Source organism: Caulobacter sp. GW456-12-1-14-TSB4 (genome assembly GCF_059424195.1).
Map to the genome: position 1 here is coordinate 55185 of NZ_JBWKZF010000008.1, position 55400 is coordinate 110584.

At 67.9% G+C, this 55400-nt stretch carries 55 protein-coding genes and 1 tRNA gene (2 of these 56 cut by a window edge); 25 read left to right on the plus strand and 31 right to left on the minus strand.

Annotated elements, in window-relative coordinates; all coding sequences use genetic code 11:
• The 4 genes from AC07YH_RS09680 to AC07YH_RS09695 form a co-directional block, all read left to right on the plus strand.
• On the plus strand, positions 1 to 349 hold the 3' portion of the coding sequence (locus AC07YH_RS09680) for a hypothetical protein (RefSeq protein WP_494746796.1). It extends 137 nt beyond the left edge of the window; only the last 349 of its 486 coding nucleotides appear in the window; its start codon lies beyond the left edge, outside the window; it ends in the stop codon at positions 347 to 349.
• A 70-nt stretch (positions 350 to 419) separates the two neighbouring features.
• The gene (locus AC07YH_RS09685; protein WP_494746797.1) at positions 420 to 1100 is read left to right on the plus strand and encodes a dienelactone hydrolase family protein; all 681 of its coding nucleotides are present in this window, start codon (positions 420 to 422) and stop codon (positions 1098 to 1100) included.
• A complete protein-coding gene (locus AC07YH_RS09690; protein WP_494746798.1) occupies positions 1100 to 1780 on the plus strand; it encodes a dienelactone hydrolase family protein in 681 nt (226 codons plus the stop codon). The genes AC07YH_RS09685 and AC07YH_RS09690 overlap by 1 nt, the downstream gene beginning before the upstream one ends.
• Before the next feature lie 4 nt (positions 1781 to 1784).
• Positions 1785 to 2132, plus strand: coding sequence for a hypothetical protein (locus AC07YH_RS09695; RefSeq protein ID WP_494746799.1), 348 nt, complete (start codon positions 1785 to 1787; stop codon positions 2130 to 2132).
• 1 nt (position 2133) lies between these two features.
• Here the strand turns inward: AC07YH_RS09695 and AC07YH_RS09700 are convergent, their stop codons facing one another.
• Positions 2134 to 2712 (minus strand): DUF1579 domain-containing protein, encoded by a 579-nt coding sequence (locus AC07YH_RS09700; protein ID WP_494746800.1) that lies wholly within the window; start codon positions 2710 to 2712, stop codon positions 2134 to 2136.
• A gap of 61 nt (positions 2713 to 2773) precedes the next feature.
• Positions 2774 to 3478 carry a TMEM175 family protein gene (locus AC07YH_RS09705; RefSeq protein WP_494746801.1) on the minus strand — a complete coding sequence of 235 codons (705 nt, stop codon included), beginning with the start codon at positions 3476 to 3478 and terminating at the stop codon, positions 2774 to 2776.
• 92 nt (positions 3479 to 3570) lie between these two features.
• Here AC07YH_RS09705 and AC07YH_RS09710 point away from each other — a divergent pair, with 92 nt between their 5' ends.
• Together AC07YH_RS09710 and AC07YH_RS09715 are read left to right on the plus strand one after the other, a co-directional pair.
• Positions 3571 to 4338, plus strand: a complete 768-nt coding sequence (locus tag AC07YH_RS09710) for a hypothetical protein (RefSeq protein ID WP_494746802.1) — start codon at positions 3571 to 3573, stop codon at positions 4336 to 4338.
• Complete coding sequence (locus tag AC07YH_RS09715) at positions 4338 to 4808, plus strand: GNAT family N-acetyltransferase (protein ID WP_494746803.1); 471 nt, start codon at positions 4338 to 4340, stop codon at positions 4806 to 4808. Before AC07YH_RS09710 ends, AC07YH_RS09715 begins: the two co-directional genes overlap by 1 nt.
• A 179-nt stretch (positions 4809 to 4987) precedes the next feature.
• Here AC07YH_RS09715 and AC07YH_RS09720 read toward each other — a convergent pair whose 3' ends face one another.
• The 3 genes from AC07YH_RS09720 to petA are packed head-to-tail and all read right to left on the minus strand — an operon-like array spanning position 4988 to position 7691.
• A complete protein-coding gene (locus tag AC07YH_RS09720; protein ID WP_494746804.1) occupies positions 4988 to 5842 on the minus strand; it encodes a cytochrome c1 in 855 nt (284 codons plus the stop codon).
• A gap of 5 nt (positions 5843 to 5847) precedes the next feature.
• Positions 5848 to 7134: a cytochrome b gene (locus AC07YH_RS09725; protein ID WP_494618842.1), complete on the minus strand. Its 1287-nt coding sequence runs from the start codon at positions 7132 to 7134 to the stop codon at positions 5848 to 5850.
• 5 nt (positions 7135 to 7139) lie between these two features.
• Positions 7140 to 7691, minus strand: a complete 552-nt coding sequence (gene petA / locus AC07YH_RS09730; protein ID WP_494618843.1) for a ubiquinol-cytochrome c reductase iron-sulfur subunit — start codon at positions 7689 to 7691, stop codon at positions 7140 to 7142.
• 205 nt (positions 7692 to 7896) lie between these two features.
• Between petA and AC07YH_RS09735 the strand changes: the two genes are divergently transcribed.
• Positions 7897 to 8361, plus strand: coding sequence for a tRNA (cytidine(34)-2'-O)-methyltransferase (locus AC07YH_RS09735; protein ID WP_494746805.1), 465 nt, complete (start codon positions 7897 to 7899; stop codon positions 8359 to 8361).
• Between the two features lie 5 nt (positions 8362 to 8366).
• Here AC07YH_RS09735 and AC07YH_RS09740 read toward each other — a convergent pair whose 3' ends face one another.
• Entirely contained in the window at positions 8367 to 8789 is a 423-nt protein-coding gene (locus tag AC07YH_RS09740; protein ID WP_494746806.1) for a hypothetical protein, read from the minus strand.
• Between the two features lie 196 nt (positions 8790 to 8985).
• Complete coding sequence (locus tag AC07YH_RS09745; RefSeq protein WP_494746807.1) at positions 8986 to 9711, minus strand: glycosyltransferase family 2 protein; 726 nt, start codon at positions 9709 to 9711, stop codon at positions 8986 to 8988.
• A gap of 56 nt (positions 9712 to 9767) precedes the next feature.
• Here AC07YH_RS09745 and AC07YH_RS09750 point away from each other — a divergent pair, with 56 nt between their 5' ends.
• Genes AC07YH_RS09750 through AC07YH_RS09760 form a run of 3 tightly spaced genes read left to right on the plus strand, consistent with a single transcriptional unit; the run spans position 9768 to position 12723 of the window.
• Positions 9768 to 11456, plus strand: a complete 1689-nt coding sequence (locus AC07YH_RS09750; protein WP_494746808.1) for an ArnT family glycosyltransferase — start codon at positions 9768 to 9770, stop codon at positions 11454 to 11456.
• Positions 11453 to 12352 carry a hydroxymethylglutaryl-CoA lyase gene (locus AC07YH_RS09755; protein ID WP_494746809.1) on the plus strand — a complete coding sequence of 300 codons (900 nt, stop codon included), beginning with the start codon at positions 11453 to 11455 and terminating at the stop codon, positions 12350 to 12352. Before AC07YH_RS09750 ends, AC07YH_RS09755 begins: the two co-directional genes overlap by 4 nt.
• Positions 12349 to 12723: a hypothetical protein gene (locus AC07YH_RS09760; protein WP_494746810.1), complete on the plus strand. Its 375-nt coding sequence runs from the start codon at positions 12349 to 12351 to the stop codon at positions 12721 to 12723. The genes AC07YH_RS09755 and AC07YH_RS09760 overlap by 4 nt, the downstream gene beginning before the upstream one ends.
• A 125-nt stretch (positions 12724 to 12848) precedes the next feature.
• Here AC07YH_RS09760 and AC07YH_RS09765 read toward each other — a convergent pair whose 3' ends face one another.
• Genes AC07YH_RS09765 through cysS form a run of 7 tightly spaced genes read right to left on the minus strand, consistent with a single transcriptional unit; the run spans position 12849 to position 19173 of the window.
• Positions 12849 to 13775, minus strand: coding sequence for a glycosyltransferase family 2 protein (locus tag AC07YH_RS09765; protein WP_494746811.1), 927 nt, complete (start codon positions 13773 to 13775; stop codon positions 12849 to 12851).
• Positions 13775 to 15769: a threonine--tRNA ligase gene (thrS, locus tag AC07YH_RS09770; protein ID WP_494746812.1), complete on the minus strand. Its 1995-nt coding sequence runs from the start codon at positions 15767 to 15769 to the stop codon at positions 13775 to 13777. Before thrS ends, AC07YH_RS09765 begins: the two co-directional genes overlap by 1 nt.
• Positions 15766 to 16020 (minus strand): membrane protein insertion efficiency factor YidD, encoded by a 255-nt coding sequence (gene yidD, locus AC07YH_RS09775; protein ID WP_494746813.1) that lies wholly within the window; start codon positions 16018 to 16020, stop codon positions 15766 to 15768. The genes thrS and yidD overlap by 4 nt, the downstream gene beginning before the upstream one ends.
• A 52-nt stretch (positions 16021 to 16072) precedes the next feature.
• Positions 16073 to 16534, minus strand: a complete 462-nt coding sequence (locus tag AC07YH_RS09780; protein ID WP_494746814.1) for an iron-sulfur cluster assembly scaffold protein — start codon at positions 16532 to 16534, stop codon at positions 16073 to 16075.
• A gap of 7 nt (positions 16535 to 16541) precedes the next feature.
• Positions 16542 to 17003 (minus strand): SRPBCC family protein, encoded by a 462-nt coding sequence (locus AC07YH_RS09785; protein WP_494746815.1) that lies wholly within the window; start codon positions 17001 to 17003, stop codon positions 16542 to 16544.
• 11 nt (positions 17004 to 17014) lie between these two features.
• Positions 17015 to 17776: a 3-oxoacyl-ACP reductase gene (locus AC07YH_RS09790; protein ID WP_494746816.1), complete on the minus strand. Its 762-nt coding sequence runs from the start codon at positions 17774 to 17776 to the stop codon at positions 17015 to 17017.
• 5 nt (positions 17777 to 17781) lie between these two features.
• Positions 17782 to 19173, minus strand: coding sequence for a cysteine--tRNA ligase (gene cysS / locus AC07YH_RS09795; RefSeq protein ID WP_494746817.1), 1392 nt, complete (start codon positions 19171 to 19173; stop codon positions 17782 to 17784).
• A gap of 180 nt (positions 19174 to 19353) precedes the next feature.
• Here cysS and folE point away from each other — a divergent pair, with 180 nt between their 5' ends.
• Entirely contained in the window at positions 19354 to 19989 is a 636-nt protein-coding gene (folE, locus tag AC07YH_RS09800) for a GTP cyclohydrolase I FolE (RefSeq protein WP_494746818.1), read from the plus strand.
• Between the two features lie 111 nt (positions 19990 to 20100).
• On the opposite strand, the gene AC07YH_RS09805 is transcribed toward folE, so the two are convergent.
• A complete protein-coding gene (locus AC07YH_RS09805; protein WP_494746819.1) occupies positions 20101 to 20985 on the minus strand; it encodes a DUF817 domain-containing protein in 885 nt (294 codons plus the stop codon).
• 64 nt (positions 20986 to 21049) lie between these two features.
• Between AC07YH_RS09805 and hisI the strand changes: the two genes are divergently transcribed.
• On the plus strand, positions 21050 to 21448 hold the full coding sequence (gene hisI / locus AC07YH_RS09810; protein ID WP_494746820.1) for a phosphoribosyl-AMP cyclohydrolase: 399 nt from the start codon (positions 21050 to 21052) through the stop codon (positions 21446 to 21448).
• Here the strand turns inward: hisI and AC07YH_RS09815 are convergent.
• Positions 21406 to 22422, minus strand: a complete 1017-nt coding sequence (locus AC07YH_RS09815) for an acyltransferase family protein (RefSeq protein WP_494746821.1) — start codon at positions 22420 to 22422, stop codon at positions 21406 to 21408. The genes hisI and AC07YH_RS09815 overlap by 43 nt on opposite strands.
• A gap of 46 nt (positions 22423 to 22468) precedes the next feature.
• Here AC07YH_RS09815 and AC07YH_RS09820 point away from each other — a divergent pair, with 46 nt between their 5' ends.
• Positions 22469 to 23095, plus strand: a complete 627-nt coding sequence (locus AC07YH_RS09820; RefSeq protein WP_494746822.1) for a LysE family translocator — start codon at positions 22469 to 22471, stop codon at positions 23093 to 23095.
• A gap of 114 nt (positions 23096 to 23209) precedes the next feature.
• Here AC07YH_RS09820 and AC07YH_RS09825 read toward each other — a convergent pair whose 3' ends face one another.
• A complete protein-coding gene (locus AC07YH_RS09825) occupies positions 23210 to 24907 on the minus strand; it encodes an alkaline phosphatase D family protein (protein WP_494746823.1) in 1698 nt (565 codons plus the stop codon).
• A 195-nt stretch (positions 24908 to 25102) separates the two neighbouring features.
• Complete coding sequence (locus AC07YH_RS09830; protein WP_494746824.1) at positions 25103 to 27589, minus strand: TonB-dependent receptor; 2487 nt, start codon at positions 27587 to 27589, stop codon at positions 25103 to 25105.
• A gap of 80 nt (positions 27590 to 27669) precedes the next feature.
• Here AC07YH_RS09830 and AC07YH_RS09835 point away from each other — a divergent pair, with 80 nt between their 5' ends.
• The 6 genes from AC07YH_RS09835 (at position 27670) to AC07YH_RS09860 (ending at position 32028) form a co-directional block, all read left to right on the plus strand.
• Positions 27670 to 28707, plus strand: a complete 1038-nt coding sequence (locus tag AC07YH_RS09835; protein WP_494746825.1) for an RluA family pseudouridine synthase — start codon at positions 27670 to 27672, stop codon at positions 28705 to 28707.
• A gap of 111 nt (positions 28708 to 28818) precedes the next feature.
• Positions 28819 to 29514, plus strand: a complete 696-nt coding sequence (locus tag AC07YH_RS09840; protein ID WP_494746826.1) for a hypothetical protein — start codon at positions 28819 to 28821, stop codon at positions 29512 to 29514.
• A gap of 92 nt (positions 29515 to 29606) precedes the next feature.
• A complete protein-coding gene (locus AC07YH_RS09845) occupies positions 29607 to 30452 on the plus strand; it encodes an MBL fold metallo-hydrolase (protein ID WP_494746917.1) in 846 nt (281 codons plus the stop codon).
• Positions 30453 to 30530: 78 nt separating this feature from the next.
• A complete protein-coding gene (locus AC07YH_RS09850) occupies positions 30531 to 30950 on the plus strand; it encodes a PaaI family thioesterase (RefSeq protein WP_494746827.1) in 420 nt (139 codons plus the stop codon).
• 103 nt (positions 30951 to 31053) lie between these two features.
• Positions 31054 to 31143 (plus strand) — tRNA-Ser (locus AC07YH_RS09855).
• A 69-nt stretch (positions 31144 to 31212) separates the two neighbouring features.
• Positions 31213 to 32028 carry a DNA adenine methylase gene (locus AC07YH_RS09860; RefSeq protein WP_494746828.1) on the plus strand — a complete coding sequence of 272 codons (816 nt, stop codon included), beginning with the start codon at positions 31213 to 31215 and terminating at the stop codon, positions 32026 to 32028.
• On the opposite strand, the gene AC07YH_RS09865 is transcribed toward AC07YH_RS09860, so the two are convergent.
• Positions 32025 to 32453 (minus strand): response regulator transcription factor, encoded by a 429-nt coding sequence (locus AC07YH_RS09865; RefSeq protein WP_494746829.1) that lies wholly within the window; start codon positions 32451 to 32453, stop codon positions 32025 to 32027. The genes AC07YH_RS09860 and AC07YH_RS09865 overlap by 4 nt on opposite strands.
• 29 nt (positions 32454 to 32482) lie before the next feature.
• A complete protein-coding gene (locus AC07YH_RS09870; RefSeq protein ID WP_494746830.1) occupies positions 32483 to 35302 on the minus strand; it encodes a PAS domain S-box protein in 2820 nt (939 codons plus the stop codon).
• A gap of 171 nt (positions 35303 to 35473) precedes the next feature.
• Here AC07YH_RS09870 and AC07YH_RS09875 point away from each other — a divergent pair, with 171 nt between their 5' ends.
• Together AC07YH_RS09875 and AC07YH_RS09880 are read left to right on the plus strand one after the other, a co-directional pair.
• Positions 35474 to 35854 (plus strand): response regulator transcription factor, encoded by a 381-nt coding sequence (locus tag AC07YH_RS09875; RefSeq protein ID WP_494746831.1) that lies wholly within the window; start codon positions 35474 to 35476, stop codon positions 35852 to 35854.
• Positions 35855 to 35947: 93 nt separating this feature from the next.
• Positions 35948 to 36643, plus strand: coding sequence for a dienelactone hydrolase family protein (locus tag AC07YH_RS09880; protein WP_494746832.1), 696 nt, complete (start codon positions 35948 to 35950; stop codon positions 36641 to 36643).
• Here the strand turns inward: AC07YH_RS09880 and nagE are convergent, their stop codons facing one another.
• The 4 genes from nagE to AC07YH_RS09900 all read right to left on the minus strand — a co-directional run bounded on the left by nagE (position 36644) and on the right by AC07YH_RS09900 (position 46026).
• The gene (gene nagE, locus AC07YH_RS09885; protein WP_494746833.1) at positions 36644 to 38386 is read right to left on the minus strand and encodes an N-acetylglucosamine-specific PTS transporter subunit IIBC; all 1743 of its coding nucleotides are present in this window, start codon (positions 38384 to 38386) and stop codon (positions 36644 to 36646) included.
• Between the two features lie 6 nt (positions 38387 to 38392).
• Positions 38393 to 40936 (minus strand): phosphoenolpyruvate--protein phosphotransferase, encoded by a 2544-nt coding sequence (gene ptsP, locus AC07YH_RS09890; protein ID WP_494746918.1) that lies wholly within the window; start codon positions 40934 to 40936, stop codon positions 38393 to 38395.
• Entirely contained in the window at positions 40926 to 43214 is a 2289-nt protein-coding gene (locus AC07YH_RS09895) for a family 20 glycosylhydrolase (protein WP_494746834.1), read from the minus strand. The genes ptsP and AC07YH_RS09895 overlap by 11 nt, the downstream gene beginning before the upstream one ends.
• A gap of 148 nt (positions 43215 to 43362) precedes the next feature.
• On the minus strand, positions 43363 to 46026 hold the full coding sequence (locus AC07YH_RS09900) for a TonB-dependent receptor (RefSeq protein WP_494746835.1): 2664 nt from the start codon (positions 46024 to 46026) through the stop codon (positions 43363 to 43365).
• Positions 46027 to 46150: 124 nt separating this feature from the next.
• On the opposite strand from AC07YH_RS09900, the gene AC07YH_RS09905 reads away from it, so the two are divergent.
• The 4 genes from AC07YH_RS09905 to nagA all read left to right on the plus strand — a co-directional run bounded on the left by AC07YH_RS09905 (position 46151) and on the right by nagA (position 49277).
• Entirely contained in the window at positions 46151 to 46219 is a 69-nt protein-coding gene (locus AC07YH_RS09905; RefSeq protein ID WP_476064238.1) for a hypothetical protein, read from the plus strand.
• Between the two features lie 76 nt (positions 46220 to 46295).
• Positions 46296 to 47036 carry a GntR family transcriptional regulator gene (locus tag AC07YH_RS09910; RefSeq protein WP_494746836.1) on the plus strand — a complete coding sequence of 247 codons (741 nt, stop codon included), beginning with the start codon at positions 46296 to 46298 and terminating at the stop codon, positions 47034 to 47036.
• Between the two features lie 28 nt (positions 47037 to 47064).
• Positions 47065 to 48141 carry an SIS domain-containing protein gene (locus tag AC07YH_RS09915; RefSeq protein WP_494746837.1) on the plus strand — a complete coding sequence of 359 codons (1077 nt, stop codon included), beginning with the start codon at positions 47065 to 47067 and terminating at the stop codon, positions 48139 to 48141.
• Positions 48141 to 49277: an N-acetylglucosamine-6-phosphate deacetylase gene (gene nagA / locus AC07YH_RS09920; RefSeq protein ID WP_494746838.1), complete on the plus strand. Its 1137-nt coding sequence runs from the start codon at positions 48141 to 48143 to the stop codon at positions 49275 to 49277. Before AC07YH_RS09915 ends, nagA begins: the two co-directional genes overlap by 1 nt.
• A gap of 87 nt (positions 49278 to 49364) precedes the next feature.
• Here nagA and AC07YH_RS09925 read toward each other — a convergent pair whose 3' ends face one another.
• The 7 genes from AC07YH_RS09925 to AC07YH_RS09955 all read right to left on the minus strand — a co-directional run.
• Positions 49365 to 52382: a TonB-dependent receptor gene (locus tag AC07YH_RS09925; RefSeq protein ID WP_494746839.1), complete on the minus strand. Its 3018-nt coding sequence runs from the start codon at positions 52380 to 52382 to the stop codon at positions 49365 to 49367.
• 279 nt (positions 52383 to 52661) lie between these two features.
• Positions 52662 to 53132, minus strand: coding sequence for a chemotaxis protein CheE (locus AC07YH_RS09930; protein WP_494746840.1), 471 nt, complete (start codon positions 53130 to 53132; stop codon positions 52662 to 52664).
• The gene (locus AC07YH_RS09935; protein WP_494746841.1) at positions 53129 to 53731 is read right to left on the minus strand and encodes a response regulator; all 603 of its coding nucleotides are present in this window, start codon (positions 53729 to 53731) and stop codon (positions 53129 to 53131) included. Before AC07YH_RS09935 ends, AC07YH_RS09930 begins: the two co-directional genes overlap by 4 nt.
• Before the next feature lie 7 nt (positions 53732 to 53738).
• Positions 53739 to 54119 carry a DUF8776 family protein gene (locus AC07YH_RS09940; protein ID WP_494746842.1) on the minus strand — a complete coding sequence of 127 codons (381 nt, stop codon included), beginning with the start codon at positions 54117 to 54119 and terminating at the stop codon, positions 53739 to 53741.
• Positions 54120 to 54124: 5 nt separating this feature from the next.
• The gene (locus AC07YH_RS09945; RefSeq protein ID WP_494746919.1) at positions 54125 to 54688 is read right to left on the minus strand and encodes a chemotaxis protein CheD; all 564 of its coding nucleotides are present in this window, start codon (positions 54686 to 54688) and stop codon (positions 54125 to 54127) included.
• Complete coding sequence (locus AC07YH_RS09950; RefSeq protein WP_291872073.1) at positions 54688 to 55077, minus strand: response regulator; 390 nt, start codon at positions 55075 to 55077, stop codon at positions 54688 to 54690. The genes AC07YH_RS09945 and AC07YH_RS09950 overlap by 1 nt, the downstream gene beginning before the upstream one ends.
• A gap of 3 nt (positions 55078 to 55080) precedes the next feature.
• Positions 55081 to 55400, minus strand: the final stretch of a protein-coding gene (locus AC07YH_RS09955) for a protein-glutamate methylesterase/protein-glutamine glutaminase (RefSeq protein ID WP_494746843.1). Its footprint extends 715 nt past the window's final position; the window shows 320 of its 1035 coding nt (coding positions 716-1035); the start codon falls outside the window, past its right edge — the gene reads right to left on this strand; the stop codon is at positions 55081 to 55083.

The window sequence follows — 55400 nt, forward strand, 5'->3', positions numbered from 1 at the left end:
GATCCTGGTCGTCCTGCTCTCGACGCCGGCCTTCTTCGACATCGCGCCGCGCATAGTCCTGACCGCCGAGGGTCTCGGTTGGCGCGAAGGTCAGAAGGAGACGCTCTCCTTCCTGGCTTGGAGCGAAATCATCGCCGCCGACATCGAGAGCGTCGGCGACGACGTTCGCTGCCTGCGCCTGAAGACGGCCTCGCCACCGATCCTCCAGCGCATCGCTTCCGGGCGCGAGCGTAACGGAACGATCGACATCCCGGTCGAGCGCCTGACCTTGTCCGAACGCCAGCTGATCGTCGCCATACATCAGCGCGCGCCGCACCTCTTCACGCGGGTGTCGCGCCGCCAAACCTGAGCAACGCCGCTTGACCAGGAGGGCCATGCGCCCCTTGGATGCCCGCCAGTTCCTTCGAGGGAGTACGCCTGTGTCCGACACCATCACCCTGACCTCCGCCATCGACGGCTTTGCCTTCACCGCCCTGCACGCTCAGCCGCAAGACGCCCGCAAGGGCGGGGTGGTGGTGATCCAGGAGATCTTCGGCCTCGACCAGTACGTCCAGGCCGATGTCGCGCGCTGGGCGGCCAAGGGCTTCGAGGTGCTGGCCCCGTCGATCTTCGACCGCGCCGAGCCGGGCTTCACCGCCGAGCATGATCCCAAAGGCTTCCAGACGGGCGTCAGCTACGTCCAGAAGGTCGGGATCGACGCCATGCTGTCGGACATCCAGGCCTGTATCGACGAGCTCTCCGCGCGCGGTCCGGTGTTCGCGGTCGGCTATTGCCTGGGCGGCTCGCTGGTGTGGCTGTCGGCGGCCCGGCTGAAGGGCCTCGCGGCGGGCTCGGCCTATTACGGCAGCATGATCGCCGCCAACGCCGAGCTGGCGCTGAACGCGCCGGTGATCGTGCATCTGGGCCGCCAGGACGGCCACATCCCGGCTGACGAGGTCAAGGCCAAGGTCGAGGCCGCACATCCGGACGTGGCAGTCTATGTCTATGAGAACAGCGGCCACGGCTTCAACAATGACGGCCGTCCGGATAGCGACCTAGCCGACGCGGAGCTGGCCCGTGAGCGGACCCTGGCGCTGTTCGCCGCCAATGGGGCCGCCTGATGGGCGAGCGGATCGCCCTGGCCTGCCAGGAAGACGGCGCGCCGTTCGCCGCCTACCACGCGCCGCCACAAGAGGCCCGGCGCGGCGGGATCGTCCTGCTGCACGCCATCTGGGGCGTCACCCCGCACCTGCGCCAGCTGGCCGACAACCTGGCCGAGCAGGGCTATGAGGTCATCGTCCCCAGCCTGATGGACGCGGCCGACGCCGACTTCCCGGCCGAGGACACCACGCCTTCGATCCTCGACGTCCGCATGGCCATGGGCAAGGCGACCGGCTGGGGCGTCTCCACCCTCCCCCGCGTCCAGGCCTGCATTGACGCCCTGCCGGGGCCGGTGTTCGCCATGGGCTTCTGCTATGGCGGCACCACGGCCTGGCTGGCGGCCTGCCGCTGCGAGGGGCTGACGGCGGTCTCGGCCTTCTATGGCGGCGACATCGTCGCCTATCGCGAAGAGACGCCCAAGGTCCCGACCATCCTGCACTTCGGCAAGACCGACAGCATGATCCCGCTGGCCGATGTCGAGGCGATCCGCGAGGCCCATCCGGACCTGCCGATCTATCTCTACGAGGCCGGACACGCCTTCGTGGCCCCCAATGGCCATAACCCCGACAGCGCCAAGCTGGCCCTGCTGCGGACCTCGCAGCTGTTCCACCGCTCGGGCGGGGCGAAGGGCGAGGCCTGAGGCCTTGGACTACCTGCTCCTGGCTGTCCTCGCGGCCTGGCCGGTCTGGCTCCTGATCATCAAGCCCTGGCGCGTGATGGCCTTCAGCCCGCAAAGCGACGTGTTGCGCATCAAGCGCGACTTCGAGGGCCAGGGCCGGACGGTCACGGCCGTGCGTCGCGACGGTACGGACTGGGGCGGTCGCTATCAGCCCACCTTCCGGCGCTACGCGGTGGTCGTGCGGCGGCATGACGGCGAGACCGCCGAGTTCCCGGTCGGGGTGGCGTTCGGCCTGTCCTCGGACGCCGAGTTCAGGGACTACGATCCCGAGCGTCGCCGGGCCTTTTTCCGGGGCTCACAGAGCCACTTCTGACCTACTTCGGCGGGATGGCCCCCGCCGTCGGCCAGGCGCTGTCGCCAATCCGCTTGAGGTTCATCTCGAAGAACTGCACCGGGGCCTGGCCGGCCACGACCCGCTCGCCGATCTCGCGCCAGGCGCCGTCCTTGACCACGGCGGTGTAGCGGATGGTCATCGGGCCGGCCGGAATCTCCCAGACATAGCCGTCGGCGGTCGGCGTCAGCTTGAAGTCGCCCGCCTGGCCCATGGCGTAGGACCGCATGGAATAGACGCCCGTCGCGGGCTCGAACGAGATCACCCCCAAGGCGTTGAAGCCGGTCGAGCCGTCGGGATTGTAGCCACGCCCCTCGACCACCTTGACCGAGCCGCCCAGCAGCGGGCCGATCCGCTCAGCCTGGGTGATCTCGTGACGGCCGGTCGGGCCGACGTTCCAGGCGGAGCCGCGCCACGTCCCGTCCATCCACGAGAGCGTCTTCATCGCCTCGGCCTGGGCGGCGATGCGCGGACCGGGGTCGGGCGGCATCTGGGCATGGGCGACGCCGGCCCCTAGGGCGGCGACAGCGGCCAGAGATGCGGCGACGAGCGTGCGGGCCATGGCGATCCCCTTCCACGAGCTCACGATCGAGCCCCGATTCAGATCTTACTCGTATACTTTGTTATGCAAAGTTCTTGTCGTCAACAGGCTTGCGGGCCAGCCGCTGGCCCAGCGGCACCCGCAGGCCGATCGCCAGCGGGATCAGCCAGTAGGCGAAGCCGGGCAGCCACGGGGCCGCCGCCATGGGTCCGAAGGTCAGGCCGGCCGAGACCAGGCCGGAGACGACGGCGAAGGTCCAGATGTCGCGGCTGAGGCGGATCGAGGCCAGGCTCTCGGCCGCGATCCCCAGACGGTCGCGATGGTTGAGAGCGTGCTGGTACAGCGCCGTGAACAGCCCCGCCAGGATCGCGAAGCCGACGCCATAGACCCGGAAGAGGTCGCGCAAGTCGTCCAGGGTCCGGATGATGTCCTTGCCCGGCAACAGGCCGCGCGACATCCAGCCGAAGCCGGACTCAATCAGCATCCGCAGCGGGAAGACATAGACCAGCACCGTGAAGACGATGGCCAGGGCGTTCAGGGTCGACAGGGTGTCGCGGCGCGGGACGAGGCGCCCGTACTCGCGATAGGCCAGCCAGAACATGGCGATCAGGGCGAAGGCCCCCAGCGAGGCCGGGATGCGACCCAGCGCCCGCCATAGGGCGTCGAGGCTGGCCGTCGGCTCGGCGCTGGCGATGATCAGCAGGGTCACCGCGAAGGCGAAGGCCGCGTCGACGAAGGCGTCCAGCCGCTTGCCGGCGTCCAATTCCGGATCGTGTCTGTCGGTCATGCTGGCCCCTCTGTCCGGCGCGAGAATGAACGACGTTCTTCCACGCTGTCGAGACCGTCGCCGAAGCGTCACGGCTGAGTTAGGCTGGCCGCATGCGTCGCCGCGTAACCGTCCTGGCCCTGATGCTCGCCCTGCCCGCCGCGCACGCGGCCCGGGCGGGCGAGACGGCGTGCTGGTTCGAGAACGGGGCGGTCATCGCGCCGGCCGTGGTCGGAAACATGGCCGGCGACTATGTCATCGACCTTTCGGCCCCGCGCACCCTGCTGCACGAGACCAAGGCCCAGATGGAGGGCGTCACCGTTCCCGAACTGATCCTGCCCGTTCAGGTCGCGGGACTGAAGGCGCCGGCCGTGTCGGTCAGGGTGGCCGACCTCGACGCAAGGGGCGCGGGCTTCGTCACCCCGATCGCCGGCGTCATCGGCATGGACGTGCTGGCCGGCCACAGCGTCGAGATCGACTTCGCCCACTGCCGGGTGCGTATCGACCAGCCCTGGAAAGCGGCCCGTCAGGTGGTCTTGCCGGTCGAGGTGATCGAGGGACTGCCGACCATCGTCGCGGCCGTCAGCGACGGCCCCACGGCGCGGCAAGGGGCCTTCGCCATCGACACCGCCTCCAAAGCCATGACGCGGCTGTCGACGCGGGGCGCGACGGCGACGGGGAAGCTGGACGTCGGCGCCCGCCACCAGGCCCCGGCGCGCCTGCGGGCCCTGTCGATCGGCGGGGTGCTGGCCGAGAACGTCCCCGCCTCCCTGGCCGACGACCTGCCCGCGGGCGTCGATGGGACCCTGGGCACGGCTTTGTGGGCCCGTCACCGCCTGCGCCTGGCCGCTGACGCCCGCACCTTGTCGGTGGCGCCGTAGTGCTGATCGAACTCAATTCCGAGGATTTCGCCGGCCTGCTGCGTGACGAGGCGCCCGCCGCGCTGCGCCTTTGCGACAGCCCCTTGGCCCCGCCCGAGGTGTTGGCCATGCTGAAGCAGCTGGCGGACCACATCCGCATGGTCTTCCGTCCCGCCGCCTGGATGATCGTCGAGGACGGCGAGGTCGTCGGCCTGCTGTCCCCGACCCAGCCGCTGAACGCCCAGGATCGCAGCTTGCACGTCGGCTACGGCGTCGCCCCCACGCGATGGGGGAGAGGGGTCGCGACCCGCGCCGTGGCCGACCTCGTCGCCTGGGCTCGGGAAGACGTCCGCGTACGGGCCCTGACGGCCGACACCTCGATCGATAACCCCGCCTCGCAGACGGTGCTGAGCCGCAACGGCTTCCAGATCGTGGGCGAGCGGGAGGACAGCGAGGACGGGCTGCTGATCCAGTGGCGGTTGGAGGTCTAGAACCTCCCCATCTTGTCATCCCGGCTCTCCGCTGCGCTGCGGCCGGGATGACAAGCTATTGGGACAAAGAAGAAGGGCCCGGTGTTTCCACCGGGCCCTTCGAACTTACTGCCGGAGCAGAGCCGCCCGGAGCGCGTTACCGCGCTCCATCTTTAAAGGCTAAGCCTGCTCAGGCAGGCTCAGTGCGACTCGTTGCGCCACACCGTCTTGTAGCTGGCGTACAGCAGGCCCGAGAGCAGGACGAGGTAGATCAGAACGGCGAAGCCGGTCTGCTTGCGCTCTTCCAGCTTGGGCTCGGCGGCCCACATCAGGAACGCCGAGACGTCCTTGGCTTGCTGGTCCAGGGTCGACTTGGTGCCGTCGTCGAACGTCACCAGGCCGTCCTTCAGCGGCGGGGCCATGGCGATGAAGCCACCGGCCGGAACATGCTCATGGCTGCCCGACCACGCCGACGACAGGTCGCCGGGGAAGTACGGGTTGTAGTGGCCGCCGGTCGGGACCTTCAGGCCCGCCGGGGCCGGCACGTAGCCGGTCACGATCGAGTAGATGTGCGCCGGACCTTCTTCGCGGGCCTTGGCCAGCAGCGACATGTCCGGCGGCAGGGCGCCGCCGTTCGAGGCGCGGGCCGCGGCTTCGTTGGCGAACGGGCCCGGGAAGTGATCCGCGCTGGTGGCCGGACGCTTGATGGCGTCGCCGGTTTCACCGTCGATGTCGGCGACCTCGTAGTCCTTGGCGATCGCCTTGACCCACGGGTTGTCGTTCGAGTTCGGGTACTTCTCGCTATAGAACGGGCCGCCCTTGTCGCCGAGGTTGCGGAACGCGACCAGCTTCATCGAGTGGCAGGCCGAGCAGACCTCGCGATAGACCTTGTAGCCGCGTTGCAGCTGCGCCTGGTCGAACTTGCCGAAGGGGCCTTCGAACGACCAGTGGACGTCCTTGGCTTCCTTGGCCCCGCCGTTAGCGAGGGCCGGACCAGCGGCGCCGACGATCAGGAGACCCGCCGCAGCCGCGATAACCGAGAGTTTGCGGAGCATCGGGATCAACCCTTGTGAGCGTCGGCCGAGAGGGCCGGCGAAGCGATCGAGTCCGGAACCGGCAGGGTCTTTTCGACCAGACCCAGGACCGGGAGAACGACCAGGAAGAAAGCGAAGTAGTAGAGCGAGGCCACGCGGCTGAGCCACACGAAGCTGTTCAGGTCCGAACCGCCCAGTTGGAACGTGGTCAGGTGCGGGATCACCGGATCGTCAGGCAGCTTGGCGCCGCAGAAGCCCAGCACGATGCAAGCCACCAGGAAGAACAGGAAGTAGATCTTCGCGGTCGGGCGGTAGCGCATCGAGCGCACCTTCGAGGTGTCCAGCCAGGGCAGGGCGAACATGCAGGCGATGGCGCCGAACATGGCCAGCACGCCCATCAGCTTGTCCGGCACGGCGCGCAGGATCGCGTAGAACGGCAGGAAGTACCATTCCGGAACGATGTGCGACGGCGTCACCAGCGGGTTGGCCTCGACGTAGTTGTCGGCGTGGCCAAGCGCGTTGGGCATGTAGAAGACGAAGAAGGCGAAGAGGATCAGGAAGACGCTCATCGCGAAGCCGTCCTTCACCGTGGCGTACGGCGTGAAGGCGACGGTGTCGGCCTTCGACTTCGGGTCCACGCCGGTCGGGTTGTTCTGACCGACCACGTGCAGGGCCCAGATGTGCAGGATCACGACGCCCGCGATCATGAAGGGCAGCAGGTAGTGCAGCGAGAAGAAGCGGTTCAGGGTCGGGTTGTCGACCGCGAAACCACCCCACAGCCAGGTGGTGATGCTCTCGCCGACCAGCGGCAGGGCGCCGAACAGGTTGGTGATGACGACGGCGCCGTGGAACGACATCTGGCCCCAGGGCAGGACGTAGCCCATGAAGGCGGTGGCCATCATCAGCAGGTAGATCACGCAGCCCAGCAGCCACAGCACTTCGCGGGGCGCCTTGTAAGAGCCGTAGTAGAGGCCGCGCAGCATGTGGATGTAGACGGCGATGAAGAACATCGACGCGCCGTTGGCGTGCATGTAGCGGATCAGCCAGCCGTAGTTCACGTCGCGCATGATGTGCTCGACGGAAGCAAACGCGCCCTGGGCGCTCGGCGTGTAGTGCATCACCAGGATGATGCCGGTGATCAGCTGCGAGGCCAGGCACAGCGACAGGATGCCGCCGAAGGTCCACCAGTAGTTCAGGTTCCGCGGCGTGGGATAGTCGACGAACGAGTCATAGCCCAGGCGGATGATCGGCAGACGAGCGTCGAGCCAACGCTCGATGCCGGTCTTCGGTTGATAGGTCGAATGTCCGCTCATCTCGCTTAACCGATCTTGACCTTGGTGTCGGTGAGGAAGGCGTATTCCGGAACCACCAGGTTCTTGGGCGCGGGGCCCTTACGGATACGACCCGAGGTGTCATAGACCGAGCCGTGGCACGGGCAGAACCAGCCGCCGTATTCACCACCGCCGAAGGTCGGAACGCAGCCCAGGTGGGTGCAGTTGCCGCCGACGATCAGCCACTGGGACTTGCCCGGCTTCACGCGCGCGGCGTCGGTTTCCGGGTCCTTCATCGCGGCATGGTCGTCAGCGACGGCCTTGGCGATCTCGGCCTTGGTGCGGTTACGCACGAAGAGCGGCTTGCCGCGCCACTTGACCGTGACCTGCTGGCCCTCGGCGACCTTGGTCAGGTCGAACTCGGTCGAGGCCAGGGCCCGCGTGTCGGCGGACGGGTTCATCTGGTCGATGAACGGCCACACCAGGGTCGCGGCGCCGCCAGCGGCGGCCGCGATCGCGGCGATGTGAATGAAGTCGCGCCGGGAGGGATCGCTCCCGTGTTCCGGCTCGGTCGTTGCGCCCACGGCGGTGTCGGCCACCTAGATCACCCTCTAGTTCCGCCGGTCCACGAAAAGCGGTCCGACTTGGAGAAGCGCTTTTCAGCGCCATATCTTGCTCGACCCGCAAGCGGATCTCCGCCACAAGGCAGCGGTCGGATCGTCGTATCGGACGCGCGGACCGAGTCCGCAAGCCCTTTCGATTCCCGGCAAAGCCCCTGCTGCCCTTGTGGTTGGTTCGCTTATTATGCGTATCGCACTTTTTCAACCAGGCATTCCCCAAAACGTCGGCGCGGCCATCCGTTTGTCGGCCTGCTTCGGGGTCGGGCTGGACGTGATCGAGCCCTGCAGTTTTCCCTTGGATGACAAGAGCTTGAAGCGCGCGGCCCTGGATTATGGGCCCCTGACGCAGCTGATGCGGCACGACAGCTGGGAGGCTTTCCTTAAGGCGCCGGAACGTGTTGACGGGCGCCTGCTGCTCTTCACGACGAAAGGCGCCACGCCCTTCCACAGGTTTTCGTTCGCACCCGGAGATACGCTGCTGTTCGGCAACGAGAGTCGCGGCGCGCCCGAAGAGGTCCACCAAGCGGCGCAGGGAAGGATCGTCATCCCGATCCGGGCCGAGACCCGCTCGATGAATCTCGCGACGACCGCGGCGATGGCGCTGGGCGAGGCCCTACGGCAGACGCAGGGCTTCCCCGGAGACCAATAGAGGGATCAGTGATCCCCGAAATCGACGTCGCGACGCGCCGCGACGATCGTCACGATGAAGCCGGCCAGGACGTCCAGCAGCACCATCAGGGTGACCAGGAAGAAGGTCGAGGTCGCGAACGCCGGGAACAGCAGGAACTCGACCAGGCACAGGATGAACAGCACCATCGACAGCGAGTGGTTGATGATGGCGATCCGGCGGCTGGTCGTCGATTTCAGCAGCTCGACGAACAGCACCACCAGCGAGGCGGCGAGCAGCAAGTCGCCCAGGCTGACGCCCCAGTCGGCCCGCGAGGTCATGTGGATGGTGAACAGCTTGTCGGACATGCGCACGCCGGCGTCCACGGCCTTGAAGCCGCCCGCCAGGGTCAGGGCGACCAGGTTGTAGATAATGACCGGCAGCGCCAGCAGCGGAATGGCTGCGAACATCGAAGTTCCCCCTTTGGCGCGAGAATGCAGTCTCATGCCATGGTTAAGGCGTAGCGGGATTTTTCGTTTCGGTGAAGCTGTCTCGCCTCTGAGGGGCCGCCCTCGTCCTTCGACAAGCTCAGGATGAGGGCTACTTCAACGCCGGCTCAGTAGAAAACCTCATCCTGAGCCTGTCGAAGGACGAGGTTTTCGGTCCCTAAGCTTCGTCCACGCCTTGAGGATTGCGGGCCCGCGACTGCAGCCACATGACACCCAGCAGGTCGGAGACCGACGCCTTGAGGCGGCCGAAGTTGGTGTATTTCGACACGCCCGTCTCGCGGTGGCGATGGTTCACCGGCTGGAACGCCACCTCATAGCCCTCGCGCAGCATCAGCGCCGGGATGTAGCGGTGGATGTGATCGAAGTACGGCAGGCGGATGAAGGCCTCGCGGCGGAAGGCCTTCAGGCCACAGCCGGTGTCGTTGGCGGTATCCTTCAGCAGACGCTTGCGCACCCCGTTGCCGAACTTGGAGGCGAAGCGCTTGGCGTTGCTGTCCTGGCGCTTGACCCGCTCGCCGCCGACCAGGGCCAGGGTTTCGGGGCCGGCCTGCAGGGTCTTGGCCAGGCGCGGGGCGTCGGCCGGGTCGTTCTGGCCGTCGCCGTCCAGGGTGACGATGATCGGTCCGCGCGCGGCCAGGATGCCGGTGCGCACGGCGCGGCTCTGGCCGGAGTTCTTGCGATGGCCCAGCACGCGCAGCTGCGGGATCTCGGCCTTCAGCGCGACCAGGCGGGCCTTGGTGTCGTCGCGGCTGGCGTCATCGACGAAGATCATCTCGTAGGCCTCGCCGGCGAATGCGGTCGCGATCTCGCGCGCCAGCTTCGGGGCGGCCTCGCCTTCGTCGAAGACGGGCACGACGACGGAAAAATCGGGGGTGGCGTTCATCGGCTTCTAATAGCCGAAAAATTCCCACACGAAAGGATCGTGCTAAACGTGACCGCATGACGCTTGAATCTCGTTTGGACGACTGGAGCCGGGGGTGGCGCGGACCTCTGTTCGCCGCGCTCGTCGCCCTGATCGCCGGCCTGCCCGGCCTGTTCGCCATGCCGCCGCTGGACCGCGACGAGTCCCGCTTCGCCCAGGCCACGTCCCAGATGCTGGAGACAGGCGACTACGTCGTCATCAAGTTCCAGGACCAGCCGCGCTTCAAGAAGCCGGTCGGCATCCACTGGCTGCAGGCGATCAGCGTCAAGGCGGTCTCCGACGCCGAGGACCGCCGGATCTGGGCCTATCGCCTCCCGTCCCTGCTGGGCGCGATGCTGGCGGCGGCGGCCTGCGCCTGGGGCGCGGCGGCGCTGTTTGATCCGCGCACCGGCCTGATCGCCGGCTCGATCCTGGGCGCGACCTTCCTGCTGTCGTCCGAGGCCTTCATCGCCAAGACCGACGCGGCCCTGTGCGGGACCACGACCCTGGCCATGGCGGCTCTCGCCCGCGTCTATGCCGCCCAACTCAAGGGCGAGACGGTGCGCAGGTGGACCAAGCTGGCCTTCTGGCTAGGCCTGTCCATCGCCGCCCTGATCAAGGGGCCCGTCGGCCTGCTGGTCGCGCTCTTCGCCCTGGTCGGCCTGGCCATCTGGGATCGCAAGGCCCGCTGGATGAAGGACCTGGGCTGGACCTGGGGCCTGATCCTGTTCGCCGCCATCTGCCTGCCCTGGGCGATGATGATCACCGTGGCCACCGACGGCGCCTTCTGGGGCGCGGCCGTGGGCGGGGACCTGGCGCCCAAGCTGGCCGGCGGCCAGGAGGGCCACGCGGGACCGTTCGGCTATCACGCCCTGCTGGCCCCGCTGCTGTCGTTCCCGGCCACCCTGCTGCTGCCGGCCGGCCTGGTCGTCGGCTGGACCAAGCGCAACGAGCCGGGCGTGCGCTTCGCCGTCTGCTGGCTGGTCCCGACCTGGCTGATGTTCGAGATCCTGCCGACCAAGCTGGTGCACTACGAGTTGCCCGCCTACGGGGCCCTGGCCATGCTGATGGCCGCGGCCGTGCGCGAGCCGCTGGGCAAGCTGGTCCGCTTCATCGGCGGCGGGCTGTCTGTGCTGATGAGCGCGCTGCTGGCCGCCGTCGCCATCTATGGCCAGGTCCAGTTCGGGACCGGCGGCGACCTGGCCTGGACCGTGCTGGCCGCCGTCCTGGCCCTGGCGGCCGGGATCGCCGGGGCGGTGCTGCTGCTGCACCGCCATTCAGCCCGCGCGCTTGTGACGGCCGGGGTGCTGGGCGTCGGCGCCCACATCGCCCTGACCGCCGGGCTGATCCCGCACCTGGAGCCCTTGTTCCTGTCCAAGGACGTCGCCGACGCCCTGGACCGCACGAGACTCTCACCGCGTTCCGGGGCCGCCGGCCCTGTGGCCCTGACCGGCTATTCCGAACCCAGCCTGATCTTCCAGCTGGGCACCGCCACCGAGCTGACCGACGGCGAAGGCGCGGCCGACGCCGTCTCCGAAGGCCGTCCGGCCGTGGTCGAGGGCCGCGAGGAAAAGCCCTTCCGCGACGCCATGATCGCCCTGGGCCTGACGCCGCACCCGGTCGCGACCGTCGAGGGCCTGAACTATTCCGACGGCGACAAGGAACGCCTGACCATCTACCGCGGCGAGCCCCAGACGGCTCAGCCCGAAGAGGAGGCCCGCCCATGAGCCGCTTCATCCAGATCGTCGAGGTCGGGCCGCGCGACGGCCTGCAGAACGAGAAGCTGTCGCTGTCGGTCGACGAGAAGCTCGACCTGATCCGCAAGCTGGAAGCCGCCGGCGCCAGGCGCACCGAGGTGGTGTCGTTCGTGAACCCCAACCGCGTGCCGCAGATGGCCGGCGCGGAGGAGATCATGGCCGCCCTGCCGGCGGATCTCGTCCATTCGCGGATCGGCCTGGTGCTGAACATGCGCGGCTGGGAGCGCTGCGTCGCCGCCCAGTGCGACGAGGCCAATGTCGTGGTCTGCGCCTCCGACGGCTTCGGCGTCGCCAATCAAGGCGCAACGGTGCGCCAGCAGATCGACACCCTGGCCGCCATCGCAGAACGCCAGGCCGTCGAGGGCGGTCCGCCGATCACCGCGACGATCTCCGTCGCCTTCGGCTGTCCGTTCGACGGCGAAGTCAGCGAAGACCAAGTCGTAGCCATCATCCGCGAAGCCGCGGCCCTGGGCGTGCCCGAGATCGCCATCGCCGACACCATTGGCGTCGCCGACCCCTGGACCGTCCGCAAGCGCATCGAGGCCGCCCGGGCCGCCGCGCCGGACACGCGGCTGCGCATGCATTTCCACGACACCCGCAACACCGGCCTGGCCAACGCCTTCGCCAGCGTCGAGGCGGGCGTGGACGTGCTGGACGCCTCGGTCGGCGGCCTGGGCGGCTGTCCGTTCGCGCCGAACGCCACCGGCAATATCGGCACCGAGGATCTGGTCTACATGCTGGAACGGGCCGGCTTCGAGACGGGTTACGACCTGGCGGCCCTGATCGACATCGGCCGCGAGATCAGCGCCAAGCTGGGCAAGGCTCCCGCCTCGTCCCTGGCCCGCGCCGGAGGTTTCCCCGCATGATCCGCCTCGCCGCCGTCGCCCTCCTGTCCCTCAGCGCGTGCGCGATGGCCCCTGCCCCAAAGGCGCCCCAGGAGGCTACGATGCGGTGCGACGTGACGATCAAGTTCGGCAGCTACGGCATGGGCATCGACCAGCCGCTGGCGGCCACCGTGGCCGACATGGTCAAGACCGATCCCGACATCGCCCGCTCCGAACGCAAGCCCTGGGGCCGCGAAGGCGAATACGATCAGTGCCTGACGGTGAAGAAGGGCCGTAATGTGAAAGCGCTTTACGAGCGCTACCGGGCGCTGCTTCCGACGAAGAACGTGAAAGCCCCGACCTCGATCGAAGGGCCGGATGGGATGCGGTTCGAGACGATCGGGCCGATGTGAAATCTCTCCTCCCCCTCTGGGGGAGGCGGCCCAGGGGGCCGGAGGGGGCAGCGCGGCCTATGCCCAGATGGCCCCCTCAGTCGGCTTCGCCGACAGCTCCCCCAGCGGGGGAGCAGACTTGATCCCTAGATCGGCCGTCCGGTCAGCTTCCACAGCAGCGGTCGGCACACGCTCATCAGCATGATGGCCGGGGCCAGCAGCACCGCCGCCGCGAACAGCTGCAGGCTGTCGGCGCGCTTGATGAAGTAGCGGGTCAGGCCGACGCCCTTGTGGAACTCGACCTTCAGCGGGTGTTCCTGGCTGGTGTGGCCCAGGTGGACGACCTCGGCCTTGGGCTGGAACAGCACCTGGCCGCCCGAGCGGCGGGCGCGCCAGCACAGGTCGATGTCCTCGACGTGCAGGAAGTAGCCTTCGTCGAAGCCGCCCAGGGCCTCGAAGTCGCCGCGCCGCATGGCGAAGCAGGCGCCCGAGATGGTCGGCATCGGCACGGGCGCGCCCGGCAGCGGCTCGTTCTCGCGATGGATCTCGAAGCTGGCCAGGTTGGGGTGGCGACGGGTGAACTGGCCGAAGCTCAGCACCGTGGTCATCGGCGTGACCTCGCCCCGGCGACCGCCGCGCTGCTCGGTGCCGTCGATGTTCATCACCCGGGCGCCGACCACGGTCGGGGTCGGCTGGCCCTTGAAGGCCTTGACCAGCGACGCCACGCAATTGGGCTGCATGTTGGCGTCGGGATTGAGGAAGACGATGTACTCGCCGCCCGCCGTGCTGGCCCCCAGATTGGCCCCGCGCGCGAAGCCGATATTGCCGTGGCCCTGCTTGAGCACGACGCGCGGCTCGGTCAGGGCCAGCGAGCGCAGCATGTCCTCGTCGCGGGCGTCGGACCCGTTGTCGACGACAACGAACTCATCGACCAGCGGCTCGGCGAGGACATGCTTGATGCTTTCGACCAGCGCCTCTCCCGTCCGGTAAACGACCATGACGACGGACACGTTCGGACGAGCCGGACGCGCACCGACGGCAAGGGTCGAGACGGACGGGAGAATGCTGTTCATCAGACGGTCGCAGCCTCCTCGACCGAAACGGGCGGCGCAGCCTTCACCAGGCCTTGAATGCGGGCGAGGTCCGGCGGCGTGGCGTCGATCTTGAGCACGCGAAGGGCGTCTTCCAGCGACAGGATGTTCTGACCTTCACCGCCCAGGCGACGAAGGGCCAGTTGCCCCGTTTCAGCTTCTTTACGTCCCACCACTGCGATCACTGGCACCTTGGCGAGGCTATGCTCGCGAATCTTGTAGTTGATCTTCTCATTACGCACGTCCACTTCCGCGCGCATCCCCAGAGCCGTCAATTTCTCGACGACCTCGCGAGCATAGTCATCGGCGTCGGACGTGATCGTAGCCACGACAACCTGCGTCGGCGCCAGCCAAACAGGCAGCGCCCCCGCGAAGTTTTCCAACAGGATGCCGATGAAACGCTCGAAGGACCCCAAGATCGCTCGGTGAAGCATCACCGGACGCTTCTTCGAACCATCCTCGGTAACGTACTCGGCGTCCAATCGTTCCGGCAAAACGAAGTCGAGTTGCAGCGTGCCGCATTGCCAGACACGGCCAATGGCGTCCTTCAGCGAGAACTCCAGTTTCGGGCCGTAGAAGGCGCCTTCACCTGGCTGCAGCACCAAGGTCTCGCCCGCGGCCTCGGCGGCGGCGGAGAGAGCGGATTCTGCTTTGTCCCAGACCTCATCCGAGCCGGCGCGCAAGTCCGGACGCGTGGAGAACTTGGTGTCGGCCAGCGTCATGCCCAGGTCGTTATAGACGCTGCGCAACAGTTCGATGAACTTCGCGCTTTCCTCCGTGACCTGCTCTTCACGGCAGAAGATGTGGGCGTCGTCCTGCGTGAACGCGCGCACCCGCATGATGCCGTGCATGGCGCCCGACGGCTCATAGCGGTGGCAGGCGCCGAACTCGGCCATGCGCAGCGGCAGCTCGCGATAGGACTTCTGGCCGACGTTGAAGATCTGGATGTGGCCGGGGCAGTTCATCGGCTTGACCGCCAGGACCTCGCCCTCGGCGCTCTCGCACATGAACATGGCGTGGCCGAACTTCTCGGCGTGGCCCGACTTCTCCCACAGGCTCTTGTCGAGGATCTGCGGCGTCTTCACTTCCTTGTAGCCGGCCGCGTCGAGACGACGGCGCATGTAGTCCTCGAGCACGCGATAAAGGGCCCAGCCCTTGGCGTGCCAGAACACCATGCCCTTGCCCTCTTCCTGGATGTGGAAGAGGTCCATCGTCTTGCCCAGCTTGCGGTGATCGCGACGCTCGGCTTCCTCGATGCGCTTCAGATAGGCGTCCAGATCGGCTTCCGAGGCCCAGCTCGTGCCGTAGATGCGCTGCAGCTGGGCGTTGTTCTGGTCGCCGCGCCAATAGGCGCCGGCCAGCTTCGTCAGCTTGAAGGCCTTGCCGACATGCTTGGTGGACGGCAGGTGCGGCCCGCGGCAGAGGTCCTTCCAGTTGCCCTGGCGATAGACCGTGATCGTGTCCGAACCCGGCAGGTCACGGACGATCTGGGCCTTGTACTGCTCGCCGATGCCGTCGAAGTGGGCGATGGCCTCTTCGCGGTCCCAGACCTCGCGCGTGATCTTCTCGTCGCGATCGACGATCTCCTTCATGCGCTTTTCGATCTTCTCCAGATCGTCCAGGCTGAACGGCTCGTCGCGCGCGAAGTCGTAGAAGAAACCGTCCTCGATGTTCGGGCCGATCGTCACCTGCGTGCCGGGGAACAGCTCCTGCACCGCCTCGGCCATCACGTGGGCCGTGTCGTGGCGGATGGTGTCGAGCGCCTCGGGCGACTCGCGCGTCAGGATCTCGAACTTACGCTCGCCGGCGAGCAGGTCGGGCGTCAGGGCGCGGTCGAGGTCCAGCACCTGGCCGTCCAGCTTGATCAGCAGGGCCTTCTTTTCGAGGGACTTGGAGATGGCGGCGGCGACGTCGCGCCCCGTCGAGCCGTCAGGATACTGACGGGCCGAGCCATCGGGGAAAACCAGATCGATCATTCTTCACACATCCACTTGCGTGGCTGATGTCGCGGGGGCGGCGGGTCGTAGCCCGAGCCACCTAACGGATTGCATCGGCAAATCCGTCGCAACGCCAACCAGGAACCCTTGAGCGGGCCATGATCCTTGAGAGCGACGGCCGCATACTCCGAACAGCTCGGCGCGAAGCGGCACTGACGCCCAATGAGAGGCGAGAGCGTCAACTTGTAGGCCCGTAGGCCGAAATCGACGGTGCGGTCGTAGAAGGTCATGCCGGCGCGCGACTTTGTTGCAGTGCGGTTACACACTCCCCCGAAGGAGGGATCAAGCCGCGCCGGCGGTGCTAGTTCGCGTTTCACCGACGCCTGTGGCCTTACGGACAGCCTCGACCGTCGCGTCGAACGCCAGCAGCGTCGAGGCATGACGGGCGGGATAGTCCTTGACCGGCTCCAGCACGGCGAGCTCCGCAAACCGGCCCGCGGGAGGCGAACCGTTCGTCTTCAGCATAGCGGCAAGAGAGTCGCGCGCCAACTCGATGTCGGAAAGTTCCGCGCCAATGATGTTCTGGCCCAGGATCGCGGCGGACGCCTGGCCCAAAGCACAGGCCGAAACATCCTGGGCATAGTCGACGACCTTGCCGTCCTGGACGACCACATCGACCACGATCCGGCTGCCACACAGCTTGGCGTGCTTTTCGCTGCTAGCGTCGGGCGCGGGCAGGCGCCCGGCTCGCGGCATGTTGGCCACGAGGGTGAGGATCCTGGCGCTGTAGAGATCGTCGATCATCGCGAGACTAAGATGGGGTCTTCTGGCGTTCCGACCAGATAGCCTCGGCGCGATCGCGCAGGGCCTCGCCCATCTCGGTGAAGGCGGCCTTCAGCTTGCGGCGCTCGTCGCGACTGACGAACCGCAGCAGCAGCCCCATGAACAGCTCGCCGTTCGAGAAGGTCGAATTGTTCGGCCCCATGCTCTCGACCTCGAGATAGCGGATCGCCGTGACGAAGCCGCCCAGCCGGGTCGAGCGCCAGTGCAGCTGCTCGTAGGGCACCCAGTCCTGGACGATGGGCGTGATCACCATGGCCGGCTGGCCGGGCAGGTGCTGCTCCAGCGTCAGGGTCGTGCCGATCCTCAGCTGGCCCTCGGCCTTGCGGTAGAGCGGGTTCCAGTCCTTCCAGGTGTCGAAATCCGACACCAGGTCCCAGACGATCTCGGCGGGGGCCTGGACCCCGATGCGGTGTTCGACGGCGCGTTTCATGAGTGTAATTTCTAATCCCGAACCAGGCCGCCGTCGACCACCAGGTTCTGCCCCGTCACGGCGCGGCTCCAGGGCGAGGCGAAGAAGAGGACGGCGTCGGCGAACTCGGCCGGCGTGGTCACCCGGCGCAGCGGGGTGCTCTGGGCGATCAGGTCGAAGATGGCGTCCGGCGTCGCGGCGCTGGCGTCGGTGGTGCGCAGCAGCCCGCCCGAGACCATGTTGACCGTGATGCCGTCGGGGCCGAGGTCGCCCGCCGCCGTGCGGGTCAGCGACAGCAGGGCGGCCTTGGCGGCGGTGTAGTCGTGATACGGCACCACCGGGTTCTGGAAGAGGTTGGTGCCGACATTGATCACCCGGCCGAACCCCGCCGCCTTCATGGCGGGGGCCGCGGCCTGGATCAGGTTCAGCGAGCCGCGCAGGGCGACATCCATCTGGCCCAGGAAGTCGGACCATTCGATGGTGTCGATCCTGGCCCGGCCATCGCCGTTGAAGCTGAAGTCGCCCAGGGCGTTGTTGACCACCGTGGTGACGTGATGGCCGAACGCCTCGGCGGCGTCATTGACCAGCCGGCGGGCCTCTACGGGATCGGAGACGTCGGCCTGGATGGCCACGGCGCGCGAGCCCAGTTCCTCGACCAGAGCCTTCGCCGCCGCCTCGCTGCGGCGGTAGTTGACCACCACCTGGGCGCCGCTCTCGACGAAGGCGCGGGCAATGGCGGCCCCCAGTCCCCGGCCAGCGCCGGAGATCAGGACCACCTGCTTTTCGAACGTCACGGCGTTCAGTCCTTCATGCGCCAGGTCGCGCCCGAGGGGCCATCCATGACCACCACGCCCAGGGCGTCGATCTCGGCGCGGATGGCGTCGGCGGCGGCCCAGTCCTTGGCGGCGCGAGCGGCCAGGCGCTTGGCCAGCAGGTCCTCGACCTGGGCCTTCAGCTCGTCCGACGCGTCGCCTTCGAACCAGCTGTCCGGATCGGCCTGCAGGAAGCCCAGCAGCGCGCCGGCCTCGATCAGGCGGGCCTTGTTGGCGGCGATGGCGACGGTGTCACCAGCGGTCACGGCCTTCTCGATGGCGCTCGACACCTCGAAGAAGCTCGACACCGCCAGCGGGGTGTTGAGGTCGTCCAGCAGGGCGGCCAGGGTCTCTTCCGGCGCCTCCATGGCCTGGTCCATCGGCACGTCCTTGGCGCGACGCAGGGCGCCGTACAGGCGGTCCAGCGACTTGCGCGACTGCTCGATCAGCTCGGGCGTCCAGTCCAGCGGCTGGCGGTAGTGGGCCGACAGCAACGCCCAGCGGATCACCTCGCCCGGCACGTTCTGCAGCAGCTCGTGCGGGATGACGACATTGCCCAGGCTCTTGGACATCTTCTCGCCGGCCATATCCAGGAAGCCGTTGTGCATCCAGTAGTTGGCCAGGACCTCGGTCTTATGGGCGCAACGGCTCTGGGCGACCTCGTTCTCGTGGTGCGGGAAGGTCAGGTCGATGCCGCCGGCGTGGATGTCGATGGTCTGGCCCAGGGCCTTCTCGATCATGGCCGAGCACTCGATGTGCCAGCCCGGACGGCCCGCACCCCAGGGGCTTTCCCACTCGGGCTCGTTTTCCTTCGACGGCTTCCACAGCACGAAGTCGGCCGGGAAGCGCTTGTACGGCGCGACCTCGACGCGGGCGCCGGCGATCATCTCGTCCAGCGGCCGGCCCGACAGCTGGCCGTAGTCGGGGAAGCTCTGGGTGTCGAACAGCACGTGGCCTTCGGCGGCGTAGGCGCTGCCGTTCTCGACCAGCTTGCCGATCATCTCGACGATCGCGCCGATATGGTCGGTGGCGCGCGGCTCCAGGGTCGGGCGCAGCGCGCCCAGGGCGTCGGCGTCCTGGTGATAGGCGGCCAGGTAGCGCTCGGTGATCACCGAGATGTCGACGCCTTCCTCGGCGGCCTTCTTGTTGATCTTGTCGTCCACGTCCGTGACGTTGCGCGCATAGACCACCGCGTCCTCGCCATAGAGGTGGCGCAGCATGCGGAACAGCACGTCGAACACCACCACGGGGCGGAAATTGCCGATGTGGGCGTGGTTCCAGACCGTCGGACCGCAGACATACATCGTCACCCGGTTCCGGTCGGCGGGGACGAAGTCGCGCTTCTCGCGCGTCAGGGTGTCGTGGATCTTCAGGGTCATTGGGTCGCGGCAACCTAACGTAACGGAGGTGTTGCTCCCCGAGGGAGCCGGCCCCATATAGCTAGGACGCACGCTCTCCACCACTTGTTTGGTCCTGAAGCGCGCGACGGGTGGCACGCGTAATTCCGGAGCGACAGGCGCTTCGGCGCAACTCAGCCCGGGAAGAACCCCCTTCACAACATGGACGCACTGTCTCGCGAGCGAACCCTGATCGGCACGGATGACGCCGGTCTTGATCTTGAACCCGCCCAGCGCCCCACCCGAGACGAGGCCATGGCCGCCGTCCGGACCCTGCTGGCCTGGGCCGGCGACAACCCCGACCGCGAAGGCCTGCTCGACACGCCCCAGCGCGTGGTCGACGCCTATGGCGAGTGGTTCGCCGGCTATCAGGGCGATCCGGCCAAGGAGCTTTCGCGCACCTTCGAGGACGTGCAGGGCTATGACGACATGGTCATGCTGCGCGGCATCGACGTGCAGAGCCACTGCGAACACCACATGGCGCCATTCCTGGGCAGGGCCTGGATCGCCTACATGCCGACCGGCAAGGTCGTGGGCCTGTCCAAGCTGGCCCGCCTGACCGAGATCTTCGCCAAGCGTCTCCAGACGCAAGAAACCATGACCATGCAGATCGCCGACGCCATCGAGGATCACCTCTCGGCCGCCGGCGTCGCCGTCCTGATCGACGCCGAGCACCAGTGCATGAGCACCCGCGGCGTCCACCACCACGACGTCTCGACGATCACCACCCAGTTCCGCGGCGTGTTCAAGACCGACAAGGTCCTGCAGCAGCGGTTCATGGATCTGGTTCGCAAATAATCTCCTCCCCCGCTGGGGGAGGTGGCCCGCAGGGCCGGAGGGGGCAGCGCGGCCCAGGCCGAGTAGCCCCCTCAGTCGCTTCGCGACAGCTCCCCCGGAAGGGGAGCAGATTTAAGCCGCAGCCCGGATCCCTTCGCGGATCCGCGCCACGCAAGCGTCCACCGGGCGGTGGACGAGCGTCACCAAGACAAAGCTGATCAACATCAGCAGATACCAGGCGCCCATCTTCTCGATCGGCACCAGATGCCAGCCATTGGCCTGGCTGGGATAGATCCAGGCCCCGGCGAAGGTGCCGAGGTTCTCGGCGAACCAGATGAACAGCGACACCAGGACGAGACCCATCAGCATCGGCATGCGACGGGCGACGTGGTCGGGCGTGAACACGAACCAGGTCCGGCCGAACAGGATCGCCGACAGGGCGAACAGCCCGACCCGGAAGTCGATGATGTAGTGGTGGCTGAAGAAGTTGACGTAGATCAGCACCGCCAGGATGTGGGTGCTCCAGAACGGCGGATAGCGGATGAAGGTGATGTCGAAGAGCCGCCAGATCCGCGCGATATAGCTGCCGACGCAGGCGTACATGAAGCCGGTGAACAGCGGCACGCCGCCGATCCGCAGCAGGTTGGGCTCGGGATAGATCCAAGAGCCGTGGGCGGTCTTGAACAGCTCCATGACCGTGCCGACCAGGTGGAAGATGAAGATGACCAGCGCCTCTTCCCAGCGCTCCAGCTTCAGGGCCAGCAGCGTGGCCTGGATGGCGACGGCGGCGATGACCAGGAAATCGTAGCGCGCCAGCGGCGCGCCAGCGGGCCAAAACAAGTGCGTGCCGACCAGCAGGGCCAGCATCAGGCCGCCGAACAGGCAGGCCCAGGCCTGCTTCAGCCCGAACAGCAGGAACTCGTAGGCATAGCCGTTCCAGCGCGATTGGCGCGCCCACGGCCTCGCCCTCTCGTCCAGCGCCGCCACGCCGGCCTTGATGCGGTCTTTCAGGTTCATCTCGTCCCCTACCGAGAGGGGCGGAAGCTAGCGCAGAGCCCGGGCCTGCGCCATATGTGGCGCCATGAGCACCGACCTGTTCCCCCACGCCCACACCAAGCACGATCTGGAGCGCGGCAGCGCCCTCGCCCCGCGCTTCAACGCCGATGGTCTTGTCGTGGCGGTGGCGCAGCACGCCGACACCGGCGAGATCCTGATGCTGGCCTGGATGAACGCCGAGGCCCTGAAGCTGACGGTCGAGACCAGCATCGCCCACTACTTCAGCCGCTCGCGCAACGCGCTCTGGAAGAAGGGCGAGACCAGCGGCCAGCTGCAGGACGTCGTCGAACTGCGCGTCGACTGCGACCAGGACGCGGTGCTGCTGAAGGTGCGTCCGCGCGGCGACGGCGGCGCCTGCCACGTCGGCTTCCGCTCGTGCTTCTACCGGGTGCTGGAGGACGGGGCGCTGGTCGAGAAGCCCTGAGGTTTCTGGCGCAGCAGGTTCGCGGCCCAAGGCTCGAACCAGCGGTGCGCCGCCCAGGCGGCTGCCAGCGCCAGCGGAACGGCCAGAGCGCTCAGCTTCCAATGCGCCAGGCCCATCACGATCGGGATGTGCAGGGCGTAGAGCGCGTAGGACATCCCGGCCAGGCTATCGAGCACGGGCCTTAGCGTCCGCCCGACCTCCGCCCGTGCCGCCGAGGCGACCAGCAGCGGGAAGATCGCCAGCGCCGCGACGAGATCGAACACGGCGCGCGCGGACTCCGGGACCGGCGGCGACAAGGTCAGCACCACCGTCGCCAGGATCGCCACGATCGGCGCGGCCGGGACCTTCAACCGCCCCTCGCCCGCCAGGCGCGCCAGCAGCACGCCGGCGAAGAAGCCATAGATGACGCGCGGCGCGCCGGCCCACCAGTTGTGGCCGTAGGGACCCAGCGAGCCGGTCCCGTAGGTCAGGGCCAGCGCCACATGCGCGACGCCGCCGATCGCGACCAGGACCATCAGCCGCCGCGTCGTCAGCTTCGGCGCGACCACCGCATAGACGAGGTTGGCCGCCAGCTCCCACATCAGCGACCACTGCGGGCCGTTCAGCGGGAAGACATCGCGGCCACTGGCGAACGGGACGAAGACCAGGCCCAGAGCGGCCAGCAACAGCACCGCGCCCGGCTCCCAGCCCTGGGCCAGCCAGAAGCCCGCGCCCAGCAGCAGGCCCAGCAGCGCCATCGGGTAGAGCCGCTTCAGCCGCTTGACCATGAAGCCCGCGCCCTCGCCGGCCGCCAGGCCCGCGTCGTAAGCCTTCGCCAGCACGAAGCCGCTGATCACGAAGAACAGATCGACCGCCAGATAGCCGTGGGACAGCACCTCACGCGGCAGTCCGTAGCCCCGCATGTGGAAGGCCAGCACCAGCAGGGCGGCGAGGCCCCGCAGGGCGTCCAGGCCGGGGATGCGGCTTGCGGTCATCGGCGCATGAAGCCATGGATTGGTTGAGAAACCCGGAAAGGCCCGCATGACCACGCCCGAGGCTTTGATCGCCTTCACCGTCGCCGCTGGCCTGCTGACCCTGACGCCGGGCCTCGACACCGCGCTGGTGATCCGCACAGCCGCCGCCGAGGGCCCCCGGCGGGCGACGGGCGCGGCGATCGGGATCGGGCTGGGCTGCTTCATCTGGGGCGCGGCGGCGGCGTTTGGCGTGGGCGCGCTGCTCACCGCGTCTGAGCTGGCCTATACGGTCCTGAAATGGACCGGCGCGCTGTTCCTGGCCTGGACCGGTGTCCGCATGATCCTGAAGCCTCGCGACCAGTTCGAGCCTGGCGAGATGAAAGCCACCGACGCCGGTCCGATCGCGGCCCTGCGCCGGGGCCTGCTGACCAACCTGCTCAATCCCAAGGTCGGGATCTTCTACGTGTCGTTCCTGCCGCAGTTCATCCCGACCGGCGTGGACCCGGCGCGGTTCGGGCTGCTGCTGGCCGGCATCCATGTGGTGCTGGGCCTGCTGTGGTTCGCCGCCCTGATCGCCGCGACGGTGCCGATCGCGGGCCTGCTGCGCGTGCCGGTCGTGGTGCGGTGGCTGGACCGCGTGACGGGCTGCGTGTTCGTGGCGTTCGGGCTGAGGCTGGCGCTGGAGCGGCGCTGACCCCCTCCACCGGCTTCGCCGGTCCCCCTCCCCCAAGCGGGGAGGAGAATTTTCTCCGCCCCGCTTGGGGGCGGACAGACCCGCGTAGCGGGTCAGGTGGGGGCCTGTGCTGAGCTAGCCTTCTTTTAGCGCCTCGACCCCACCGCCGCTGGCCGGCGTGACCACGTACCGCTTCAGCACGCTGGTCTCGTATTTCGTGTCCACGATCGTCGAGACCTGCATCAGTTCGCCAGTCGCCTTGCCGTGTTCCAGCGTCAGCAGCAGGAAGCCCTTGGCGCTGGGGTGCGCGTACTTCACTTCCTTGTTGCGCTGCGCGAACGCCTCGCCCAGCGGCACGCCGGGCAGGATGTCGCCATAGCCGGGCGAGGTCACCGAGGTCGTGCCGAACTCGGCCGCCACGCGGGTCTTGCCGGCGTCGTCCCACAACTCGTTGACCCAGAACATGTGGCTGTCGCCGGCCAGCACGATCGGCCGGGCCTTGGCGGCGGTGAAGATGTCGTAGACCCGCTGGCGGTCGGCCGGATAGCCGTCCCAGGCGTCGAGGTTCGAAGGGATGTCAAAGGCCGACATCGCCACCGTCTGGGCGATGCGCTTGGACGCATACTCCGGCAGCTGGGCCAGCAGGGCGTTGAACTTCGCCTCGCCCATGGTCGCCTTCAGGTTCGGCGGCGAGACGCGGGCCATGACCACCTGGTTGCCCAGCACCTGCCAGGCCGTCCCGGCCTTGGCCGAGGCGCCGACCTCGCCGGCCAGCCACTGCTCCTGGCCCTCGCCCATCATGCGGTGGGCGGGGTCCTTCCAGGCCTTGACGAAGGCGGCGACGTCCGGCTTGCCGTCGACGATCGGCATGTCGGTGTCGTAGTCCATCTGGTGCGTGCGGGCCGTCAGGCGCGTCTCGACCATCAGCAGGCTGGCGACGTCGCCGAACTGGAAGCCGCGCCAGGCGGCCTCCGGCAGCGCCCTGCCCGGATCGCGGATCGGCATCCACTCGTAATAGGCCTTGAGCGCCACGGCCTTGCGCGCGGCCCAGTCGCCCTCGGTCTTGGGATCGTGGTTCTCGGCCCCGCCGATCCAGCTGTCATTGGCCGTCTCGTGGTCGTCCCAGACGACGATCCAGGGCGCGCGGGCGTGGGCGGCCTGGGCGGCGGGGTCGGTCTTGTACTGGGCGTGGCGGCGGCGATAGTCGTCCAGCGTCACAATCTCGTGGATCGGATCGTGGGTCCGCTGGGCGGCGACGGCCGAGTTCATGCCGTAGTCCTTGGGACCGCCGCCGTACTCGTAGATGTAGTCGCCCAGGTGCACGACGGCGTCGACGCGCTTCAGCTTGGAAATGGCGTCGTAGGCGTTGAAGTAGCCGTTCGGATAGAGGCTGCACGACACCACCGCCAGGACCACGTCCTTGGTCGGGCCCGTGGGCAGGGTCCTGGTGCGGCCTGTCGGCGACGTGACGCCATTGGCCTTGAAGCGATACCAGTATTCCGTCCCCGGCTTCAGGCCCGCGCCGTCCAGGTCGTGCTTGACGGTCCAGTCGGCGCTGGCGCGGGCGCGCAGGCCCTTGCTGCTGGCGACCAGGGTCTTGAAGTCGGGATCGGCCGCGACTTCCAGCTCGACGGCGATGTCGCCGGCCGGGGCGTCCTTGGGCGTCACGCGCGTCCAGAACACCACCGCCGTGGACGAGGGATCGCCGCTGGCCACACCGTGGGCGAAGGCCACCTGACCCTTGTACCAAGTGATCGGCTGGGCGACGGCATCGCCGGCGGCGGCGCCCGACAGGCCCAGCAGGCCCAGAACCTTACGGCGATCGATCTTCACGGGGCGGCCCTCCGGTAAGCGTACAAACGATGAAACAAGGCTGGCTGTCGAGCCATCCCAAAACCCGACTTCCCGGCGAAAGCCGGGACCCAGATCCCAAGGCGTCTGGGCTGATTGGAAGAGCGCTGAGTTCGAGGAACCCGCCCCAGCGCTCTTCCATCTGGGCCCCGGCTTTCGCCGGGGAAACGGCTCTAGCTAGTGACGGAACGAAATCCCGATGCCCATGAAGCGCGGCTTGCCGGCGATGAAGGTCGGGATGCCGAAGCTGTCGCCGGTGTTGCCTGCGTCCTTCAGGTACTTCTCGTCCGACAGGTTCTCGACGAACGCCTCGACCTTCCAGCGGTCGTCCACGGCGCCGAAGCCGACGCGGACGTTCAACAGGCCATAGGCCTTCTGGAACTCGTCGACCTGGGTGTCGGGGAACAGGCCCGCCGACTGCAGGTCCGAGCGGTCGTTGTCGTCGTCGAAGAACATCTTCGAGCGCCAGGTGTAGGTCGGGGTGAAGGTCAGCTTGCCGCCCAGGGCTTCGTGGGCGAAGGCCGCGCCGACCGAGAAGCTGCTGTCCGGCGACAGGCGGAAGTGGTTGCCCTCGCGCAGGCCGGTCTTCAGGCGGGCGTGGTTGTAGCCATAGGTGCCGAACAGGGTCCAGTAGTCGTCGGCCTGGACCCGGAACTCGCCTTCGAAGCCGTAGGACTGCGCCTTGCCGGCGTTCAGGGTCACGACCTGCGCGCCCTGGCGGAAGCTGGTGGCGAAGTTGTCGTAGTCGTAGCGGAACACCGAGCCCGACAGGAACACACGGCCATCGGCCAGCTTGCCCTTGGCGCCGGCCTCGTAGCTGTCGACCTTCTCGGAGGCGACGACGTTGAAGCGCGCCGGGCCCATGGCCGCGGCCGGGGCGCTGGTCGAGATCACGTCCGGACGACGACCGCGGGCGGCCGAGGCGTAGAAGCTCAGATTGTCCGACGCGGCGTAACGGCCGACCAAGCGCCAGGTCAGGCCGCTGTCGCTGATCTTCTTGCTGAAACGATCGCCGTTGTTGGTGGTCGGCTGGGCGATCAGGCCCACCTTCGGCAGGGCCGGGTTGGCCAGCGCGTTCGGCTGGGCGGCCAGGAACAGGTTGGTCGGGGTCGGGGCGGCCAGCAGGATGCCCAGGATCGAGCCGCCGTTGTCGACGCTCGAGGCGTAGGCGGCCTCGCGGTCTTCGCTGGTGTAGCGGATGCCGGCCGTGACCTCGAACTTGTCGGTCAGCTTGAACGTGCCGTCGGCATAGACGTCGTAGGCGGTGTTCTCGCTGTAATTGGCGAAGGTCTCGCGGTGGATCGGCTTCAGGTTCGAGACGATGCCGGGCGCGATGGACGACGGGATGCCGAAGCCCAGCTGCAGGACTTGCGCGAGGTAGGCCGGGTTGGTCAGCACGGCCAGCGGCTGCGGGTTCGGACGGCTGATGCCCAGCGGCGTATTGCCGGCCAGCAGGGCCAGGACCAGGCGCTCGTCGAACTGGCCCGGGATGCGCCACGAGCCGGTCTCGTGAAAGTAGTTGGCGCCGACGAAGCCGGTGAAGCGGCCGCCGTTGTCATAGCGCAGGCGCAGTTCCTGGCTCTGCTGGCGGCCCTTGGCGTCCTCGGCGAAGGTCAGGATCGGCAGGCTCGTGCCATCCGGATCGAACACTTCGTTGGAGTGGAAGGCGCGCGTGGCGGTGATCGACGACAGGCTGAGGCTATCGGTCAGCTTGTACTCGGCCAGGGCGGTCAGGCCGTAGACCTTGCGGTCCAGGCCCAGCGGCTTGCCGCCTTCGAAGCCCGCGCCCGGCGACAGGGTCGCGCCCGTGGCCACGCCGGTGTCGCCCAGCACGGCGCCGGTGACCGGGTTGGTCGGGTTGAAGGTGTGGCTTTTGAACGAGGTGCCGCTGGTGTCGTCGACCTGGTAGTTGCCGATCAGGTCGAACTTCAGATTGCCCGGCTCCAGGTGATAGGCGACGCGGACGGCCTGGGTGTCGGTCGAGTTGTAGTCATCGCCGCCGGCCATGTCGTCGACATAGCCGTCGATCTGACGGTCGCGGGCCGAGATGCGCAGGGCGCTGCCATCGCCGAACGCGAAATTGACCATGGCGTCGCCGGTGAAGTAGCCGCCAGTGCCACCCTCGGCCTTGAGGCTGTAGTCGAAGCCCTTCGGATCGGCCTTGTTCTGCACCAGGTTCACCGCGCCGATCAGGGCGCCGCGGCCGAACAGGGTCGATTGTGGGCCCTTGGCGACTTCGACGCGCTCCATGTCGAACAGCTCGACATAAGAGCCGCGCGAGCGCGAGATCGACACGCCATCCTGATAGATCGAGACGCGGGCCTCGTCGGCCGACGAGCCGGAGTCCGACGTGATGCCGCGCATCACGAAGCCCGAGTTGTTGTTCGACTGGTTCTGGACCAGGAAGCCGGGCGTGAAGGCCGACAGCTCCTCGAACGACTTGACGCCGATGGCTTCCAGGAACTTGCCCGAATAGGCGGTGATGGCGATCGGCACCTCGACCGGATCCTGGGCGCGCTTCTGGGCGGTGATGACCAGCTCGTCGAGGTGGCTGGCCTGCTCCGGATTGGCGGCCGGCGTCTCATCGGCGGCGAAGGCCGGAGCGGCGACAGCCAAGGCCAGAAGGCTGGCGGTCAACAGCGTGGTGGTGCGGAAAGCGCGCATCGATTATCCCCTCGGTGCAATACTGACCTCGGCCGTAGGGATAGGCCGTGTCGGCGACGCGACGAGCGCGTGACGGAGCGATGAAACCCCCGGTGGAAACTGTCGAAGACCCGTTGGATGACGACGCCCTGGACGCCGACGCCGCGGAAAGCGGCGCCGGCGAGCGGCTGACCGCCGATCTGCCCGACAGCCTGGCCGGCCAGCGGCTGGACAAGGTGCTGGCCCCGCTGTTCCCCGACCTCTCCCGCGCCCGCCTCCAGGCCCTGATCGGCGAGGGTCGCCTCAGCCTGGACGGCCAGCCGATCACCGACGCCTCACGCAAGGCCAAGGCCGGGACCTATGCGCTGTCGGTGCCGCCGCCGGCCGCCGCCGAGCCGGAGCCTCAGGACCTGCCGCTTTCCATCCTCTATGAGGACGAGCACCTGATCGTGGTCGACAAGGCCGCCGGCATGGCCGTGCACCCGGCTCCCGGCACGCCGGACGGCACCCTGGTCAATGCCCTCCTCCACCACTGCGGCGACAGCCTGTCGGGCATCGGCGGCGTGGCGCGGCCGGGCATCGTCCACCGCCTGGACAAGGACACCTCCGGCGTCATGGTCGCGGCCAAGAGCGACGTGGCGCACCAGGGCCTGTCGAAGCTGTTCGCCACCCACGACATCGACCGGCTCTACGTCGCCCTGACGCGCGGCGCGCCGTCGCCGTCGTCGGGCACGATCGACACGCAGCTGGGACGGTCCCTCAGCGACCGCAAGAAGATGGCCGTGCTGAAGTCCGGTGGCCGCCAGGCGATCACCCACTACAAGGTCGAGGCCGCGTTCGGACCGCAGAACAAGCCACTGGCCGCTCGCGTGGAATGTCGCCTGGAAACCGGCCGCACCCACCAGATCCGTGTCCACATGGCCAGCAAGGGCAGCCCTTGCCTGGGCGACCCCGTCTACGGCGCCAGCCAGGCGGCGGGACCCGTGCGCGAGCAGGTCGCGGCGGCGGGCCTCAAGCGCCAGGCGCTGCACGCCGCCGTGCTGGGCTTCGTCCATCCGGTGACCGGCGAGACGCTCCGCTTCGAGACCCCACTGCCCCCGGACATGGCGGCCTTGCAGGCGGGACTGGAAACGCTCTGAACCCGGCCCATATTGGAGGGGCGGGTTAAACTTGCGCACCGGCAACAAAAGCGCCCTAATTGCGCTGGCTTGGCGGTCCAGTTTGTCAGCCTGGTCATGTTGGAGCGTCCCATGCGGCATCATCTTGCGCTTATCGCCCTGAGCGCCGCCGTCCTGGCCGGTCCCGCCTTCGCGAGCGACGACGACGAGGTCATCGCCACCGCCCAAGCCAAGCCCTCGGCTCAAGCCCTGACCGCGACCGCTCCCGTGGCCCCGACGCCCGCCGCGCCGGTCAAGCAGCTGACCACCCAGGAACAGATCGCCGCCTTCATCGCCGCCAATCCCGGTCCCGCGTACGACGACGGCCCGCGCGGCGTGCTGCCCGCCGACCTCTCGGAAGACCGCGACGAGAACGGCAAGCGCAAGGTCCATGGCTCGATGGGCGTGTCGGTCGGCACCGGCGGCTATCGCAGCGTCTATGCCAGCGGCCTGTTCCCGGTCGGCGAGAACACCACGGTCGGCGTCGCCGTCTCCAAGACCGACTACGGCAAGCATGGCGGCGGCTGGTACGACCCCTATTACGGCGGCGGCTATGGCGGTCCCGGATATGGGTACGGTTACGGTCCCGGCGCTTACGGCCGCGCGCGCGGCGGCGAGAGCCAGTCGGTCGCCCTGTCGGTGATGACCGGCAACCGCCGTGGCGGCGGCGACACCCCCGACGGCTGCGCCCCGGGCTTCCGCGACGGCGGCCGCTATGTCGAACCCCTGTGGGTCGAGGGCATGCGCGACGGAGCCCACCCCTGCTCGGCCGCTGCCGACCGACGCTAAACTGGCGCGAAAACTGTCGAAAGCTGCGCCGCTGTTCGCGGATGTTTAACGGCTTGGCCTCCATGTTGCCGGCCTCGGGCGCCTAGGGCTTGTTGATGCAGCCGGAAATCACCGCATACCACCATCCCGCCACCGGGACGGTGACCTACTTGATCGTCGATCCGGCCACCTTCCTCTGCGCCATAGTCGACCCCGTACTGGATTTCGATCCGGCCAGCGAAGCCGTGGATACGAGCTTCGTCGACAAGATCATCGCCGACATCCGCGCCAAGGACCTGGGTCCGACCTGGATCCTTGAGACCGGCCTGCACACCGGCCACCTGTCGGCCGCCGGCCACGTGAAGTACGAGACCGGCGCCTCGGTCTGCATCGGCGCCAAGGTCGTCGAGAGCCTCAAGCGCCTGGCCCCCAAATTCGGTGAGACCATGGTCGACCTGGACGGCTGGGACTTCGACAAGCTGGCCAAGGACAACGATCCCCTGCCGATGGGCGGGCTGCAGATCACCACCATCGCCCTGACCGGCCGCCTGCCCGGCGCTGTGGCCTACAAGCTGGGCGACATCCTGTTCACCGGCGACCTGATGCTGGCTCCCGCCGAGGGCGCCGGTCGCTGCGACGTCCCTGGCGCCGACGCCGGCAAGGCCTGGGACGACGCCCGCAAGTTCCTCAAGCTGCCGCCGCAGACCCGCATCCTGCCAGGCGTCAGCGCCGGCGAGCCTCGCGAGTCGACCGTGGCCGAGGAGAAGGCCGGCAACATCCAGCTGAACGACAAGATCGACCGGCTGGACTTCATCGCCCTGCGCACCGCCGCCGACGCCATCCTGCCCGACCCCGAACTGGCCAGCGCCGCCCTGCGGGTCGCCATCCGCTCGGGCAAGCTGCCGTCGGAGCCCGAAAGCGGCCCCCGCTTCCCGCTGGTCGACATCACCAAGCTCTAGGCATTTCCCGAGCCGACTTGCGCCGCAATGCCTCACCGCCCATATGGTTCGCACGCGAAGCATATGGAGTACGCCCGCATGGCTGAGGATTTCAGCGCCGCCCTGACCGCCGGCCAAGCCGGGACCCTGCCCGACCTTCTGGGCCTGCAATGGCAGGTCGCCGTCTCCGGCTATGTGAAGGGCCGCTTCGACGTCGAGAAGCGCCACATGGCTCCCAACGGCTTCCTGCACGCCGCCAGCGTCATCGCCCTGGCCGACTCGGCCAGCGGCTATGGCTGCATGATCTCCCTGCCCGAGGGCGCGACCAGCTTCACCACGATCGAGCTGAAGTCGAACTTCCTGGGGACCGCCCGCGAAGGCGGCGTCGCGGTCGAGGCCAAGCTGGTCCACGGCGGCAAGACCACCCAGGTCTGGGACGCCGTGGTGACCGCCGAGGCCACCGGCAAAACCATCGCCCTTTTCCGCTGCACCCAGATGATTCTGCGACCAAAAGGCTGATCGCGAAAAAGCTTCGTCGAGGGGGTTGCTTCCCGACGGCGACGCCGTTAGACATCGCGCCCTCGACCTCGGGCGGTTCTTTTACCGCTCGGAACGGCGGCCTGGAGAGGTGGCAGAGTGGTCGAATGTACCGCACTCGAAATGCGGCGTGCCTGGAAGGGCACCGTGGGTTCGAATCCCACCCTCTCCGCCAGCCATCCTCTGAAAATCGACGCTGAAACCACGCCGGCCTCGCCCGCCGGCGCTCCGCCCTAGCGGCATGGTGTCCGCCGGCCGCGCCGCGCCCTCGCTCCTGAAATGGACCGGCAGCAAGCGCAGCCAGGCCGCGCGGATCGCGGCCCTGGCCCCGGCGCACACGCGGTATGTGGAGCCCTTCCTGGGCGGTGGGTCGGCGCTCTTCCACCTGGCCGGCGAAGGCGCGATCGCCAGCGATCTCTACGCCCCGCTGATCGGGTTCTGGACGCTGGTGCGCGATGAGCCCGAGATGCTGATCGCCGACTATGCCGAGCAGTGGCGACGGCTGCAGGACGAGGGCCCCGGCTATTTCTACGCCGTCCGCGAGCGGTTCAACGCCGAGCGGCGGCCGGCGGACCTGAGCTTCCTGATGCGGACCTGCGTCAACGGCATCGTCCGCTTCAGCAAGGCCGGCGACTTCAACAACTCGTTCCATCTGTCGCGGCGCGGGATGTCGCCGGAGCGGTTCGCGCCCGTCGTGCGGACCTGGTCGGCCCGGATCCAGGGCGTGACCTTCGTCGCCCGCGACTACCGCGAGACCCTGGCCGAGACCCGGCCCGGCGACTTCGTCTATCTGGACCCGCCCTATGCCGGGAACCATCAGCGCTATATCGGCGGCATCGACGAGGCGGCCTTGTTCGCGGCGCTGGAGGAGCTCAATCGGCGGGGCGTGGCCTGGGCGCTGTCGTTCGACGGCCAGCGGGGCGAGCGGGTCTATCGGGCCGACGTGCCGACCGGGCTGTACAAGCGCAAGCTGGCCCTGGTCAGCGGCCACTCGGCGGTGGCCAAGGTGCTGAACGGACCGCTGGAGACGGTCTCCGAGGCGCTGTACCTCAACGCCTAGTCCAGCTCGAAGACCGGGCGGTCGTCCTCGCGCGGCGGCGGGGTGCGGAACTTCTCGGGCTTCAGCATCGCCTCGGCGCGCTTGAGCAGGTCCTGCGGCCCGAACGGCTTGACCAGATAGCCGTCGGCGCCGGTGGCCAGGGCCTCGCGCACCGTGGCGGCGTCGCCGCGGGCGGTCATCATCATCACCGCCGCCTTGACCTTCTGGTACTTGCGCAAGAGGCGCAGCACGTCGAGGCCGGTCATGTCCGGCATGTTGATGTCCAGCAGCACCAGGTCCCAGCGGGCGGTCTGCAGGGCCTTGATGCCGAGCTCGGCGGTGGCCACCGACGAGACGCTGTAGCCGGCCTGGGCCAGGACGAGTTCGACGAACTGGCGGACGACGGCGTCGTCATCGATGACCAGGACGGCGGGGGACGCGGGCACGAGCGAACTCCTCTAGTGCGTAAGACGGCTTAGTGCATAAACCGGCGGGCTGGCGCTTCGGCCACGGCGAGCTCGGTGTCCCAACGCTGGGCCTGGCCGATGGTTCGCGAGACCAGGCCGCGTGTCAAATCCAGAGCCGGCGTGTGGTCGCGGCCATCGACGATCGCGCCCTCCAGCTCGCGGCAAGCGTTGGACAGGTCCAGGAAGCCCATCAGCCCGGCCGAGCCGGCCAGGGCGTGGGCGTCCTCGCGCACGGTCTTGGCGTCGGTCGCCTGGGTGAAGCGACCTTCCAGCTGGGCCAGCAGGATTGCCAGCAATGAGCGCACCGAGGTCGGGCCCATCACCTCGACGAGGTCGCGGCGGACCGCCTCGCCAGGGTCGTTGGCGGGGACGGCGGCGGGCGGCGGAGCTTCCGGCGCGCCGCGCAGCATCATGCCCAGCACCCGCTCCAGGGCGCCGGCGTTCAGCGGCTTGGTCAGGTGGTCGTTCATGCCCACCGCTTCGCAGCGCGCCAGGTGCTCGGGCTGGGCGCTGGCGGTCAGGGCGACGATCGGGATGTCGGCGTAGCGCGCGCCCGAGCCCCGGATGGTCTCGGTGGCCACGAAGCCGTCCATGACCGGCATCTGGCAGTCCATCAGCACCAGCTCGAACGCGCCGCCGTTCAGGGCCTCGATGGCCTGGGCGCCGTCCTCGGCCAGGCCGACCTCGCAGCCGTACTTGGACAGCAGCGCCAGCATCAGCTCGCGGTTCAGCTCGACATCGTCCACCACCAGGATGCGGCGACCGGCCAGGCTCAGAGGCTGGACCTCGGGCAACGGCGCGGCGTCGGCGCTGGTCGCCGTCGGCAGGGCGATCTCGAACCAGAAGGTCGAGCCACGGCCTACAACACTATCGACCCCGATCTCGCCGCCCATCAGGTTGATCAGCTGTCGCGAGATGGCCAGGCCCAGGCCCGTGCCGCCATAGTGCTGCGAGACCGAGCCAACCTGGACGAAGCGGTTGAAGAGGCCCGTCTGCTTGCTCTCGGAAATGCCCGAGCCGGTGTCGGCGATCTCGATGCGCAGACGCGGCGCGGCCGGGTCCAGGGTCACGCAGCTCAGGCTGGCGGTGACCCCGCCCTTGGACGTGAACTTCACGGCGTTCGACAGCAGGTTCAGCAGCACCTGCCGCACCCGGCCGGCGTCGCCGACCACCTGGATCGGGGCCTGGGCGTCGATCATGGTCCGCAGGCGCAGGTCCTTGGCGGCGGCCTGCGGCTCCAGCATGGCCACGGTCTGGCGCAGCAGCTCCGACGGGTCGAACGCCGCGGTGTGCAGCTCCAGGGCCGCGGCCTCCAGCTTGGAGAAATCCAGCACGTTGTCGATCACCGCGTGCAGGGCCTGGCCGGCGCCGTGCGCCAGCGTCACCCGTCGCTGATCCTCGGGCGACAGGTCGCGGCTTTCGGTCAGCAGGCGCGTGAAGCCGATGATGCTGTTCAGCGGCGTGCGCAGCTCGTGGGACATGTTGGCCAGGAAGTCGGCCTTCGAACGACTGGCGGCCTCGGCGTCCACGCGCGCGGCGGCCAGGGCGTCTTCCTGCTGCTTCTGGGCGGTGACGTCGCGCAGCACGTCCAGATAGCCGGTCGCCTGGCCCGTCGCCTCACGGATCAGGACGGGATTGCTCTCCAGCCAAATCCACTCGCCGGAAAGTTTGTGACGCACGCGCCAGCGCACCCGGTCGACGGCCTGGCCGGCCAGCAGGCGGCCGAAGGCGTCGCGGACCAGGTCCTGGTCGTCGGGATGGGTGATCGGCAGGGACGAGCGGCCGACAATGTCCTCGGGGGCGTAGCCGGTGACCGTCTGGCAGGCCGGCGAGACGAAGGTCGCCAGGCCCTGCATGTCGCTGGAGACGATGATGTCGGTCGCGTTCTCGGCCATCAGCCGGTAGCGGTTCTCGATGGCCCGCTGGTCGGTCAGGTCCTGGATCTGGCCGATGAAGTGCTTGGGCGCGCCGTCCTCGTCGCGCGCCAGCGACACCGACAGCCGCACCCAGATCACCTGGCCGTCCTTGCGGATGTAGCGCTTCTCGGTCTGGTGGCTCTTGATCTCGCCGCTCATCAGCCGGCTCATATAGTTCAGGCCGGAGTCGATATCGTCGGGGTGGGTCAGCGCGCGGAAGTCCAGCGCCATCGCCTCTTGCGCCGTGTAGCCGATGATGTCGCAGAAGACGCTGTTGATCTTGACGATCCGGCCGGTGAGATCGCCCATGCCCATGCCGATCGGGGCTTCGTGGAAGGCCGTCTCGAACAGCTCTTCCTGCACGGTCTTCTCGGCCAGCAAGGCCTGGTGCTGCTCGAACGCCAGCTGCCGCGACATCTGCGAGCCCAGCATCGAGGCCAGCACCCGCAGGATGTCGATGTCCTCGTCGTCGAAGGCGCTCTTGTGCTCGGAGAACACCTTCAGCACGCCCAGGGCCTCGGCGGCATGCATCAAGGGCGCGCAGACCATCGAGCCGACGCCGACCTTCTTGCAGGCGGCGCGATCGACCCGGCCATCGGTCAGGGCGTCGGCGCAGATCAGCACCTCGGCGCTGGCGACGCACAGGCCCGAGAAGCTGCCGTCCTGCTTAAGGCGCATGCCGATCAGGGTCTTGTCGGTGGCGGCGCGGTAGACCAGGTCGCCGCCCTCGACCAGCTCGACGATCGCGCCCTTGGCGCCGGTCAGGTCGGCCAGGTGCTCGACGATGGCCTGCATGAAGGCGTCAAGGTCCAGGCCCGCCTCGGCCAGCGCAGCCTGGGCGGCGGCCAGGCGCGTCATGCGATCCAGGCGCGCGCGCAGGCTTGCGACGTCGTCCGCGGTCTCTCCGGCCATCACGCACTTTCTGTGTCGCCCACTGGCGAGGGGCTGGACCTCTATCCGTGCGTCAAAAGCATGAAGGGCGGGTTATCCACGATCCGTGCAACTTTTAGCCTCTTGATCCTGGCGCGCGGCGCGGCAAGGCTGAGAGGGACGGTCAGGAGCCGTCGCAGCCAGGATGGACCGATGCAGCCAATCGCCGTCGCGCCCTCGATCTACGTCGTCGACGACGATCCCCTGGTGCTCGCGTTCCTGCAGGCCGCCCTTGCGCCACAAGGCTTTACAGTCGAGCTGTTCGAAACCGGCGAGCGGATGCTGGGCAAGGCCCGGGTGGCGGTCCCGAGCCTGTTCGTGGTGGATGTCCGCCTGCCCACCACCGACGGCATCGAGCTGGTCCGGACCCTGCGGTCGATCGACGCATGCGCCCAGGTTCCGATCCTGATGCTGACCGGCGAAGGGCGTCTGGATCGCATCGTCATGGCCATGCAGGCCGGCGCCAACGGCTATCTGATGAAGCCGTTCTCGCCCGAGCAAATCGTCGCCAAGATTCGCGATCTCACGGCCTAGATCGCGTCTCGCCGGACAGGATTCTTCAATCTCCGGCTCGCGCGGAGGTGGATGATCGCGCTCATCCCCCCGATCCGCCGCAGGAGCGCGACCGTGTCCGAATACCTGACCATCACCGTCCCCGACGGCGACTTCCAGGCGCTTGTCGTGCGTCCCGACAAGGCGCCGGCGCCCGCCATCGTCCTCATCCAGGAGATCTTCGGCGTCAACGACGGCATCAGGCAGATCGCCGGCGAGCTAGCCGCCCAGGGCTATGTCGTCATCGCCCCCGACCTGTTCTGGCGCTTCGAGCCGGGTCTTTCGATGTCGGAGGCCTCGCCCGAGAACTGGGAGAAGGCGTTCGGCTTCTACCAGCGCTTCGACTTCGACAAGGGCGTCCAGGACGTGGTCGCCACGATCAAGGCCGCGCGCACGCTGGACGGCGCCAACGGCAAGGTCGGGGTGACCGGCTACTGCCTGGGCGGGCTGATGACCTTCCGCGCCATGGCGGCCAGCGACGCCGATGTTGGGGTGGTCTATTACGGCGGCGGGACCGACAACTACGTGGCCGAGGGCGCGAAGATCAGGGCCCCGCTGCTGATGCACCTGGCCGGCGACGACGAATATATCGGCCAGGAGCCCCAGGCGAAGATCCACGCGGCGCTGGACGGCCATCCGCGCATCCAGATCCACACCTATCCCGGCCGCAACCACGCCTTCGCGCGGCCCGGCGGGGATCACTATGACGCGGCCGACGCCACGACCGCCAACGCCCGCTCGGCGGCCTTCTTCAAGGCCCACCTGTTCTAGCTAGGGCAGCTGGCAGCGCACCGCTTCGCCGACGCGCTCGGCGTCGGGGCCCAGCACGACGTGGACGATCTGGTCGCCGATCCGGACGACACCGCGCGCGCCCAGGGCCTTCAGCGCCGGCTCGCTGACCGCGCCCTGATCGGCGACGACCAGGCGCAGGCGGCTGGAGCACGTGCCGACGCTCTTCAGATTGGCCGCCCCGCCCAGGGCCCCCAGCACCTTCTCGGCCTTGCGGTCGTCGTCGACGGTCGGCAGCACCGAGGGCGCGGCCTTGGCGGCGGCGACGGGCTTGGCGGGCGCCGGAGCGCCCATGGCTTGGCGGATCTCGCCGGCGACACCGTCGGCGATGGGGCCCAGCACGACCTGCAGCGCCTTGTCAGACGGCCGCACGACACCGCGCGCGCCCAATACCTTCAGCGCCGGTTCGTTGACGACGCCCTGATCGACGACGATCAGGCGCAAGCGCGTGGTGCAGGCGTCGACGCTGGTCAGGTTGGCCGCGCCGCCCAGGGCCGCCAGGAAGTCCGCGCCGCGTCCGCCGCCGGTGGTGACGGTCTCGACGGCGACGGTCTCCTCATCCTCGCGACCGGGGGTCTTGAGGTTGAAGCGCACGATCGCGAACCGGAAGACGCCGTAATAGAGCGCGCCATAGGCCAGGCCGATCGGGATCAGCAGGACCGGATTGGTCGCCTTGCCGAAGTTCAGCACATAGTCGAACAGGCCCGCCGAGAAGGTGAAGCCCAGCTTGACGTTCAGCAGGTTCATCAAGGCCATGGCCACGCCCGTCAGCACCGCGTGCACGGCGTAGAGCACCGGGGCCAGGAACATGAAGCTGAACTCGATCGGCTCGGTCACGCCGGTCAGGAACGAGGTCAGGGCCAGCGAGAACAGCATGCCGCCGACGGCCTTTTTCCGGGCCGGCAGGGCGGTGTGGTACATGGCCAGGCACGCGGCGGGCAGGCCGAACATCATGACCGGGAAGAAGCCGCTCATGAACGCCCCGGCGGTCGGGTCGTCGGCGAAGAAGCGGCGCAGGTCTCCGGTCGCGCCGTGATAATCGCCCACCACGAACCAGGCGATGTTGTTCAGCACGTGGTGCAGGCCGGTGACGATCAGGATCCGGTTCAGGAAGCCGAAGACCAAGAGGCCCAGCTCGCCCGAGCCGACGACGGCGCGGCTGGCGGTGTCGACCACGCCGTTGATGCCGTCGTAGCCGACGCCGATCAGCGCGGCCATCAGCAGACCGGCCAGGCCCGCGATCATCGGCACGAAGCGCCGGCCGCTGAAGAAGGCCAGGTATTCCGGCAGCTTGAAGGTCGAGAAGCGGTTGTAGAACAGCCCGCCAATCACGCCCGAGATGATGCCGATCGGCGCGCTGAGCTTGGCCAGCGCCTTGGCCTTGTAAGCCGCGCCCGCCAGGTCAGCATGGTCCTTCACAAGGCCCGCCGTCACGTCCGCCGGCACGTGCAGCAGGGTCTTGGCGCCCTCGGTGGCGATCAGGAAGCAGACCACCCCAGCAAGACCAGCAGCGCCGTTGTTCTCCTTGGCCAGGCCGACGGCGACGCCGATGGCGAACAGCAGGCCGAGGTTGGAGAAGATCGCGTCGCCGGCGGCGGCCATGAAGCCGATGTTCAGCAGGTCGGGCTGGCCCAGGCGCAGCAGCAGGCCCGCCACCGGCAGCACCGCGATCGGCAGCATCAGGGCCCGGCCCAGGGGCTGGAGGATTTCGAGCGGAGACTTCATCGGCTCTTAGGCTCCGAAGGATTTCACGAGGGCGCGGACCGCCTCGGGCGAGGTCTGGTCCAGGGCCCGGGCCGCGAGGCTACGGCAAGACTCAAGGGTAAGGCTACGGACGCGGGCCTTCACCTCGGGCGCGATCGACGCCGTGGTCGAAAGCTCGGTGACGCCCAGGCCCAGCAGGATCGGCGTGGCGGCGATGTCGGAGGCCAGGCCCCCGCAGACGCCGACCCAGCGATGGTGCTTCGCTGCGCCCTTGCACGTCTGGTCGATCATCCGCAGCACGGCCGGGTGCAGAGCGTCGATCCGCGCGGCCAGCTCCGGATTGCCCCGGTCCATGGCCAGCACGTACTGGGTCAGGTCGTTGGTGCCGACCGACAGGAAGTCGGCCTCGGCGGCGAGCAGGTCGGCGGTCACGGCGGCGGCCGGGGTCTCGATCATCACGCCCAGCTCGATGCGCTCGACGATCCCCATCTCGCGCTTGGCCTCGTCCAGCACGGCGCGGACGGCGCGCAGCTCGTCCAGGCTGGCGATCATCGGCACCATGATCTTGCACTGGCCCAGCGGCTTCACGCGGAGGATAGCGCGCAGCTGGGTCTTCAAGAGGTGTGGCCGCCACAGGCTGACGCGGACGCCGCGCAGGCCGAGCGCCGGGTTCTCCTCGGTCGGAATCGGCAGATAGGGCGCGGCCTTGTCGCCGCCGACATCCAGCGTGCGGATGATCAGCGGCTTGCCGTCCAGGGCCGAGGCTATGGCATGGTACTGGCGGGCCTGTTCGTCCTCGTCCGGCGGGGTCTCGCGGTCCAGGAACAGGAACTCGGTGCGCAGCAGGCCCGAACCCTCTGCGCCATTGGCCACGGCGGCCAGGGCGTCGTTGAGCGAGCCGGTGTTGGCGAACACCTCGATGCGGACGCCGTCCTTCGTCACGCACGCCTCGTGGGCGGCGGCCTGGGCGGCGGCCTTGCGCTCCTGGCGCTGGGCCAGGGCGGTCTGGGCGGCTTCGAGCGCCGGAGCGTCGGGCGCGACGCGCAGCACCCCGCTATCCGCGTCCAGGATCAGCGTCGCGCCGTCCTTGACCTTCAGCAGCGCGCCGCCCAGGGCGACCATGGCCGGGATGCCCATGGCGGCGGCCAGGATGGCTACGTGCGAGGTCGGACCACCACGCGCGGTGGCGAAGCCGGCCACGGCGCTGGGATCGACGCCCATCAGCTGCGAGGGCAGCAGTTCGTCGGCCAGCAGGATCGAGCCGGGCGGCAGGACCGCGCCCTCGTCTTCCTCGCCGGCCAGGGCGCGCAGCACCTGACGTTCAAGATCGACGAGGTCGTCGACGCGTTCGGCCAGGCGGCGATCGCCCAGGCCGCGCAGGGCCTCGACATAGCCGCCGACGGCCTTGCGCCAGGCAAAGCCCGCGCTCTTGCCCTCGCCGATCAGGCGGCGGGCGCCGGCGGTCAGTTCGGGGTCTTCCAGGAAGGCCAGGTGAGCGCCCAGGATGGCCTTGCGGGCCTTGTCGCCCTTGGCGGCGTTCTTCTCGATGCGGGCGCGGACCACGTCGAGGGCGGCGGCCAGGGCGGCCTCCTCGTGGGCGGTCCCCTCGCCCTGCTCGCGCACGACGATGTCGGCGGCGGCCAGGCGCACGGCCTTGCCGATGGCCAGGCCCGGCGCGGCCAGCACGCCCTTCAGCACGCCGTCCCGCGGCAGTTCGGCGAGGCCGGTGGGTTCGGGCGTGACGATGGCCGGAGCCGAGGCTTGGGCCGCGATCGGCCCACCCTCGCCCATGCCGCTGTCGATCAGCTCGGCCACCGCCTGGATCGCCGCCTCGGCGTCCATGCCGGAAGCCACGACCTGGATGGTGTCGCCGTGGCGGATGGCCAGGGACATCACCCCGACCGGGCTCTTGGCGCTGGCGCGGCGGTTGACGGCCACCAGCGCGACCTCGGCCACGAACTTGCGGGCGGTCTCGGCGATGCGGGCGGCCGGACGGGCATGGATGCCATGGACCAGCGGCACCACGACCTCGCGCGCCACTTCGCCATCGGTGACCAGGCTGGCGGCGGCCGGGCCCCCCAGGGGCGCCAGCTCCATCAGGAAGTCGCCGACCGCCAGCTCGCGGTCCTGGTCACGGCGGACGATCTCGAAGGCGTCCAGGTTGGTCACCACCACCGGGGTGATCAGGCTGCGGGCGCGCTGGGCCAAGAGGTCCATGTCGAAGCCCAGCAGCTTGTCGCCGGCCTTCACGCTCTGGCCCTCCTTGACGAAGACGCTGAAGCCCTCGCCGTTCAGGGCCACGGTCTCCAGGCCGACATGGATCAGGATCTCGGCCCCGTTGGCCGCGCGCAGGGTCACGGCGTGGCGGGCGCGATGCACGGTGGTGACCACCGCGTCGCACGGCGCGTGCAGCGTCGAGTCCAGCGGATCGATGGCCAGGCCGTCGCCCAGCATGCGCTCGGCGAACACGGCGTCGGGGGTCTCGTCGAGCGGCGCGATCCAGCCTTTCAGCGGTGCGGAGAGTACGAGGTTAGACACGGGCGCTACTCTTCTTCGGAACTTAGCGAACAGGCTTAAGCGTCACGCGCTCGATCACCCAGAAGGGATCGAGGGTCTTGGACGTGAAGGTCAGGCAGAGGTCGGCCGTCGCCGCGCGGGCGGGCAGGCGCGCCGTCACCGTGGACAGGCCGGTGTTCTTGGCGCTGTCGCCCAGAGGAATGGCGGCGATGCGTTCGCCCGTGCAGCCCAGGCGCACTTCCAGCTCGCCGCCCGGCGTGGCCGGCGGGTGCAGCGGGATGTGGTCGCGGTCCTTGCCGACCTGGAAGTTGAACGGGATCTGGGTGATGCGGGCGGTCAGCAGCGCGCCCTTGTCCAGCTTGGCACCTTGCCAGATCCAGCACGGATTGAAGATGTCGACCATCATCATCGGCCGCTTGTCGAGCGCGGCTGGGGCGTCGTCGATCATGGTGATGGCCACCTTGTCGGTGCACATCTTCAGCTGGCCGGCGGTGCGGGTGTCCAGCAGGGCCGGCGTGTTGGTCCACGACCGCTGGCGGCCGAGCGGCTGGCCGTCGACGAAGGTCTGGGCCTTCACCGTCGCGCCCTTGGCCAGGTCCAGCGGACCGGCATAGGCGAGCGAGGTCGCCGTCGGGGTCTTGCCGTCGCTGGTGTAGCGGATCTCGCCGAAGCCCAGGCCGGTCGACAGCGCCAGCGTCGCCTTACCGCCCTCGCCTTCCGACGGCGTGCCTTGCGGCTCGAACGGCACGGTGTTGGCGGTGACGCCCAGGATCTTCAGGCGGGCCATCTCGGCCGGCATCCGACGGGCGAAGTCGTCCCAGTTGGCGCCCTCTTCCGACGACCAGCCGCGCTCGGCCAGGGCGATGGCGCGCGGGAAGGCCATCTGAACCATGCGCGTGTCGGTCTGCATGTGCTCGGTCCAGACATTGGCCTGGACGCCCAGGATGTGCTTGCGCTCGTCCGGCGTCAGCTGGGCCGGGGCCGGGTCGAAGGCGTAGACGTCCTTCAGGCTGACCACCTTGCTGCGGCCGGTCGGCTCGTCGGGCGAAGTGCTCTGGCGGTTGTCGAGATACAGCGTCGGATGCGGCGACAGCACCGTGTCGTGGCCCTGCTTGGCTGCGGCGATCGCGCCGTCGATGCCGCGCCAGGACATGACCGTGGCGTTGGGGGCCAAGCCCCCTTCCAGGATCTCGTCCCAGCCGATCAGGCGGCGGCCGCGCTTGTCCAGGCTCTTGCCGACGCGCTGGATGAACCAGCTCTGCAGTTCGTGCTCGTCCTTCAGGCCCAGTTCCTTGATCTTGGCCTGGATTTTCGGATTGGCCTTCCACTGGTCCTTGATGGCCTCGTCGCCGCCGACGTGGATGAAGGTCGACGGGAAGATGTCCATCACCTCGGCCAGCACGTCGTCGAGGAAGGCGAAGGTGGCGTCGTCGGTGTTGTAGAGCCAGGGAAAGACGCCCCAGTCGCCCATCTTGCTGGCGTCCGGCGCGGCGCTGCCCAGCTGCGGATAGGCCACGATCGGCGCCAGGGCGTGACCCGGGGTCTCGATCTCGGGCACCACGGTGATGTTGCGGGCGGCGGCGTAGGCCACCAGCTCGCGGGCCTGGTCCTGGGTGTAGAAGCCGCCGTACTTCGGATAGTTCACGGCCGCGCCCGGGTCGTGGCGCCAAGCGCCGACCTGCGTCAGCTTCGGGTACTTCTTGATCTCCAGCCGCCAGCCTTGGTCGTCGACCAGGTGCCAGTGGAAGGTGTTGAGCTTGTGGGCCGCCATGGCGTCGATGACCGCCTTCAGCGTGTCCAGCGACTGGTAGTGGCGGGCGCTGTCGACCATCAGCCCGCGCCAGGCGAAGCGCGGGGCGTCCTCGATCGAGGCGGCGGGCACGGCGACCGGGCCCTTGGCCGCGTCCGGCGTCGCCAGCTGCCACAGCGACATGGCGCCATAGAACAGGCCCGCGCGCTTGGCGGCGGCGATGGTTACCGAGGTCGGTGAGATGTCCAGCTTGTAGGCCTCGCCCGCCGGCCCTTCGCGGGTCAGGACGATGCCGTCGGTGGCTGCGGCGCCCTCGACCACGACGGGTCGGAAACCGCGCGAGCGCTGGATGAGGTCGGCGAGTTGTTGCGCGACGCCCTTGGCCTCGACATCGCCCTTGGCGACATGGATGCGCGTGGCGGCGGAAAGCTTGAAGGCCCCTTCGGCGCGGACCGCCTTGGCCGGCGCGGGGGTCAGGGTGAGGCCGTCGGCCAGAGCGCTCGTCGCGAGCGCGGAAACCCCAATACCAAGGGAAAGGGCGAACGCCGAAACGGCGATGGTGCGCAGCGGGGTCTTGGTCACGCGGCCTCGCAGGGAATTGGGCGGCAAAAAGCGGGCGGGACAGCAAGGCTGCCCCGCCCCAGCTCCATGCTTGCAGTCAGGAGGGGTTCAATCAATTGGCTGCGACTGGCGGAGACCCCAGGGGAGGCCTCCGCCGCCGGACGTCGGCTTAGAAGCTGACGTTCAGCGTGGCCTGCAGCTTGCGGCCCGTGCGGTAGACACCGCGCGCCAGGGCCGTCGTGTTGGCGTACGAGTAGTACTCGGTATCCAGCAGGTTCTGGCCCGAGACCGACATCGTGATGTTCTGGTTGACCGCGTAGCCAACCGTCGCGTCCAGGGACTTGGCCGCCTTGACGAACATGTTGTCGCCACGGTCGACGCCGGTGAAGTACTTCGAACGCCAGTTGAAGGTCGCCCGGGCCGAGAACGGACCGTGCTCATAGAAGGGGCTGACGTTGATCTGGTTCTTCGAGCTGTAGGGCAGCGGCGCGCCGCCCTGACCCGAAGCGTCGGCGTAGGTGTAGTTGGCCAGCAGGCCGAAGCCGTAGGCGAAGTTCTGCTGGTAGGCGACCGCCAGGCCCTTCACTTCAGCCGAACCCGCGTTGAACGGACGGCTGATCTGATAGGTCGTGACCTTGTTCTGCGACTGGTTGAAGTACGATTCCGGCTGCGTGCGCGTCAGGATGTAGTTCGAGATGTCCTTGTAGAACACTTCGGCCGACAGGATCGCTTGCGGCTGGAAGTACCACTCGACCGAGCCGTTGACGTTGCTCGACTTGTAGGGCTCCAGGTTCGGGTTGCCGCCGCCACCCGTGAGGATGCCGTCCGACAACCAGAAGTAGTTGGTCATGTCCGCGTAGTTCGGGCGGGCGATGACCTGCGCCGCGGCGAAGCGGAACACCAGGTCGTCGCGCGCGTCGACGATGATGTTCACGCTGGGCAGGACGTTGTCGTAGCTCTTCTTCGTGGTCTGCCAGGTCCAGTCGGCCTGGGCGTTGCAGGCCGCGCCGGGCTTGCAGACATAGCCGGCGCTGTCGACCGAGGTCTTCACGTAGCGGACGCCGAAGTTACCGCGGACGTTGTCGGCCTTGAAGTTCACCTGGCCGTACAGGGCGTCGATGTTTTCCTGGATGTTCCAGTTGCCGGCCGTGAACTCCGCGGCGGCGAAGATCGACGGGGTCGGCATCTTGGCGCCCGGAGCCAGCCACTTGCCGCTATCGACGTACGAGACCATCGACTGGCCGTCGATGCGGAAGCGGCTCGACATCTGGTCGCCCACGCCGTCGAAGCCCTTCAGGTAGTTGCTGGGCACGGTCGACGGGTTGAACAGCGAGGCCGGCGCGGCGACGCCGGTGATGGCGATGCCCGAATACTGCTGGCCGGTCTGGTGCTCACGACGCTTGTAGCCGACCTGGACGCGCTGGATGATGCCGTCGAAGTCCTTGCCCAGGTCGATCTGGGCGTACTTCTCTTCGTCGCTGGTCGGCTTGCTGACCAGGTTGCCGCTCCAGCCCGGATCGGTCGCGAAGGCCGACGGGTTGCCCATCACGTTGGTCGCGTAGGTCAGCTTGCCCGGGGTCTTCGGCGCGCCCGACAGGTCGACGGTGTAGTCGGCCCAGTTCAGGTATTCGAGGAAGACCTGACGCTTGGTGCCGCCGTCGGCGGTCGACTTGCCGATTTCGCCATTCAGGTCCCAACCGTCGCCCTTGTACTGGCCCTTCAGGTGGTAGGTGTCGGAGTTCAGCTCGGCTTCGCGATACTGCACGTCCAGCACGCTGAGCGCATTCTTGAACGAGGCCTTGGTGACGACGCCGTTGTTGACCTCGATGCCCGTCAGGGCGCCCAGGCTGTTCCAGGTGTTGCCCTGGAAGGCGTACATCGACTGGTTGGTGTTGTCGTAGTCGGCCTTGATCTTCATCCAGTTGAAGTCGAACGACAGGGCGTCGGTCGGCTTCCACTGCAGGGCCGTGGTGTAGGTGGTGCGGGTGCGGTCCTGCTCGAAGTACGAAGCCCCGAAGGCGTTCGGGCTGCGGGCGTTCAGGTTGGCCGTCAGGGTCGAGGCGCAGGTGCCGACGCAGCCGGCCTTGCGCGAGTCGACCGGGTTGTCCGGGTTGCCGCCGGCCCACTGGTTGGCCGCCATGGTGCCGTAGCTCTCGACGCCGTCACGACGCAGCTGGTCCTTGGCGCGTTGCACCGAGAAGCTGGCGCCGAAGGTTTGGGCGTCGTTCTTCCAGCTCAGCAACAGCGAGCCTTGGGCGTCGCCCTTCTTGGAGCGGTCGTTATAGAGGTAGCTGACCGCGCCCGCGACCAGGCCGGCCTTCAGGTCCAGCGGCTTGCGGGTGTTGACGATGACGGTGCCGCCGATGCTGCCTTCGTCGATGCGCGCTTCCGGCGACTTGAAGATCTCGACCTTGCCGACGATCTGCGGAGCCAGCAGGGCGTAGTTGAACGTGCGGCCCGGAGAATCCAGGATGAACCAGTCGGCGGAGGCGACGGTCTGCCCGTTCAGCAGCGTGCGGTTCAGCGCCGGATCGGTGCCCAGGATGCTGACTTTCTCTCCTTGACCAAAGGCGCGATCGACAGTGACACCCGGGACGATCGTCAGCGCTTCGGCGACGTTGGTGCTCGGAAACTTGCCCACGTCCTCGGCGGTGACGACGTCGACGATGGCGTCGGCGCGGCGCTTGGATTCGATGGACTGCAGCAGCGAGGCGCGGATGCCGGTGACAACCACCTCATCGACGCTGTTGTCTTGCGCGAAGGCGGGCGCAGCGGCCATGACGGCCAGGGCGCTGGCTGACGCGGCCAGGACGGATTTGTGGAAACTCTTCATAACTCGGCTTCTCCCCATTTTTGCCGGGCCTACTGGACCGGAGCCGAACCCCAAGCCCAATATGATACCAATTTTCTGGGAGGTTCCGCAGAAAGTGGTACTTCTCAGGCCCCGGAAGAGAACTGTGACGGAAATTTTGCGGATGACAAGGCCAAAAAGAAACCAATTGCAGACCACGTTCTTATTGGTATGAAAATGGTCATATGCTATCGAGGATCGGTATCGGAGCGCCGTCGATTTGCGCGACGACTGTCGGGGGGAGGCTGTAAATGACGTTTGCTGAACGGATCGGCCGGCTCGACACCGCCGACCACGCCCCTCTCTACAGGCAGTTGCAGCGGGCGCTGCGCGAGGCCATCCAGAAGAAGGTGCTGTCGCCCGACGACGCCCTGCCCGCCGAGCGCGACCTTGCCGAAGAATTCAGCATCTCGCGCATCACGGTGCGCAAGGCGCTGGACGGTCTGGTCAGCGAAGGCCTGCTGACGCGCCGCCAGGGCGCGGGCACCTTCGTCGCCGCGCGCGTGGAGAAGAGCTTCTCCAAGCTGTCGTCGTTCACCGAGGACATGATCTCGCGCGGTCGCGTGCCGCGCAGCGAATGGATCAGCCGCGCCGAGGGCCAGGTGACCCCGGAAGAGTCGCTGACGCTTGGCCTGTCGCCCGGCACGCCGGTCTACCGCTTCGCACGTATCCGCTACGCCGACGGCGCGCCGATGGCCGTGGAGTACACCACCGTCGCCGCCTTCGCCCTGCCCTCCACCGAAGTGGTCGGCGTCTCGCTGTACGAGGCCCTGGAAGCCACCGGCCACCGGCCCGTGCGCGCCCTGCAACGCCTGCGCGCGGTGCTGTTCCAGGCCGAGCAGGCCGACCTGCTGGGCGTTCCGGTCAAGGACGCGGGGCTGCTGATCGAACGACGCGGCTTCCTACGCGACGGCCGGGCGGTGGAAGTCACACAATCCTATTATCGCGGCGATGCGTACGACTTCGTCGCGGAACTGAACTCGCTCTCCTGAGCGGGTCTAAGTCCTGAGGAGCACTGTTTTGGAGGCGACCGTCTTGACCCGTCCCGAGTCCCCCGCGCAATCGCGGCTGTCGCCTGAATCCACGAAGATGTTCCTGGAAGCCGGCCAGGCCGGTTCGGTGGCCGCGACCCAGCTGGCCGCCAACGCCCGCAAGATCCAGGCCCTGGCCGAGCGCCTGCGCGCCAACCCGCCGCGCGTCGTCGTCACCATCGCCCGCGGCAGCAGCGACCACGCCGCCACCTTCGCCCGCTACCTGATCGAGACCAAGGCCGGGGTGCTGACCTCGTCGGCTGGTCTGTCGGTCAGCTCGGTCTATGACGCCTCGCCCAACCTGGAAGGCGCCGTCGTCCTGGCCATCTCGCAGTCAGGCAAGAGCCCCGACCTGCTGGCCGCCGTGAAGGCCGCCAAGGCGGCCGGCGGCTACGCCGTGGCCCTGGTCAATGTCGTCGACTCGCCGCTGGCCGAACTGGCCGACGAGGTCATCCCGCTGCACGCCGGCCCCGAGCTGTCGGTGGCCGCCACCAAGTCCTACATCGCCGCCCTGGTCGCCATCACCCAGCTGATCGCCGCCTGGACGGAAGACGCCGAACTGACCACCGCCCTGTCGAGCCTGCCGGCCGCCCTGGCCGAGGCCTGGACCCTGGACTGGACCCCGGCCGTCGAACGCCTGAAGCTGGCCCGCAACCTCTATGTCCTGGGTCGCGGCGTCGGCTTCGCGGTCGCCCTGGAAGCCGCCCTGAAGTTCAAGGAGACCTGCGGCCTGCACGCCGAGGCCTTCAGCGCCGCCGAGGTGCTGCACGGCCCGATGGCCCTGGTGAAGGAGGGCTTCCCGGCCCTGGTTTTCGCCCAGAACGACGAGAGCCGCGCCAGCGTCGACGACATGGCCAAGGGCCTGCGCGAGCGCGGCGCGGACGTGCTTCTGGCGGGTTCCGGTGAGACCGGTAACGGCGCCCTGCCGACCCTGACCAGCCATCCGGTGCTGGAGCCGATCCTGATGATCCAGAGCTTCTACCGAATGGCCAATGCGCTTTCGGTCGCGCGCGGCTACGATCCCGACAGCCCGCCCCACCTCAACAAGGTCACTGAAACCGTCTGATGCAGGCTGTCCTCGTAAATGGCCGCGTCCTGACGGAAGCCGGCGTCATCGACGGCAAGGCCGTCCTGGTCGAGAACGGGCGCGTCGCCGGCGTCATCGACGCGGGCGCGATCCCGGCCGGCGCGCAAGCCCGCGACCTGGCTGGCGGCCTGCTGGTCCCCGGCTATATCGACACCCAGGTCAATGGCGGCGGCGGGGTGCTGTTCAACGACAGCCCCACGGTCGAGACCATCGCCGCGATCGGCGCGGCCCACCGCCCCTATGGCACCACCGGCTTCCTGCCGACCCTTATCAGCGACGACCTGTCCGTCGTCGACCAAGCGATGCGCGCCACGGAAGCGGCTATCGAACAGGGCGTGCCCGGCGTGCTGGGCGTCCATATCGAGGGCCCGTTCCTCAACCCGAAGCGCAAGGGCATCCACGACGCCGACAAGTTCCGCGTCATCGATGACGAGGCGCTTGAGCTGCTGACCTCGCTGAAGGTCGGCAGGACGCTGGTCACCCTGGCCCCCGAGCGCACCACGCCGGACATGATCCAGCGCCTGGCCGACGCCGGCGTCCACGTCGCCGCCGGCCACACCAACGCGCTCTACAAGACCATGCGCCAGGCGCTGGACCACGGCCTGACCGGCTTCACGCACCTCTTCAACGCCATGTCGCCACTGACCAGCCGCGAGCCCGGCGTGGTGGGCGCGGCCCTGGAGAGCCAGACCGCCTGGGCCGGCCTGATCGTCGACGGACGCCACGTGGACCCGACGACGCTGAAGATCGCCCTGCGCACGCGGCCGCTGGACCGCTTCATGCTGGTCACCGACGCCATGCCGACCGTGGGCATGGCCGACAAGCGCTTCGTGCTGCAAGGCCGCCAGATCGTCGTGCGCGACGGCGTCTGCATCGATGACCACGGCACCCTGGCCGGCTCGGACCTCGACATGGCCGGCGCGGTGCGCAACGCGGTGTCGATGCTGGACCTGCCCTTGGCCGACGCGGTGATGATGGCCTCGGCCGCCCCGGCGGCGTTCCTGGGCCTGGGCGCCCAGCGCGGCCGGATCGTCCCGGGCTACGCGGCGGACTTCTGCCTGCTGGATGATCAACTGAACGTCACGGCCACGTGGATCGACGGGGTTTCGAACTAGCCCCTTCAGGCCTCTCTCGCAGCCAAAGAAAAGGGCGCTGACCTCGCGGTCAGCCCCCTTCCTTTTAGGCCTGGTCGCCGTGGAAGCTTAGAACTTCCACTTCACGCCCAGATAGTACTGACGGCCGTAGTGCACGTACTCTTCCGAGATCATGCGGGTCGAGTCGTCGATCTTGCTGTCTTCCTGGTCGGTCAGGTTGATGCCTTCCAGGGTGATGGTGAAGTTCTTGAAGTTGTAGCTGATCTGGGTGTCCAGGTTGAAGGTCTTTTCCTTGATCCGGACGTCGTTGTTGTTGGTCGCCGAGGGGGCCACCTGGATCAGGTACGGGTCGCGGTACGAGCCCGAGATACGCGCCTTGAACGGACCCTTTTCGTAATACAGCGTCGCGTTGAAGGCGTCCGGCGACAGGTTCAGCAGGGGCTGGGTCAGCAGCACGGCCGGGGCCGTCTGAACGCGCGGCGTGCCGGCGTAGGTCGGGTTGCGGATCACGTACTGGATGTCGCTGGTGACGTGCGTGTAGTTCACGATGCCGCCGAAGCCGTCGAAGGGCTCGGGCAGGAACGAGAACGGACGCTGCAGCGAGACCTCGAAGCCCTTCAGCTTGCCGCCGGGGGTGTTGATCTGCGTCGTCACGGTGAACAGCGTGTCCGGCGTGTTGCCGTTGGTCAGCAGCGAGGTCGGCAGCTCGGTTTCCGAGTACGGCATCGCGACGGCCGACGTCTGGATGTAGGACTTGATGTCCTTCTGGAAGAAGCCGACCGAGAACAGGGTTTCCTTGTCCGGATACCACTCGAAGCTGAGGTCCAGGTTGTTGGACAGCATCGGGTTCAGCTCGGGATTGCCGCGCGTCAGCGTCTGGGCCGACTGGCTGACCGAGGTGTAGCCCGGCGTCAGGTTCGGCAGCTGCGGACGCGTCATCGCCTTGGCGGCGGCGAAGCGGATGTAGAAGTTCTCGAACGGCTGGGCCGACATGTTCAGCGACGGCAGCGTGTTGGTGTACTCACGCGACACGGTCTGGACGGCGTCGGTCGGGACCGATTCCGAGATGTTGCCGAACGGCGTGGCGACGGTCGTCGTCACGGCGCCCGAGTTGTAGTGGCCGGTCGCCGTCTGATCGGTCTTGATCCAGCGCACGCCGAAGTTGCCGCGCACCGGGATGTTGAAGATGTCGTAGTCGAAGTCGCCTTGCAGGTAGAAGGCGGTGTCCTTCTCGGTGATGTTCCGCAGGGCGCCCAGCTGGTTCAGGACGCTGAGGCGGAAGTCGCCGTTGGCGTTGATGCAGTTGCAGTTGTAGCCGAGCTTGGCTTCCAGCTTGTCCAGGTCCGGGGCCAGCCACGCGGTCGGAACGCCCGAGGGCATGCCCAGGCCGCGGCCGAAGCCCGAGATCACGCGTGAGACGTCGGCGATGCTGACACCGGCCGGCAGGCCGAAAGCAGCTTCCGAGGTGAAGGTCGTGCCCGTCGTGGCGAGGTTGCGCGAATAGAGGCGCTGCTCCCACGAGCTGAAGCCGTATTCCTTGTAGTCGCCGCCGTAGCGCAGCTTGAAGCCGTTCAGGATCTCGTAGTCGACGTCGGCGCGGAACGTCTTGAAGGTGTTGACCGCCTTGCTGGGACGCATACGCAGCAGCGACGGATCGCCCAGGGCGTTGCTGGGGCTATAGACGTAGTTGGCCGGGTTGGTCGGATCGAAGCCGTAGTTGAAGTTCGGCAGCTTGTCGTTGGCCGAGTAGTCGTAGCTGTAGTTGTCGGTGTCGTAGCGGTCGAACGAGAACGTGGTCTGGACCGGGTTGTCCTGGATCGAGCGCGATTGGCCGTAGGTCATCGAGAAGTGACCGGCTTCACCGAACTTGGTGTCGTAGGTCAGGGCCAGCTGGTTGAACTCGGTCTTCAGCTCGTCGTGGCGGTATTCGACGCGGGCGTCGACGTCGTCGAACGTGCCCTTGATCAGGCTGCCCTTGCTGTCGGCCGTGAAGTTCACGACGTCCGTCTGCGGCAGGCCGGCGCCCGAACGGCTGAACGAGATGACTTCCAGATAGGTCTCGTCGCGGTTGTTGGTGAACTTGGCCAGCATCGCGTCGAGCGTCAGGGTCGAGTTCGGGGTCGGACGCCATTGCAGCGAACCCGTCACGCCCAGGCGCTTTTGGTCATAGTCCAGGCGGCCGTAGCGCGGGATACGCGGGTGCCACAGGTTGTTGGCGGTGCCGGCGGCGGCCGTGGTGGTCGGCGTGGTGCCGCCGACGGTGGTGCCGATCTGGGCGCAGGTCAGGGCCGGGCCGCTGACGGGGTTGTACGCCGGGCTGGTGCACGGGAAGGCGGTCGACGAGTTGGCGGCGACCGACGGGTTTTCCCAACGACCGGTCGAGGAGCCTTCTTCGCGCTGGGCGCGGGTGGCGTAGGCGACCGACAGCAGGGCGCCGACTTCACCGATGCCGGTGTCCCAACGGTCGCTGACCAGGAAGGTGTAGCGCGGGTCGCTCTTCCGCGAGAGATCGTTCCAGCCGACCTTGCCCGAGGCGCTCATCGCGAACTTGCCGAAGTCAAACGGACGCGCGGCCTGCAGATCGACGATCGCGCCCAGCGAGCCTTCCTCGTTCATGGCCGAGATCGACTTGCGCACGGTGACGCTGTTGAACAGCTCCGAGGCGAAGATCGAGAAGTCGAACTGGCGGCCGCGGTTGGCGCCGCCCGAGCTGTCCTTGCCGCCGGTGGTGGCCAGGGCTTCCAGGCCGTTCAGGCGCACGACGGTAAAGTCGGGGCCCAGGCCGCGGACGGTGATGGTGCGGCCTTCGCCGCCGTCGCGGTCGATCGACACGCCCGGCACGCGCTGCAGCGATTCAGCCAGGTTCAGGTCGGGGAAATCCGCGATGTCCTGGGCCTTGATGACGTCGACCAGGTCGTTTTCGCGGCGCTTGATGTCGAGGGCGTTGGCCAGCGAGGCGCGGAAGCCGGTGACGACGACGGCTTCGACTTCATCCGTCGGAGCCGGCGCGGCGGCGGGCGCTTCTTGAGCCGATGCGGCGCCGGCGAAAACCATCGCCAGGGCCAGAGCGCTACCGGACACGCCGTATTGCAGAGCGCGCACGCGCCCCTTGGTATTCTTGGACATAGAACCTCCTCCCGTTGACCATTGAAGACGACGTCACCGTCGCCTTTGGCCTTCGTTTCGGCTTCGCGTCCTTCCCACGAAGCCGCCCCCGGCCTTTAGATCTTCATTTTTGCTACCGGTGTCAGAAGCAAACGTTGGTTTTTGACACCGGTATCAGAGCACTAACAAAGCCAATGACGGCCGACAAGGCCACAAAGCGGACACAACTCACGAGACCCCCGCCGCCGTTGCCAATCCGACACAGAACGGCGGATTTGTCACAGCAGGGGCTACTGAAGATCAGCCCTCTTCGGGCTTGTGGTGGCTGACCTGGTACAGGCCTTCCAGCATCGCGGCGCGTTGCTCGGCCGGCAGCTCGCCCCCCATCGCGCGCAGCAGGCGCAGGGCGTTGAGGTGGACATCGACCGCGTCCCAGCGCCAGACCTTGGCTTCCGCCAGGCTGTCGGCCAGGGTGCAGAGCGAGACAGCGGCCTTGTCGACCCCGGTCTCGGAGACGAAGTGGCCGACGTCGATGATCCGTGAGCTGAGCAGATACAGCGCCTCGAACGACTCGCTCTCGCGGCCTTCGGCGGCCTTGCCGAATCGGCGCTCGATCTCGGCGATGGTCTGGTCCAGCGCGGCCAGCGAGGCTTCGCGCAAGGTCTCGACCCCCGCCTCGGCGGCGACGATGGCGTCCTTGGCCAGGATGCCGCCGCGCTCCTTGATCATGCCGGCTAGCCGGTTGGGCGGACGGAATTTGCGGACGGTCATACCTGCACCTTCGCTGGGCGCATCATGTTGGCGATTTCGTCATCCGACATATTGGGCGCCTGCGCCTCGCCCACCTCCGCCGGAAGATCGTCTTTGCGCCGTCCATCCGATCCGGGCGGCGGTCCCTCGTGTTTGAAACGCCGATCAGGCCCGATATAGCTATCACATTCGATGAATTGACGCTCCTCGCGCGCCACCCAGACGATGCGCTCCAGCAGCACCTTGGGCGTGATCGGCTTGGCCACGACATAGTTCGAGCCCGCGTCGCGCAGCTTGAAGATCTGCGAGGTGCGGGTGTGGCCCGTGACCAGGATGACCGGGACGTAGCGGTTGTTCTCGCCGCCCTCGCGCCGCAGCCATTCGATGAACTCGATACCGTCGGTGACGGGCATCTGCACGTCGCTGATGATCAGGTCGAAGGTCATGGTGCGGACCAGCGACTGGGCGTCCATGACGCTCTCGGCCCGGAACAGCTGCTTGACCCCGAAGCCGGAGACCACCTGCGACAAAATGTCCAGCGAGGGCCCGTTGTCATCCAGGACCAGCACCGTGGCCTTTTCGAGATTGATCCGCGTCGAGGGTAGGAGCGGGTCGGCCATCGCGCGCCTAGAAGAAGTCGAGCTCGCCCGGGTCGGCGCGCTCCCCCAGGCGTTCCTGGGCGCGCAGGCGCACGACCATGTCGGAAAGGCCAAGACCGCTCAGCAGCGGCTCGATCGAGACGTTCCATTCGCCCGAGGCGTGCTGGCCGATACGCTCCAGCACCTCGGACAGGCCGTGCAGGCGCTGGCTCAGTTCGTCCAGCGACTGCAGGCGCGTGAGGTTCTCCAGCGAGGCCCCGCCCTTGGCGAGGTCGCCGGCCAGGTGCTCGCAGTCCCGGCACATGGCCGCGGCCGAAGCCAGTTCCGCCGCCAGGCGACGCGACAGCTCCCCGACCGGCAGGTGCTCGGTCGGTGCGATCGTCGGCGTCTGGAGCGGCTGGGCGGTCATCAGGTTCAGAACAGATCCACGTCGCCGCTGGACGCGGCGGGCATCGGCGCGGGCGCGGGACGACGGACGTCCTGCGGCGCGTTGTCGACGGCCACCAGGCGCTGGCGAACACGACCCGAGGCCGGCCAGAACTCGACGCGACGGGCCGAAACCCCACCCGTGCTGGACGAGACGATCGGGATGCCTTCGTCGCGCAGGAAACGCTCGGCGAACGCGGAGTTGCTGGCGCCGACGTCCGACAGGCCGTCGAACAGCTTGGCCCCGCCGAAGATCTTGGCTTCCATCCGCTCGCGGCGGGCGCCCTTCTTCAGCAGTTCGTTGATCAGCAGTTCCATGGCGTAGGCGCCGTAGCGCACGGCGTCGCCGCCGGTGCGCCCGTCGCCGGAATCCGGCAGCAGGAAGTGGTTCATGCCGCCCACGCCCGCCTGGGGATCGCGAATGCATGCGGCGATGCACGAGCCCAGCACGGTGGTCATCACCACCTGCGGGTCGGCCGTCACATGGCTTTCGCCCTGCGTCACGTGAACCTTGATCGCCCGTTCAGGGTCGTCGTTGTGGGAGAATTGCATCATGTCAGCGGCCCGAAGACTTGCTCGATCTTCTCCCTCAAGCCCTGCACGGTGAAGGGCTTGACGCAGTAGTTGTTGACGCCGAACTGCACGGCGCGCTGGACCAGTTCGCGGTCGGCGCGGCCCGTCAGCATGACGAAGGCGGTCTGACGGATCGGCGGGTGCGAGCGCACGGCGCGCAACAGGGCCAGACCGTCCATCTTCGGCATGTTGAAGTCCGAGATGACGAGGTTAGCGGGCTTGGCCAGGAGGTTCTTCAGAGCCTCCTCGCCGTCCGGCGCCTCACGGATGTCCTTGAAGCCGATCTGCTGCAACGCATTGCGGATCAGAGCCCGCATGGTGAGCTGGTCGTCGACCACGAGTACGGAGATGGAGCTAGCTTGCGGCATGGTTCATCGCCTCGCGGAGGCCAGATCGAGAATGGATTGGCCCATGTGGGACAGGGAAACCTGCTTCTCCACGGCGCCAAGTTCGAAAGCGGAGCGCGGCATGCCGTAGACGACGCACGAGGCTTCGTCCTGGCCCAGCGTCCTGGCGCCGGCCTTGCGCATGGCCAGAAGGCCCTGAGCGCCGTCGCGGCCCATGCCGGTCAGGATGGCCCCGACCGCCTTGTCGCCGACGGCGTTGGCCACCGAGTTGAACAGCACGTCCACCGACGGGCGGTGGCCGCTGACCGGGTCGCCCTGGACCAGGCGGCAACGCAGGCCGGCCG

Bases quoted from the DNA above. Each gene is read 5' to 3' on its own strand.
- AC07YH_RS09720 (WP_494746804.1), bottom strand. From the start codon at position 5,842: ATGCTCCGCAAACTCTCGGTTATCGCGGCTGCGGCGGGTCTCCTGATC.
- yidD (WP_494746813.1), bottom strand. From the start codon at position 16,020: ATGACCTTCTACGACCGCACCGTCGATTTCGGCCTACGGGCCTACAAG.
- thrS (WP_494746812.1), bottom strand. From the start codon at position 15,769: ATGATCGATCTGGTTTTCCCCGATGGCTCGGCCCGTCAGTATCCTGAC.
- AC07YH_RS09900 (WP_494746835.1), bottom strand. From the start codon at position 46,026: ATGAAGAGTTTCCACAAATCCGTCCTGGCCGCGTCAGCCAGCGCCCTG.
- AC07YH_RS09850 (WP_494746827.1), top strand. From the start codon at position 30,531: ATGGCTGAGGATTTCAGCGCCGCCCTGACCGCCGGCCAAGCCGGGACC.
- AC07YH_RS09910 (WP_494746836.1), top strand. From the start codon at position 46,296: ATGACGTTTGCTGAACGGATCGGCCGGCTCGACACCGCCGACCACGCC.
- AC07YH_RS09815 (WP_494746821.1), bottom strand. From the start codon at position 22,422: ATGACCGCAAGCCGCATCCCCGGCCTGGACGCCCTGCGGGGCCTCGCC.
- AC07YH_RS09935 (WP_494746841.1), bottom strand. From the start codon at position 53,731: ATGGCCGACCCGCTCCTACCCTCGACGCGGATCAATCTCGAAAAGGCC.
- AC07YH_RS09950 (WP_291872073.1), bottom strand. From the start codon at position 55,077: ATGCCGCAAGCTAGCTCCATCTCCGTACTCGTGGTCGACGACCAGCTC.
- hisI (WP_494746820.1), top strand. From the start codon at position 21,050: ATGAGCACCGACCTGTTCCCCCACGCCCACACCAAGCACGATCTGGAG.
- AC07YH_RS09705 (WP_494746801.1), bottom strand. From the start codon at position 3,478: ATGACCGACAGACACGATCCGGAATTGGACGCCGGCAAGCGGCTGGAC.
- AC07YH_RS09765 (WP_494746811.1), bottom strand. From the start codon at position 13,775: ATGAACAGCATTCTCCCGTCCGTCTCGACCCTTGCCGTCGGTGCGCGT.
- AC07YH_RS09700 (WP_494746800.1), bottom strand. From the start codon at position 2,712: ATGGCCCGCACGCTCGTCGCCGCATCTCTGGCCGCTGTCGCCGCCCTA.
- nagE (WP_494746833.1), bottom strand. From the start codon at position 38,386: ATGAAGTCTCCGCTCGAAATCCTCCAGCCCCTGGGCCGGGCCCTGATG.
- AC07YH_RS09735 (WP_494746805.1), top strand. From the start codon at position 7,897: ATGCGTATCGCACTTTTTCAACCAGGCATTCCCCAAAACGTCGGCGCG.
- AC07YH_RS09785 (WP_494746815.1), bottom strand. From the start codon at position 17,003: ATGAAACGCGCCGTCGAACACCGCATCGGGGTCCAGGCCCCCGCCGAG.
- AC07YH_RS09875 (WP_494746831.1), top strand. From the start codon at position 35,474: ATGCAGCCAATCGCCGTCGCGCCCTCGATCTACGTCGTCGACGACGAT.
- AC07YH_RS09780 (WP_494746814.1), bottom strand. From the start codon at position 16,534: ATGATCGACGATCTCTACAGCGCCAGGATCCTCACCCTCGTGGCCAAC.
- AC07YH_RS09925 (WP_494746839.1), bottom strand. From the start codon at position 52,382: ATGTCCAAGAATACCAAGGGGCGCGTGCGCGCTCTGCAATACGGCGTG.
- AC07YH_RS09940 (WP_494746842.1), bottom strand. From the start codon at position 54,119: ATGACCGCCCAGCCGCTCCAGACGCCGACGATCGCACCGACCGAGCAC.
- AC07YH_RS09690 (WP_494746798.1), top strand. From the start codon at position 1,100: ATGGGCGAGCGGATCGCCCTGGCCTGCCAGGAAGACGGCGCGCCGTTC.
- AC07YH_RS09740 (WP_494746806.1), bottom strand. From the start codon at position 8,789: ATGTTCGCAGCCATTCCGCTGCTGGCGCTGCCGGTCATTATCTACAAC.
- AC07YH_RS09745 (WP_494746807.1), bottom strand. From the start codon at position 9,711: ATGAACGCCACCCCCGATTTTTCCGTCGTCGTGCCCGTCTTCGACGAA.
- AC07YH_RS09725 (WP_494618842.1), bottom strand. From the start codon at position 7,134: ATGAGCGGACATTCGACCTATCAACCGAAGACCGGCATCGAGCGTTGG.
- AC07YH_RS09805 (WP_494746819.1), bottom strand. From the start codon at position 20,985: ATGAACCTGAAAGACCGCATCAAGGCCGGCGTGGCGGCGCTGGACGAG.
- AC07YH_RS09820 (WP_494746822.1), top strand. From the start codon at position 22,469: ATGACCACGCCCGAGGCTTTGATCGCCTTCACCGTCGCCGCTGGCCTG.
- AC07YH_RS09930 (WP_494746840.1), bottom strand. From the start codon at position 53,132: ATGACCGTCCGCAAATTCCGTCCGCCCAACCGGCTAGCCGGCATGATC.
- AC07YH_RS09760 (WP_494746810.1), top strand. From the start codon at position 12,349: ATGATCCGCCTCGCCGCCGTCGCCCTCCTGTCCCTCAGCGCGTGCGCG.
- cysS (WP_494746817.1), bottom strand. From the start codon at position 19,173: ATGACCCTGAAGATCCACGACACCCTGACGCGCGAGAAGCGCGACTTC.
- AC07YH_RS09830 (WP_494746824.1), bottom strand. From the start codon at position 27,589: ATGCGCGCTTTCCGCACCACCACGCTGTTGACCGCCAGCCTTCTGGCC.
- AC07YH_RS09835 (WP_494746825.1), top strand. From the start codon at position 27,670: ATGAAACCCCCGGTGGAAACTGTCGAAGACCCGTTGGATGACGACGCC.
- AC07YH_RS09840 (WP_494746826.1), top strand. From the start codon at position 28,819: ATGCGGCATCATCTTGCGCTTATCGCCCTGAGCGCCGCCGTCCTGGCC.
- folE (WP_494746818.1), top strand. From the start codon at position 19,354: ATGGACGCACTGTCTCGCGAGCGAACCCTGATCGGCACGGATGACGCC.
- nagA (WP_494746838.1), top strand. From the start codon at position 48,141: ATGCAGGCTGTCCTCGTAAATGGCCGCGTCCTGACGGAAGCCGGCGTC.
- AC07YH_RS09710 (WP_494746802.1), top strand. From the start codon at position 3,571: ATGCGTCGCCGCGTAACCGTCCTGGCCCTGATGCTCGCCCTGCCCGCC.
- AC07YH_RS09755 (WP_494746809.1), top strand. From the start codon at position 11,453: ATGAGCCGCTTCATCCAGATCGTCGAGGTCGGGCCGCGCGACGGCCTG.
- AC07YH_RS09870 (WP_494746830.1), bottom strand. From the start codon at position 35,302: ATGGCCGGAGAGACCGCGGACGACGTCGCAAGCCTGCGCGCGCGCCTG.
- AC07YH_RS09945 (WP_494746919.1), bottom strand. From the start codon at position 54,688: ATGCAATTCTCCCACAACGACGACCCTGAACGGGCGATCAAGGTTCAC.
- AC07YH_RS09750 (WP_494746808.1), top strand. From the start codon at position 9,768: ATGACGCTTGAATCTCGTTTGGACGACTGGAGCCGGGGGTGGCGCGGA.